The organism is Pseudoalteromonas sp. 1181_04, assembly GCF_052850545.1.
Genome location: NZ_VXCS01000024.1, coordinates 1 through 56,661 on the forward strand (window position 1 = coordinate 1; position 56,661 = coordinate 56,661).

59 protein-coding genes, 3 tRNA genes, 1 pseudogene and 1 riboswitch (1 of these 64 only partly in view) are annotated in these 56,661 nt (G+C 40.9%); of the genes and pseudogenes, 35 read left to right on the plus strand and 28 right to left on the minus strand.

Annotated features, from left to right (window positions below; genetic code table 11):
* Positions 1-281: 281 nt before the first annotated feature.
* Genes FW757_RS18150 through FW757_RS18175 form a run of 6 tightly spaced genes read right to left on the minus strand, consistent with a single transcriptional unit; the run spans position 282 to position 5,203 of the window.
* Positions 282-1,667, minus strand: a complete 1,386-nt coding sequence (locus FW757_RS18150; RefSeq protein ID WP_404688040.1) for a tetratricopeptide repeat protein — start codon at positions 1,665-1,667, stop codon at positions 282-284.
* Positions 1,668-1,694: 27 nt separating this feature from the next.
* The gene (locus FW757_RS18155) at positions 1,695-2,357 is read right to left on the minus strand and encodes a hypothetical protein (RefSeq protein ID WP_182732522.1); all 663 of its coding nucleotides are present in this window, start codon (positions 2,355-2,357) and stop codon (positions 1,695-1,697) included.
* Position 2,358: 1 nt separating this feature from the next.
* A complete protein-coding gene (locus tag FW757_RS18160) occupies positions 2,359-2,763 on the minus strand; it encodes an ExbD/TolR family protein (RefSeq protein ID WP_182718359.1) in 405 nt (134 codons plus the stop codon).
* Between the two features lie 4 nt (positions 2,764-2,767).
* A complete protein-coding gene (locus tag FW757_RS18165; protein ID WP_145234597.1) occupies positions 2,768-3,139 on the minus strand; it encodes a MotA/TolQ/ExbB proton channel family protein in 372 nt (123 codons plus the stop codon).
* Positions 3,132-4,442, minus strand: a complete 1,311-nt coding sequence (locus tag FW757_RS18170; protein ID WP_182762262.1) for a MotA/TolQ/ExbB proton channel family protein — start codon at positions 4,440-4,442, stop codon at positions 3,132-3,134. Before FW757_RS18170 ends, FW757_RS18165 begins: the two co-directional genes overlap by 8 nt.
* Complete coding sequence (locus FW757_RS18175) at positions 4,439-5,203, minus strand: DUF3450 family protein (protein WP_446441543.1); 765 nt, start codon at positions 5,201-5,203, stop codon at positions 4,439-4,441. The genes FW757_RS18170 and FW757_RS18175 overlap by 4 nt, the downstream gene beginning before the upstream one ends.
* A 336-nt stretch (positions 5,204-5,539) precedes the next feature.
* On the opposite strand from FW757_RS18175, the gene FW757_RS18180 reads away from it, so the two are divergent.
* A complete protein-coding gene (locus tag FW757_RS18180) occupies positions 5,540-7,720 on the plus strand; it encodes a TonB-dependent receptor (RefSeq protein ID WP_182718357.1) in 2,181 nt (726 codons plus the stop codon).
* 87 nt (positions 7,721-7,807) lie between these two features.
* Entirely contained in the window at positions 7,808-8,488 is a 681-nt protein-coding gene (locus FW757_RS18185) for a Fe2+-dependent dioxygenase (RefSeq protein ID WP_149983258.1), read from the plus strand.
* A 134-nt stretch (positions 8,489-8,622) separates the two neighbouring features.
* Here FW757_RS18185 and FW757_RS18190 read toward each other — a convergent pair whose 3' ends face one another.
* Together FW757_RS18190 and galE are read right to left on the minus strand one after the other, a co-directional pair.
* On the minus strand, positions 8,623-9,360 hold the full coding sequence (locus tag FW757_RS18190; protein WP_310736249.1) for a DUF417 family protein: 738 nt from the start codon (positions 9,358-9,360) through the stop codon (positions 8,623-8,625).
* Positions 9,361-9,564: 204 nt separating this feature from the next.
* Positions 9,565-10,578, minus strand: coding sequence for a UDP-glucose 4-epimerase GalE (galE, locus tag FW757_RS18195; protein ID WP_149983256.1), 1,014 nt, complete (start codon positions 10,576-10,578; stop codon positions 9,565-9,567).
* A 248-nt stretch (positions 10,579-10,826) separates the two neighbouring features.
* Here galE and FW757_RS18200 point away from each other — a divergent pair, with 248 nt between their 5' ends.
* Positions 10,827-11,324: a DUF3016 domain-containing protein gene (locus FW757_RS18200; protein WP_149983255.1), complete on the plus strand. Its 498-nt coding sequence runs from the start codon at positions 10,827-10,829 to the stop codon at positions 11,322-11,324.
* Positions 11,325-11,369: 45 nt separating this feature from the next.
* Here FW757_RS18200 and FW757_RS18205 read toward each other — a convergent pair whose 3' ends face one another.
* Positions 11,370-11,660 (minus strand): prephenate dehydrogenase, encoded by a 291-nt coding sequence (locus FW757_RS18205; protein WP_182794103.1) that lies wholly within the window; start codon positions 11,658-11,660, stop codon positions 11,370-11,372.
* 71 nt (positions 11,661-11,731) lie between these two features.
* Here FW757_RS18205 and FW757_RS18210 point away from each other — a divergent pair, with 71 nt between their 5' ends.
* Entirely contained in the window at positions 11,732-11,941 is a 210-nt protein-coding gene (locus FW757_RS18210; RefSeq protein ID WP_145234615.1) for a hypothetical protein, read from the plus strand.
* 9 nt (positions 11,942-11,950) lie between these two features.
* On the opposite strand, the gene epmB is transcribed toward FW757_RS18210, so the two are convergent.
* Positions 11,951-12,964 carry an EF-P beta-lysylation protein EpmB gene (epmB, locus tag FW757_RS18215; RefSeq protein ID WP_182768002.1) on the minus strand — a complete coding sequence of 338 codons (1,014 nt, stop codon included), beginning with the start codon at positions 12,962-12,964 and terminating at the stop codon, positions 11,951-11,953.
* A 40-nt stretch (positions 12,965-13,004) separates the two neighbouring features.
* Between epmB and efp the strand changes: the two genes are divergently transcribed.
* Both efp and epmA read left to right on the plus strand, forming a co-directional pair.
* A complete protein-coding gene (efp, locus tag FW757_RS18220) occupies positions 13,005-13,571 on the plus strand; it encodes an elongation factor P (RefSeq protein WP_145234620.1) in 567 nt (188 codons plus the stop codon).
* 55 nt (positions 13,572-13,626) lie between these two features.
* Entirely contained in the window at positions 13,627-14,601 is a 975-nt protein-coding gene (epmA, locus tag FW757_RS18225) for an elongation factor P--(R)-beta-lysine ligase (protein ID WP_182768001.1), read from the plus strand.
* A gap of 78 nt (positions 14,602-14,679) precedes the next feature.
* On the opposite strand, the gene FW757_RS18230 is transcribed toward epmA, so the two are convergent.
* The gene (locus FW757_RS18230) at positions 14,680-16,788 is read right to left on the minus strand and encodes a TonB-dependent receptor (protein ID WP_446441561.1); all 2,109 of its coding nucleotides are present in this window, start codon (positions 16,786-16,788) and stop codon (positions 14,680-14,682) included.
* Positions 16,789-16,908: 120 nt separating this feature from the next.
* Here FW757_RS18230 and FW757_RS18235 point away from each other — a divergent pair, with 120 nt between their 5' ends.
* From FW757_RS18235 to FW757_RS18270, 8 genes are all read left to right on the plus strand, one after another.
* The gene (locus tag FW757_RS18235; RefSeq protein ID WP_182740643.1) at positions 16,909-17,304 is read left to right on the plus strand and encodes an acyl-CoA thioesterase; all 396 of its coding nucleotides are present in this window, start codon (positions 16,909-16,911) and stop codon (positions 17,302-17,304) included.
* 124 nt (positions 17,305-17,428) lie between these two features.
* Positions 17,429-17,830, plus strand: a complete 402-nt coding sequence (locus FW757_RS18240; protein WP_281290953.1) for an META domain-containing protein — start codon at positions 17,429-17,431, stop codon at positions 17,828-17,830.
* A 55-nt stretch (positions 17,831-17,885) separates the two neighbouring features.
* A riboswitch (TPP riboswitch) is annotated at positions 17,886-17,997 on the plus strand.
* Between the two features lie 168 nt (positions 17,998-18,165).
* Complete coding sequence (gene thiC / locus FW757_RS18245; protein WP_220493106.1) at positions 18,166-20,118, plus strand: phosphomethylpyrimidine synthase ThiC; 1,953 nt, start codon at positions 18,166-18,168, stop codon at positions 20,116-20,118.
* 85 nt (positions 20,119-20,203) lie between these two features.
* Entirely contained in the window at positions 20,204-21,205 is a 1,002-nt protein-coding gene (locus tag FW757_RS18250; protein WP_446441544.1) for an FAD-dependent oxidoreductase, read from the plus strand.
* A 20-nt stretch (positions 21,206-21,225) separates the two neighbouring features.
* Positions 21,226-21,423, plus strand: coding sequence for a sulfur carrier protein ThiS (gene thiS / locus FW757_RS18255; protein ID WP_145234634.1), 198 nt, complete (start codon positions 21,226-21,228; stop codon positions 21,421-21,423).
* 1 nt (position 21,424) lies between these two features.
* Complete coding sequence (locus tag FW757_RS18260) at positions 21,425-22,222, plus strand: thiazole synthase (RefSeq protein ID WP_145234637.1); 798 nt, start codon at positions 21,425-21,427, stop codon at positions 22,220-22,222.
* A 33-nt stretch (positions 22,223-22,255) separates the two neighbouring features.
* Complete coding sequence (thiE, locus tag FW757_RS18265) at positions 22,256-23,791, plus strand: thiamine phosphate synthase (RefSeq protein ID WP_446441545.1); 1,536 nt, start codon at positions 22,256-22,258, stop codon at positions 23,789-23,791.
* On the plus strand, positions 23,784-24,557 hold the full coding sequence (locus FW757_RS18270; RefSeq protein ID WP_182732512.1) for a HesA/MoeB/ThiF family protein: 774 nt from the start codon (positions 23,784-23,786) through the stop codon (positions 24,555-24,557). Before thiE ends, FW757_RS18270 begins: the two co-directional genes overlap by 8 nt.
* A gap of 86 nt (positions 24,558-24,643) precedes the next feature.
* Here the strand turns inward: FW757_RS18270 and asd are convergent, their stop codons facing one another.
* Both asd and rsgA read right to left on the minus strand, forming a co-directional pair.
* Entirely contained in the window at positions 24,644-25,510 is an 867-nt protein-coding gene (asd, locus tag FW757_RS18275) for an archaetidylserine decarboxylase (RefSeq protein WP_182718350.1), read from the minus strand.
* An 18-nt stretch (positions 25,511-25,528) separates the two neighbouring features.
* The gene (gene rsgA / locus FW757_RS18280) at positions 25,529-26,587 is read right to left on the minus strand and encodes a small ribosomal subunit biogenesis GTPase RsgA (RefSeq protein ID WP_145234644.1); all 1,059 of its coding nucleotides are present in this window, start codon (positions 26,585-26,587) and stop codon (positions 25,529-25,531) included.
* 121 nt (positions 26,588-26,708) lie between these two features.
* Between rsgA and orn the strand changes: the two genes are divergently transcribed.
* From orn to FW757_RS18300, 4 genes are all read left to right on the plus strand, one after another.
* Entirely contained in the window at positions 26,709-27,254 is a 546-nt protein-coding gene (gene orn, locus FW757_RS18285) for an oligoribonuclease (protein WP_145234646.1), read from the plus strand.
* A gap of 248 nt (positions 27,255-27,502) precedes the next feature.
* Positions 27,503-27,578: transfer RNA gene (locus tag FW757_RS18290), tRNA-Gly, on the plus strand.
* 160 nt (positions 27,579-27,738) lie between these two features.
* Positions 27,739-27,814: transfer RNA gene (locus FW757_RS18295), tRNA-Gly, on the plus strand.
* Between the two features lie 47 nt (positions 27,815-27,861).
* A tRNA-Gly gene (locus tag FW757_RS18300) sits at positions 27,862-27,937 on the plus strand.
* A 184-nt stretch (positions 27,938-28,121) separates the two neighbouring features.
* On the opposite strand, the gene FW757_RS18305 is transcribed toward FW757_RS18300, so the two are convergent.
* The 3 genes from FW757_RS18305 to FW757_RS18315 all read right to left on the minus strand — a co-directional run bounded on the left by FW757_RS18305 (position 28,122) and on the right by FW757_RS18315 (position 29,526).
* Positions 28,122-28,547, minus strand: coding sequence for a secondary thiamine-phosphate synthase enzyme YjbQ (locus tag FW757_RS18305; RefSeq protein WP_182798203.1), 426 nt, complete (start codon positions 28,545-28,547; stop codon positions 28,122-28,124).
* On the minus strand, positions 28,544-29,011 hold the full coding sequence (locus FW757_RS18310) for a chemotaxis protein CheX (protein WP_145234652.1): 468 nt from the start codon (positions 29,009-29,011) through the stop codon (positions 28,544-28,546). Before FW757_RS18310 ends, FW757_RS18305 begins: the two co-directional genes overlap by 4 nt.
* A gap of 80 nt (positions 29,012-29,091) precedes the next feature.
* Positions 29,092-29,526, minus strand: coding sequence for a transcriptional repressor (locus tag FW757_RS18315; protein WP_145234655.1), 435 nt, complete (start codon positions 29,524-29,526; stop codon positions 29,092-29,094).
* 93 nt (positions 29,527-29,619) lie between these two features.
* On the opposite strand from FW757_RS18315, the gene FW757_RS18320 reads away from it, so the two are divergent.
* The 9 genes from FW757_RS18320 to FW757_RS18360 all read left to right on the plus strand — a co-directional run bounded on the left by FW757_RS18320 (position 29,620) and on the right by FW757_RS18360 (position 35,788).
* The gene (locus FW757_RS18320; protein WP_149983245.1) at positions 29,620-30,240 is read left to right on the plus strand and encodes a MarC family protein; all 621 of its coding nucleotides are present in this window, start codon (positions 29,620-29,622) and stop codon (positions 30,238-30,240) included.
* Positions 30,241-30,344: 104 nt separating this feature from the next.
* Positions 30,345-30,815 carry an outer membrane lipoprotein-sorting protein gene (locus tag FW757_RS18325; protein ID WP_149983244.1) on the plus strand — a complete coding sequence of 157 codons (471 nt, stop codon included), beginning with the start codon at positions 30,345-30,347 and terminating at the stop codon, positions 30,813-30,815.
* Positions 30,816-30,990: 175 nt separating this feature from the next.
* Positions 30,991-31,950, plus strand: coding sequence for a tRNA dihydrouridine(20/20a) synthase DusA (gene dusA, locus FW757_RS18330; protein ID WP_220491376.1), 960 nt, complete (start codon positions 30,991-30,993; stop codon positions 31,948-31,950).
* Positions 31,951-32,185: 235 nt separating this feature from the next.
* Positions 32,186-32,857, plus strand: a complete 672-nt coding sequence (locus FW757_RS18335) for a PspA/IM30 family protein (protein ID WP_182718349.1) — start codon at positions 32,186-32,188, stop codon at positions 32,855-32,857.
* 11 nt (positions 32,858-32,868) lie between these two features.
* Entirely contained in the window at positions 32,869-33,075 is a 207-nt protein-coding gene (locus tag FW757_RS18340; RefSeq protein ID WP_149983241.1) for a PspC domain-containing protein, read from the plus strand.
* Between the two features lie 9 nt (positions 33,076-33,084).
* On the plus strand, positions 33,085-33,408 hold the full coding sequence (locus FW757_RS18345) for a hypothetical protein (RefSeq protein WP_145234667.1): 324 nt from the start codon (positions 33,085-33,087) through the stop codon (positions 33,406-33,408).
* Between the two features lie 101 nt (positions 33,409-33,509).
* Positions 33,510-34,028, plus strand: coding sequence for a copper chaperone PCu(A)C (locus tag FW757_RS18350; RefSeq protein ID WP_446441546.1), 519 nt, complete (start codon positions 33,510-33,512; stop codon positions 34,026-34,028).
* An 8-nt stretch (positions 34,029-34,036) separates the two neighbouring features.
* Entirely contained in the window at positions 34,037-35,023 is a 987-nt protein-coding gene (locus tag FW757_RS18355; RefSeq protein WP_145234671.1) for a DUF2333 family protein, read from the plus strand.
* 3 nt (positions 35,024-35,026) lie between these two features.
* Entirely contained in the window at positions 35,027-35,788 is a 762-nt protein-coding gene (locus tag FW757_RS18360; protein WP_149983237.1) for a TIGR04219 family outer membrane beta-barrel protein, read from the plus strand.
* Positions 35,789-35,812: 24 nt separating this feature from the next.
* Here FW757_RS18360 and FW757_RS18365 read toward each other — a convergent pair whose 3' ends face one another.
* Positions 35,813-36,700: a TIGR03899 family protein gene (locus FW757_RS18365; protein ID WP_182718347.1), complete on the minus strand. Its 888-nt coding sequence runs from the start codon at positions 36,698-36,700 to the stop codon at positions 35,813-35,815.
* A complete protein-coding gene (locus FW757_RS18370) occupies positions 36,669-37,172 on the minus strand; it encodes an SRPBCC family protein (RefSeq protein WP_246175639.1) in 504 nt (167 codons plus the stop codon). Before FW757_RS18370 ends, FW757_RS18365 begins: the two co-directional genes overlap by 32 nt.
* Before the next feature lie 268 nt (positions 37,173-37,440).
* Between FW757_RS18370 and FW757_RS18375 the strand changes: the two genes are divergently transcribed.
* Positions 37,441-39,636: a bifunctional diguanylate cyclase/phosphodiesterase gene (locus tag FW757_RS18375; protein WP_182740731.1), complete on the plus strand. Its 2,196-nt coding sequence runs from the start codon at positions 37,441-37,443 to the stop codon at positions 39,634-39,636.
* 94 nt (positions 39,637-39,730) lie between these two features.
* Positions 39,731-41,905: a YgiQ family radical SAM protein gene (locus FW757_RS18380; RefSeq protein WP_145234682.1), complete on the plus strand. Its 2,175-nt coding sequence runs from the start codon at positions 39,731-39,733 to the stop codon at positions 41,903-41,905.
* Positions 41,906-41,972: 67 nt separating this feature from the next.
* Here FW757_RS18380 and FW757_RS18385 read toward each other — a convergent pair whose 3' ends face one another.
* From FW757_RS18385 to coaBC, 3 genes are all read right to left on the minus strand, one after another.
* Positions 41,973-44,747: a prolyl oligopeptidase family serine peptidase gene (locus FW757_RS18385; RefSeq protein ID WP_446441547.1), complete on the minus strand. Its 2,775-nt coding sequence runs from the start codon at positions 44,745-44,747 to the stop codon at positions 41,973-41,975.
* Positions 44,748-44,904: 157 nt separating this feature from the next.
* Complete coding sequence (gene slmA / locus FW757_RS18390) at positions 44,905-45,492, minus strand: nucleoid occlusion factor SlmA (RefSeq protein WP_182718344.1); 588 nt, start codon at positions 45,490-45,492, stop codon at positions 44,905-44,907.
* A 115-nt stretch (positions 45,493-45,607) separates the two neighbouring features.
* Positions 45,608-46,825, minus strand: coding sequence for a bifunctional phosphopantothenoylcysteine decarboxylase/phosphopantothenate--cysteine ligase CoaBC (gene coaBC / locus FW757_RS18395; protein WP_179959239.1), 1,218 nt, complete (start codon positions 46,823-46,825; stop codon positions 45,608-45,610).
* 153 nt (positions 46,826-46,978) lie between these two features.
* Here coaBC and radC point away from each other — a divergent pair, with 153 nt between their 5' ends.
* The 3 genes from radC (at position 46,979) to rpmG (ending at position 48,334) form a co-directional block, all read left to right on the plus strand.
* The gene (radC, locus tag FW757_RS18400) at positions 46,979-47,653 is read left to right on the plus strand and encodes a RadC family protein (protein WP_169020545.1); all 675 of its coding nucleotides are present in this window, start codon (positions 46,979-46,981) and stop codon (positions 47,651-47,653) included.
* Positions 47,654-47,930: 277 nt separating this feature from the next.
* The gene (rpmB, locus tag FW757_RS18405) at positions 47,931-48,167 is read left to right on the plus strand and encodes a 50S ribosomal protein L28 (protein WP_004335549.1); all 237 of its coding nucleotides are present in this window, start codon (positions 47,931-47,933) and stop codon (positions 48,165-48,167) included.
* Positions 48,168-48,178: 11 nt separating this feature from the next.
* Positions 48,179-48,334 carry a 50S ribosomal protein L33 gene (rpmG, locus tag FW757_RS18410; protein WP_004335545.1) on the plus strand — a complete coding sequence of 52 codons (156 nt, stop codon included), beginning with the start codon at positions 48,179-48,181 and terminating at the stop codon, positions 48,332-48,334.
* Positions 48,335-48,585: 251 nt separating this feature from the next.
* Here rpmG and FW757_RS18415 read toward each other — a convergent pair.
* From FW757_RS18415 to FW757_RS18425, 3 genes and pseudogenes are all read right to left on the minus strand, one after another.
* A pseudogene (locus FW757_RS18415) lies at positions 48,586-49,113 on the minus strand (GGDEF domain-containing protein).
* Between the two features lie 124 nt (positions 49,114-49,237).
* A complete protein-coding gene (locus FW757_RS18420; RefSeq protein WP_446441548.1) occupies positions 49,238-49,711 on the minus strand; it encodes a hypothetical protein in 474 nt (157 codons plus the stop codon).
* Between the two features lie 209 nt (positions 49,712-49,920).
* Positions 49,921-50,847, minus strand: coding sequence for a manganese-dependent inorganic pyrophosphatase (locus tag FW757_RS18425; RefSeq protein ID WP_446441549.1), 927 nt, complete (start codon positions 50,845-50,847; stop codon positions 49,921-49,923).
* A 172-nt stretch (positions 50,848-51,019) separates the two neighbouring features.
* Between FW757_RS18425 and FW757_RS18430 the strand changes: the two genes are divergently transcribed.
* Both FW757_RS18430 and mutM read left to right on the plus strand, forming a co-directional pair.
* Positions 51,020-51,538 (plus strand): hypothetical protein, encoded by a 519-nt coding sequence (locus tag FW757_RS18430; RefSeq protein WP_145234706.1) that lies wholly within the window; start codon positions 51,020-51,022, stop codon positions 51,536-51,538.
* A gap of 1 nt (position 51,539) precedes the next feature.
* Positions 51,540-52,349, plus strand: a complete 810-nt coding sequence (gene mutM, locus FW757_RS18435; protein ID WP_145234708.1) for a bifunctional DNA-formamidopyrimidine glycosylase/DNA-(apurinic or apyrimidinic site) lyase — start codon at positions 51,540-51,542, stop codon at positions 52,347-52,349.
* A 72-nt stretch (positions 52,350-52,421) separates the two neighbouring features.
* Here mutM and FW757_RS18440 read toward each other — a convergent pair whose 3' ends face one another.
* The 4 genes from FW757_RS18440 to FW757_RS18455 are packed head-to-tail and all read right to left on the minus strand — an operon-like array spanning position 52,422 to position 55,956.
* A complete protein-coding gene (locus tag FW757_RS18440; RefSeq protein WP_182731300.1) occupies positions 52,422-52,922 on the minus strand; it encodes a DUF3299 domain-containing protein in 501 nt (166 codons plus the stop codon).
* Positions 52,923-52,932: 10 nt separating this feature from the next.
* Positions 52,933-54,183 (minus strand): ABC transporter permease, encoded by a 1,251-nt coding sequence (locus tag FW757_RS18445; protein WP_446441550.1) that lies wholly within the window; start codon positions 54,181-54,183, stop codon positions 52,933-52,935.
* Positions 54,180-54,869 (minus strand): ABC transporter ATP-binding protein, encoded by a 690-nt coding sequence (locus FW757_RS18450; protein ID WP_446441551.1) that lies wholly within the window; start codon positions 54,867-54,869, stop codon positions 54,180-54,182. Before FW757_RS18450 ends, FW757_RS18445 begins: the two co-directional genes overlap by 4 nt.
* A 13-nt stretch (positions 54,870-54,882) precedes the next feature.
* Positions 54,883-55,956 carry a CDP-glycerol glycerophosphotransferase family protein gene (locus FW757_RS18455; protein WP_446441552.1) on the minus strand — a complete coding sequence of 358 codons (1,074 nt, stop codon included), beginning with the start codon at positions 55,954-55,956 and terminating at the stop codon, positions 54,883-54,885.
* A 214-nt stretch (positions 55,957-56,170) separates the two neighbouring features.
* Between FW757_RS18455 and FW757_RS18460 the strand changes: the two genes are divergently transcribed.
* On the plus strand, positions 56,171-56,661 hold the 5' portion of the coding sequence (locus FW757_RS18460) for a phosphoribosylaminoimidazolesuccinocarboxamide synthase (RefSeq protein ID WP_446441553.1). Its footprint extends 616 nt past the window's final position; 491 of the gene's 1,107 nt are visible here — the first part of the coding sequence; it begins with the start codon at positions 56,171-56,173; its stop codon lies off the right edge, out of view.

A 56,661-nucleotide genomic window follows, 5' to 3' on the forward strand; every position in this document is an offset into this window, starting at 1 on the left:
CAGACAAACCCGCACTCTCTATAAAATCACCCAACTCGCTAACGACATAAGAAGAAACTATAAACTAGACAATAAAAAGCCCAACGTTGTGCTGGGCTTGGTGTAATACCAATCGACTTAAATATTTAACCATTCTAGCGAGCTAAATAAAGTGCTAACTGCGTTATAATTTATTCAAGTATAACAACTACATGTCGAAACTTACGCCTTGTTATCACTGTATTTATCTGTCGCTATAAATGGTCAGTAACTTAACACGATTGGTATAAATCTATTAACTATTAACCTTCTCGTTGGATCAGTCCTTCAAGAGCGCGAATGTTGGTGAGTAAGTCTTGCCTTTGTGGGTTGGCGTTAAGTGCTTTTTTAAGCTGGCTTAATGCTTCTTTGTAGTTTTTATTTTCAATTTCAATTTGCGCGAGGCCTAACCATGCAGAGAGTTGGTACTCAGGTAAAGCTTGTGCTCGTACATACATTAACCTTGCTTGTGTCAGTTGGTTTTGTTGCTGATAGATATTTGCCAGGCTTAACAGTGCATCGCCAAGATTTGGGTCGATTGTTAATGCTTTATGTAAACTCTTTTGAGCTTGTTTAAAGTTACCTTGCTCAATTGCTAGCTGAGCGGTATAAACTGAAAACTCTGCGCGGGATTGTTTTGATAACTTATTTATAAAAGGGTTTAGTTGCGAAACGAGCTGCTTGGCTAGCTGCCATTTTTTTTGTGCGATAAGCCAATTTAGGGTTTGCATACTAATCTCGCTAGCTTCTGCTATTTGAGGTGGCTGAGTGCTTGCTAATGCATTACTTAACAATTCAACAGAGCGTGAGTAGCTACCTTGTGTAAGATGAAGTTGTGCTGCAAGTAATTGATTACTTGCATTGCTAGGTGCCAGCTTTAAAGCTACTTCAATACTTGCCAAAGCTTGTTTATTGTTGTCTTGTTGTAAGGCAATTTGTGCACGTTGTAGCCAAAGCTCTGGATTGTTAGGGGATGCATTTAATAGCTCTTTTAGCAGAGCTTGGGCTTGACCTAGATCGCCGGCAGCAATTAGTGAAAATAGTAACCCTTGTTGATATTGTGCTTGCTGTGGCTCAAGCATTAATGCCTGACGATAAGCTGCAATTGCGCTCCAAGGTTGCTCAGCTTGTACATGAATATAGGCAAGTTGCGCATAGACTTGCGCATCAGCTTGGCCAAGTTCAATACAGCGGGTTAGATGTGGCTGTGCTTGTTGATAATTACCTTGCTGCATATAGAGCAGACTTAAACCTTGATGAGCTTTAACTAAATCTGGCATGCTTGATAAACTTGCCTTTAACGCCTGCTCAGCTCCTGCAAACTGTTTTAAGGTTAACAAAACTTGGCCACGTAAAAGTTGTAACGCAGGGCTATCGTTACCTAATTCACGTTGTGTAAATAGATCAGCAACAGCTTGGTAGTTACCTTGTTGTAATAGTGGTTTTAGTTGCTGGGCGAAGCTGCGTTCATTAGCTTCGATTTTTATATCTGTTGGGCTCAGTAAATTATTATTGATCAGCAACTGCCAGTGTGGATCGCTTGGTTGTAGCTTTACCTGCAATGAGGTTGCTTGGCTGGCAGCCATATAAAAGGTTAATGGCACGATAGCTAAAGACGTTAACCATTTTTTTGTTGTTAATCTTTTCATTGTATTTTCACTTAAATACTGGCTTTACTAAGGTTTAAATTCAATGGGCCAAATAAATCTGGCTCTCACTATTTCACCGTCTTTTTTTGGTGAACTAAACCGACTTTGCTTAATGATCTTGTCTATTTCAGGCTTTAGCTCAGGGTACGGGTTTTGTATAACATCAATTAAGCTTAATCGGCCATTTTCATCGATAAAAACATCGAGCTTCACGATGAAGGTACTCACACCTTGGCGAGTTAACTTTTTAGGTAATACTGCTTTTACGGGAGTGAGTAGCGTGGGTAAACCATCTAGTTGATTTAAGCTAAAGGCATCCCAATTAACTTCGATAGATTGAAATTCAGGAGTCGCAATTGGCATATTTGCAAGGGTTGGTTTGCTAAGCGAAATTTTACTTTCAATTTTTATATTAATAGCTTGAATAGTTGCCCCCGCACCTTCGACAACGAGGCTTTGCATCGGCTCTGTCACAGCTGATTGCGTCACGGTTGGTGGCGGAGGTGGAGGCAGTGGCACTAAAGCAACTTCCCGAACGATAACTTTGTCGTTGATAGCGTGCTCAGCAATTTGCCCAAGCCAAAGTAAAACTAACGCGCATGCAAGTACCGTTAGGCTCAACATAAAAGCAAAAAACGGATGACGTTTATTAGCTATTGCAGGTTGTGATGCGAGTATATTATTTTGCATATTATTGCTGGGTCGCTAAGTTAACGGTTGCTGCACCAGCAAGTTTTGCTTCGTCTATTACCTTTACTAATAGCTCGGTTGGTACGGTTTTATCAGCTTGGATCACTACCGGTCTTTGCTGTTGTTTTAGCATTTGCTCTACGCTGCTGCGCACACCGGCCACGCCAATTTGGCTACCGTCAAAGTAAACCTGCTGGCTATCAGTTATGGCAAGAAAAATAACTTGTTGCTTTAATCTGCTTGCTGAGACGGCTTGCGGTTTATCAACCTCGACCCCACTTTCGCGAACGAAAACGGTGGTTACAATAAAGAAAATCAATAGTATAAATACCACATCTAATAGTGGTGACATATCAATATGATGCGCAGACTGTTGTTCTAGGCGTTGTTTTAAACGTGCTTGCATTGGCTTAGCTCGCTTGCTGTTGGATAGCACTGTTACGTGTTACGTACAGCAAGTAAGCTTGCATCAGCCATGCAGGAATTGCGCAGACTAACCCCAGTTGTGTAGTGAGTAGAGCATTACTTATCGCTTCGCTCATTAATTCGTTTTCGCCTTGCGACATCACTTTAAATGTATCGAGTAAACCAATAATGGTGCCTAATAAACCAAGTAATGGCAGCGCAGCGGTCAAAATAGAGCTGACATCGTGCCAGTAACCTTGGCGTTGCAGTTTATATTGTTTTAAATGCAGGATATCGTGCCAAATGAGCTGATAAACAAATAGCGCTAATAGGATGATAAGCCAGCAGATAAAATTATCGAACAGTTGCTCAAACATTTTTCACCTCAAGTTGACTAAGTTGCAGTGCGAACGCTTCAAGTTGGGTGTAATAGGCTTTAGCTTTACGCGATAGTAGCGCATTGAGTACTAATGCTGGTATGGCAACAACGAGGCCAAGCTCGGTAGTGATCAAAGCTTGGGCAATACCACCAGATACCACTTCTGGATCGCCTGAGCCAAATAACGTCATCATTTTGAATGTTTCAATCATGCCACTGACTGTGCCCAATAAGCCCAGTAGCGGTGCTACCGATGCTGTGATCGCGATTGCGCCAATGTAGTTATCAAGCTTGTGTTTATTATGCATCAGCTGATTAAATAACTGGTCATCTCTTATTTGTCCTATGTTGCTATCAACAGAGAGTTGAAACAGCGTTGCTTGCATTCCGCTGAAGCTGTGTTGCTCAGGTTGATCAAACGCAGTTTGTAAAGTCAGCGTCGAGACAGCTTTGATCTTACTAAGGCTAAATAATTGATATGCCTTGAATAGCGCAATTAATAATGCAAAACATGCAAATAAAATAATAGGGATTGCCCATAAGCCACCTTTTTCAAGATGTTCAACTGCACCTTCTTGTTGCGCTTGACTGGCAACTAAGCGGGTTAAACTTGGATCAAATGTTAAAGAAGCTGCGATCTTAGCTGAGTTTGTATTTACTTGTGAGTAAGCGATATCAAATGGGTTATTCTCATCACGTGATTGAACTATAGCTACTTTTGGTACTGCAGCGTTAGCTGCTGATGAAAGCAGGCCGGTTAGTTTTGGCTGTGCAACACTAAACCAAGCCACGGGACCTACTTGTAATGTTGTAGCTGCGGTGAGCTCGCCATTTTTCAATACTATATTTTGTTTTTTAAACTCTGGATATAATGCCGCGGTTTGCTGCTCTATCACCGCGACTACATCATTCAAAAGTGCTTGTTGATCGTTTTTACTTTGCGCTTGCTGAGCGTATTGACGAGTAAATCGGTTGAGTAAATTTAGCCGATATTGCTGTTGTTGTTGCCAGCTATCTAAGCGTGTTTGTAGCTGGGTTAAACTCAATGTGTCTTCATCAGCTAAACGGCGATTGAGTGTCGCTTGCTCACGCTCTTTTTTAAGTGCTTGCTGTTTTTCAAATATCTGTTGTGCCATAGTGGTTTGCTGTTTGGCAATCCGCTGTTGTGCTTTATTTAAAACGCTCTGCGCCGTTTTAATATCCGTTAGCAATTGTTGTTTGGCAGCATCCGCAGTCGCGGCTGTTACTACTTGGCTAAAACTCAGTAGTGTAACAAACCAAAAAGTACAGAATCGTTTCATGGCGTCAGCTCCTTAGCTGCATAGCTAAATACAGGCAAGGTAAGCCAGTGAGCTGCTTGTTTTTTTTCTTGTACAGCGATACCGTGGGCAATTTGCTCGCGATCAATCTCAGTATCAAATTGCCATTGCCAACCTAACTCAGAAGGGAAGCCAATGCCCGCATAACTTAAATCATTACTAACAAACCATGCTTGTGCGGCACCCAAATAAAGCTGTTTTACCCATATTTCTTTACCTTCACTATTACTGATTGCCATTTCATGAATTGAAATTCGGTTTTGAAAATCAGCCAATTGGCCAAGCATTTTTAAAGCAATTTGTAGCTTTTCATTCGCATCTAGGCTTTCGTTATCTAGATCGCCAATACTTTGCCAGCTCGCCAGTAATGGGGGAGGTAATTGTACTTGCAGTGAGCGCAATTGCTGGCTGAGCTGGATTAATTGACTATTGAGCGCGTTTTCATCGGTCTCAAGCTGGCTTTGTTGTTGAATTAGCGCAGTGCGCTTTTCTGCCAGCTCAGAGGTGTTCTTTTGACGATTTTGGTTTAGCTGTTTGAGTTGTGCTTGCTCTGCATCAAGTAAGATTAATGTTTGTTGCATCGAGGTTTTTTTTTCTAGCCAATGTGTTTCTAACTCACTAGTTTGTTGTTCTATTTGTAACCACTGATTAACGAGGTTTTCAAGTTCGCTAACCGGATCAGCTAAGCTTGAGAATGAGCTTAGTAAAATAACTGCCCCAACAGATTTTATAAAACGTTGCATATGCTAAGTAATGCCCTAAAAGTAATAACCATTTACAGTACAAAGCCAAGCTCTGGCTTTAACTTTATAAAATTAAAAAACCTTGATTTTTAAGCGCTTAAACTTAATTTTTTACGCCACTCATGCCCCCAAGTTTACTGTGCATTTACAGTCGCGTTACGTAAGTTTAAAAGTGTGAAAAATAGTACAATGATTGATAAAATAATACAAGTGATAACATTTCGCATTTACATTAATATTACTCAGTGCTAGGATTCCGCCGAACTTAAATCAACGTGCTTAAATGACTTGCTACAAAAACAACGTGTTAGCAAGTTCCCTGCTAATGGAGCTAAAATGGGTAAAATGACTAATAAACGCCGAACTTATATAAAACCGCTGGCTGCTTTTGTTACCGCAACTTTATCAACTTGGGCGTCTGCTCAAGGAGCTGAAAATATACAAGAGCTATCAGTAACCAAAGCAAAAACGCAATCGGAACAAAGCTATAAAGTTGAAAAATCATCATCAATAAAGAACACCCAGCCGTTGGTTGATACTGCAAAATCAATAACGGTTATTAACAAAGCTGTGATGAAAGATAGAAATGTAGATAGTTTGCAAGATGCGTTACGTAATGTTTCGGGTATTTCATTGGCGGCGGGTGAAGGCGGTGCGCCAGCTGGTGACAGTTTATCTATTCGTGGTTTTAGTGCTGCCAATGATATTTTTATCGATGGTATTCGTGATATTGCCGGGTACGACCGTGATACTTATAACGTTGAGCAAATCGAAGTTGCAAAAGGCCCAAGTTCAGCAACAACAGGTCGAGGTTCAACGGGTGGTAGTATTAACTTAACTACAAAAACGGCGACGTTGGATGAATTTAATGATGCTTCGCTGCGTTTAGGCACAGAGAGTGATTACCGCGCGCAAATAGATAGTAACTTTAAAGTGGCTGAAACATCAGCGTTACGTGTCAATTTACTGGTTGATAAAGGGGATGTTGCTGGGCGTGATCATGTTGAAAAAGAAAAACAAGCAGTCGCGGTTTCGTTTGCGACTGGTTTAGGAACCAATAGCCGTTTTAATCTTAATGCTGATTATCAGAATCAAGATAATATGTCTGATTACGGTATTCCGTGGGTTGGTTCTAGCCCTGTTGCTGAACTTGCTGGTAGCGAAAATGCAGCGCCACCGGTGAATTTCACTAATTTTTACGGTAACGTATATCGTGATTTTGAAGATATCGAAGCGTATTCAACAACTGCAAAGTACGAGTATGACTTGTCGCAAACAACCACGCTACGTGCCCAAGGTCGCATTGGTCGTGTAGAGCGAAAAGATACAGTGACAGCGCCGCGTTTTATTGATGTAAAAACAACAACTGATATCAGAATGAGCGACGTTAAAAATCGCGATACGCGCAATGAATTGGCTACACTGCAACTTGATTTAGTTGGTGAGTACTATTTTGCTGGTGTAAAACATAATGTGGTTACTGGTGTTGAATTAACTAACGAGACATTTAGCCGTTGGAATGTGACTGCATTGGTAGCTGATAATTTAAAGAACGAACCAGCGCTGAATGACTTATACAACCCAGATGCTTATTTACCTTACACTGGTCAGTATGGTCGTGATGGCACTAGTACTGAAGCGGTTGCTAAAACCCGTGCAATTTATGCATTTGATACAATTACATTTAATGAATATTGGCAATTAACTGCGGGTTTACGTTCAGAGCAGTACGATAGCGATTATCAGTATGATTACAAGGATCCAGCATTAACGATCTCAACTAGCGATACCATGACTAGTTGGAACGCATCTGCTGTATATAAGCCAAGTCAAAATAGCAGCATTTACTTTGGTGCAGGTAACTCGTATAACCCATCGGCTGAAGGCATTGCAGTATCTACTCGTGGTAATTCAAGTGAGTTAGATCCGGAGAAGAGCCAAAGCTATGAGTTAGGCACTAAATGGAATTTACTTGATGATAAGTTGATGACCAGTGCCGCTATTTTTAGAACGGTTAAAACTAATGCGCGCGTGGATGATCCTAATAGTGATCAGCGTGGTGTTGAAGTGCTTGATGGTGAGCAACGAGTGCAAGGTTTAGAGTTGTCTGCAACAGGTATTATCACCGATGAATTAAGTATCATCGGTTCTTATAGCTATCAAGATAGCGAAGTTACTGAATCTACGGTTGATGGTGATGTTGGGCATAACTTGGCTCGAGCACCTAAAAATAGCTACAGTGTTTGGGCTCGATATGACTTTAGCGACGCGATAGCTGCAGGTTTTGGCGCACAATATATTGGTGAGCGTTATAATGGTAATTCAGCGACCAGTCGTAAAGCCGACAGTTATGTTTTGTTCGATATGATGCTTTCTTATCAAGCAACTGAGCAGTTAAGCATTCAGTTTAATGGTGAGAATTTAACGGATGAAGATTATGAAGATAAACTAGGTGGCGGACACTTTATTCCTGGTCAAGGTCGTTATTTTACACTAACGGCTAGTTATTCTTTCTAATTACAAATTAATGTTTGTTGAATAGGTTAAAGCTTATTAAACAGGTTAATGCTTATTAGCCTGTTTTTTTAAGATTTGGGAACTTCCATGCTATTAAAAATACCAGACTTGCTTAGTGCTGATGAAGTCGCTTATTGCCGTAATGTTTTATTGGCCGCGCAATGGACTGATGGCAGTGTTACCGCAGGTTATCAATCAACGAAGACCAAAAATAACTTACAATTACCTGAGCAAAGCGCTGCAGCCAAAGAGCTCGGTGATATAGTTATGGGGGCTCTGGCTCGCAGTGATCTATTTATGTCAGGGGCGTTGCCTGCAAAAATTTTTCCACCTTTATTTAACTGTTACCAAGGTGGCCAATCGTTTGGTATTCATGTTGATAATGCGATTCGACAAGTACCTGGCACACCAGTGAAAATTCGTACGGATTTATCAATGACGTTATTTTTGAGCGAACCAGAAGACTATGATGGTGGCGAACTCGTTATTGAAGATACTTATGGCTCTCACACAGTAAAACTCCCTGCAGGTAGCATGGTGTTGTATCCATCAACCAGTTTACATAAAGTCACTCCCGTAACTCGGGGGCGACGTTTAGCTTCATTTTTTTGGTTGCAGAGCATGGTTAATAGCGATGAAAAGCGTGGTTTGCTATTTGAGTTGGATATGTCGATTCAAAGCTTGCGCGAAAAAGTCAGCGATAGTCCTGAGATTGTTAGGTTAACTGGCGTGTATCATAATTTATTAAGGCAATGGGCACAGACGTAAAAAGGTTGTAGTGATGTGTATTTAAACTCAAAATATAAAAGTATATATTTATAAGGCGCTACCACGATTGGTTAAGTGATAGCGCTTTTTAGATCTTACAATGCACATTATTAAATATGTTATTGAAATAGTAGTTAATTAAGACTCTTTTTTGCAAAGCTAACAATTACCAGTAAATTTGCGATAAACCATAAGTCTTTAATAACAAAAAGGCCTAATCTTGCAAGTAGTGTTGAGCTGTCAAAAGCTCCTTCAGCTGAGAATAAAAATGTCTGCGTCATTAAAAATACGGCACTGCAGCCAAGAGCCGCAACATAAATGGCTAATGGATGCTTTTTAATGATAGCCAGAGCGAGTGCTAAAGCAAAAAAGATGTCGTACGCACCAATTAGATTAGACGCTGTTTGCACTGAAAATAAGGTATATAACCAAGACATAAAAATAGAGGTTGATACCAGTGATATAATTCCATTTGCTTCAAACTCGTAAAATTTCATACCACCAATCCAAATAAGCACTAATGCAACAGGAAAGAAGTTCAAAATTGCCATGCCTTGAGCTGACAAGCGCTGCGGTTTATAAAGGTAAATAGCGAGAGAAACAAGTGCGGTGTACTTAATTATACCTTGCCCAGAGCCTATAATTGGGAAGCCACCTAAGTCAGTCATCCAGCGGCTTTCACTTAATAAGGTAACAAGCGGTATAACGGCAACAGTGATCAGGCTAACAAAAGCAGGGGTCTGAAAACGTGATTGTTTTAAACTTAAAATAATAAATAAAGCGGTTACTAAAAAAGCCACTCCTGCGAGTATTGATTGCCCAGTTTTAGGGATTACATTGGCTAATTGATAAAAATTGAAAATAGCATGCACATTATTTACCCCTGCTCCTAATAAGAGACTAAGACCCAATAGCGATAAGCTAATAATTAGCAGTGAATGAATACTGAAACGAGTATAGGTTGGTTGCATTTTTTATAGGTGATTAAATATAGATACTGTAAAAGAGTGGTAAACGAGACTTTTTATTTCAAAAAATATAAAAAAACCAGCTTATTGAAGCTGGTTTAAGTTTAGCTATTTATACCCATTTGGGTTATTACTTTGCCAACGCCACGTATCTTGCATCATCACATCGATACCACGCTCTGCTTGCCAATCAAGTTCACTAAGGGCTTTTTCAGGCGCAGCATAACAAGCTGCAATATCACCTGGGCGACGAGGTGATACCTGATACGGAATATCTTTACCACAGGCTTTGCTAAATGCGTTGAGCATTTGTAGCACCGAATAACCATTACCGGTGCCAAGATTGTAAACATGGGCACCGGTATCTTGGTTTATTTTATTAAGTGCCTTTAAATGACCAAGCGCTAAGTCAACAACATGGATGTAATCACGCACACCAGTACCATCAACCGTATCATAGTCATCGCCGAAGATACCCAGCTGCTTTAATTTACCCACTGCCACTTGCGCGATGTAAGGTAATAAGTTGTTTGGAATACCATTGGGATCTTCACCAATTAGGCCTGACTCGTGCGCACCTACGGGATTAAAGTAACGCAAAATTGCAAATGCAAAGCGCTCATCTGATTTAGCGATGTCTTGTAACATCATTTCAACCATCAGTTTTGATGTGCCGTACGGATTAGTAGTGCCACCTACCGGGAAATCTTCTTGAATTGGCAGGCTTGCTGGATCACCATATACTGTTGCCGATGAGCTAAATACGAGTTTAAACACACCTGCATCGCGCATAGCATCAACGAGAGTCAGCGTACCTTGCACGTTATTTTGGTAATACTCAATGGGTTTCACCATTGATTCACCGACAGCCTTTAAACCGGCAAAATGAATAACACTCTCAATTGTATGTTTTGCAAACACGCTGGCCAAAAATGTTTTATCAAGGATGTCACCTTGATAAAAGTGCACAGTTTTACCAGTGATTTTTTTTACACGCTCAAGTGATTCCACACTCGAGTTGCTTAAATTATCAATGATAACAACATCATTATCTTGTTGTAATAATTCAACAACAGTGTGTGAGCCTATGTATCCCGCGCCACCTGTTACTAAAATTGTCATGAAATCTCCATATATAAGGTGAAGGTGTATAGTTGTAATTTCATCATAAATAGCACTTCAATACATGCTTTATCTGATCTTTTTGTTGCTCCATGATGTTACGGTATCAATTAATCATAGTTAACTGGTGTCTGGTTACATGTTTTACGTAAATGATAACAATGATGGTGAATAGTATTAAGCTATAGTTAAGTTGTTAATGCTATTATTTCAACTACATTAGCCCACGGGCATTTTGGAGATAGACAATGAATACATTTAAAAAAGTAGCGATGGCTATGTTAGTTATGCTGCCGGTATTTGCTCAAGCAGGAGAAGCTGTCGTTAAATGGCAAGACTTCAATGACTACCGTGATGTACGTCCTTCAAATGAACCTAAAGGCTCATACCATAAACATGTAGCGAGCAGTTTCGAAAAGCACTTTAATAAACTGGCAGAAAAGTTGCCCGAAGGATATAAGTTTAATGTTGAAGTGACTGAGCTGGATTTAGCCGGTGATGTACGCTTTGGCGGTATGAATGATTTACGTATTGTAAAACCAATTTATTTTCCACGCATTGAGTTTCAATATTCGGTTACTGATAAAGACGGTAACGTGATTAGTCAAAGCGATAAAGTCGAATTAAAAGATATGGGCTTTATGGATAAAATTAAAATGGGCCGTGATGAACAGTTTTACTATGAAAAACGTTTGATCACTGATTGGTTTGATAAAGAATTACTGCCAGTTGTCACCCCAAGCTAAATTAACAGTAAAAAGCGCTAAAGTTTAATGTTAGCGCTTTTTTAGTTACTTGAACGTTGCGAGTAATTGCAGTAACTGTTGTAATTTAATAACAGTGGTTTTTAGCTTTTCTTCACTCAAACCTTCTGAACTTAAGCTTTCTACATCTGCAGCTACATCTAACACATAAGGTTTGAAGCGTTTTGCTTCAAAGGTAAAACCAGCATCGGCAGGAAATAACGCTGTAAATTTACCTAAGCCTTGTTGTTGCAACTCATCTAATTTTTTATCTGCGTCAAGTGACTGACGATAAACAATTTTTAAGTTGGCATTGAGTTGTTCAATAATTGAATCCATTTTTTTCCTAAAGCTTTAGACCGCAATGCCGATATAATACGGGTAATAAACTAAAAAGTCAGGTATGAGCTATGAATATATCAGGTGGAAATCTACCGGCCATGAGTGGCGCGGGTCAAAGTGGCGAAGTATACAGCGCAGCATTGGCAAAAAAACAGCAAAAAGCGGATGGTGCAGCAGCACTGGCACTCATTGAAGGTGCCGCTAGTTCGAGCGCTGCACAAACGCCAGCAAAATCAGTTACAGCTTCGCTTGGCAATAACGTTAACGTATACGTTTAAGCCTTGTATTTATAAAAGCTTGAGGTCAATCGGCGTTTTACTTTTTTGACCGCCGATTTCGCGCATCAGCTTTGGTACTAAAAATCCTGGCAATGCGATAAGCATTTCGGCCATGATTTTGCGTGCCTGTGATTCGTTGATATCAAAATGACTCGCTCCTTCAACTTTATCAAGTAAATATAAATAATAAGGCAGTACGTCGGCATCAAATAACGCTTCGCTTAATGCGACTTGCGCTTCGCTGGTATCATTTACATCTTTTAATAGCACCGCTTGATTGAGCAATGTGACACCTACCTTTTTGAGTTTTTGCATTGCCACTTTAAAATCATCATCAATCTCGTTGCCATGGTTAATGTGATTAATAAACACAATTTTAAGTGGAGACTTTGCAAAACGTTCGCACAATTGGTCAGTAATGCGAGATGGGATCACCACCGGTAGGCGGCTATGAATTCGCATTCGTTTAATTTGTGGTAATTGTTCAAGCTCATCCATAAACCAACTAATTGCGTCGTCTTTGGCCATTAACGGATCACCACCACTTAAAATCACCTCGTTAATATTAGCATCCGATTTTATGTAATCGAGCGCTGCAATTAAGCTGCGTTTATTTAGCTGATTTTCTTGGTATGGAAAATGGCGACGAAAGCAATAACGGCAATTAACGGCGCAACCAGTTTTAAACATCACTAAAACTCGGGATTTATATTTATGTAATAATCCTGGTTGAGCGTTGTTTTGCTCTTTTAATGGATCTTTATCAAAACCTGTTTTAGCGATAAACTCTTGGTGGCGCGGCATGACTTGCAGCAGTAATGGGTCATTTATATCGCCATAACGCATTTTTTTGATAAAAGGCACAGGCACACGTACCGGGAAAAGAGCTCGTGCTTTGAGGTCTTTTTCGTCGGCCATGCTTGATAAACCTAGCATTTCTAGCAAGGTGCTTGGGCAAGTAACAACATTAGCTAATTCTTTTTGCCAGTTTATATGCAAATTTGCTTCATTTCTTTGTATCATTGGTAGGTAGATTACTCGAAATTATTAGATAGAGGAAACGATGGCGAATTATAGCACCAACGAGTTCAAGGGCGGCCTAAAAATTATGATGGACGGCGAGCCTTGCAGTATTTTAGAAAATGAAATGGTAAAACCTGGTAAAGGCCAAGCGTTTAACCGTGTTCGTATTCGTAAACTTATCTCTGGCAAAGTACTTGAAAAAACTTTTAAATCAGGTGAGTCAGTAGAGGGTGCTGATGTAATGGATACCGATCTTGCGTATCTTTACACTGATGGTGAGTTTTGGCATTTCATGAATAACGAAACATTTGAACAAATCGCAGCTGATGAAAAAGCGCTTGGCGATGCTGGTAAATGGTTAGTTGAAAATGATGTATGTACTATTACTTTGTGGAACGGCAATCCAATAGCTGTTGCACCACCTAACTTTGTAGAGCTTGAGATCACTGAAACAGATCCTGGTCTTAAAGGCGACACAGCAGGTACTGGTGGTAAGCCAGCAACGCTAAGTACTGGTGCTGTTGTGCGTGTACCATTATTCGTACAAATCGGTGAAGTAATTAAAGTCGACACCCGTAACGGCGAATATGTAAGCCGTGTTAAGTAACTTTAATATAGCTTAATAAATCCCAGCTTAAGCTGGGATTTTTTTTGGAGAAAATATGTCAGCAGATCTTTGGCAACCAAGCGCACAAGTAAATACTTTGGCACAACGAGCCGCAATTTTACGCACTATTCGGGAATTCTTTTACCAACGCCACGTTATGGAAGTTGATACGCCTAGTTTAAGTGCAGCGAGTGTTACTGATGTTCATTTAGCGAGTTTTAAAACGCAGTTTATTGGGCCCGGTTTCGCTAAAGGCTTACCGCTTTACTTACAAACATCACCAGAATTTGCCATGAAGCGATTATTGGCAGCCGGCAGTGGTGCTATTTACCAAATTTGTAAGGCATTTCGTAACGAAGAGGCGGGCAGCCATCATAATCCTGAGTTTACTCTGTTGGAATGGTATCGCCCTGGGTTTGATGAGTTTGCGCTGATGGATGAAATTGATGAATTAATGCAGCTTATCTTAAATGTTCCACCTGCAGAGCGTTTAACCTATCAAGATGCTTTTACCAAAGCATTAGGACTTGATCCGCTCAGTGCCACTATTGAACAGTTACAAACACTTGCCTGTGAACAGGGTTTTACTGATATCGCTAAGCATGAAACTCACCGTGATACGTTACTACAATTATTATTTTGTATGAAAGTTGAGCCAACAATTGGCCAACAAAAACCTTGTTTTATTTATCATTTTCCTGCATCGCAAGCCGCACTGGCGAGTATTTGTGAGCATGATATTAGAGTCGCTGGGCGGTTTGAGCTTTATTATCAGAATATGGAGCTGGCGAATGGTTTTAATGAGCTCACCAATGCACAGGAGCAAGCTAAACGTTTTACTGAAGATAACGCATACCGCAAAGCGAATAACTTAACACAAGTGCCTATGGACACCCGTTTAATTGCCGCTCTTGAGCATGGTTTACCACAATGCGCAGGAGTAGCATTAGGGGTTGATAGGTTAGTGATGTTAGCAACGCAAAAAAACACGATAAAAGAAGTCATCGCGTTTGATGTAGGCAGGGCTTAAAAGGCTCAAGATTCAAGGTTAAGAAAAGGTAAAAGTAATCTAGCTTTTACCTTTTAACTTATCCCTTGAAACTCGTTTTTATAACTCGTAGATAAATGTGACGCCGGCAACCATTGGTTCGCCAAGCTGAGTGTATGTATGAGTTGCATACCCTTCGCGTGGGTCGTTACCAAATTCAAAACCACGTGTAGGTACTTCTTCATCAAACACGTTACGTGCCCAAGCGCGAATTGACCATTGCTCAGCCTCGTAACCAGCAGTTAAATTAACTAAATTAACGTTCGGTGCCTGCGAGTTGTGGCTATCTGAGAAGTAATAATTATCTTTACCTTCAATGCCGATTGTAGCAAATAACTCATCAGTAAAGTTATAGCGAGCCGTGAATGCATACTGGTATTTAGGCGCTTGTGATTGCTCGCGACCATCTTGATCTAATGGGGGGGAGTAGAGGCTTGTTCTGGCAACATAATCGTTTATCTTAGTATCTAAGTAACCAACACTACCGGTGAAAAACAAGTTATCAGTTAACTGATAACTGCCTTCAATTTCAAGGCCGTAGTTTTCACCTGAGCCAGCATTATCAAAGTAACTAGTGAAGTTTTGATCCTCTACTAACCATGACTTTAATTGCATATCTTCACGGTACATATAAAAAGCTGCTAAGCGTAGGATGAATTTTTCATCTAACGAGCTACCTTTAACGCCAAATTCACCATTCCATAAATACTCAGGTTCAAAGGTTGTGTGTTGTTTAAAAAAGTCGGCGCCAAGCTCGAATTCTTTTGCTTTTGCGAGCGCTTCTGAGTTAATTCCACCGGCTTTGTAACCACGAGTCAGGCTGGTATAAATCATGGTACGGTCAATCACTTGATACTCTAGTGCAAGTTTACCACCGACCATCACATCATCAGTGTCAACAATAAATCCGTTACTATCAGTATAATCCCCTTGGTATTGCTCAACACGCAAACCGGTAATTAATGTTGTTTTTGGATTGATGACTGTAGCTAATTGACCATATACCGCTACATTGCTCACTTCATAAGTTGAGTTAAAAGCTTCATGGTCAGAAAACTTTCGACGCTGGCGGTCAAGATCTACGTCTTTTCCTTGGTAATAAATTCCAGCCACCCAATCGCGAGACTTGCCATTGAATTGTAATTCAGCGGTTTTATCTTTGCGATCACGATAATAAGCGTCTTCGTAGCTATAACCATCGGGGTGCAGTCCTGCACCGCATAACTGCGGCTTATTAATATCGTTACATACCCAGTCTTCATCAAAGCTATAAACTAAATCACTATCAATACCTGATAAGTTTAAACTGACATCAAACCAATCAAAGCCAGTGTAGATGTTGGCAAGACCTATCGCGATACTTTCTTGGTTATCTTGGCCTGGGTTATCGGCTACACTATTACGGCTATTATCAAGCGTAAATGCATCATAGCCGTTATTGATATCAATATAATGAACGCTTAATTCTGTGCGAAGGTGATCTGTAAGTTGGCTGTGTAGTTTAAAACGACTAACCAGTTCATCTTGCTGTTGTGTTGACTCGTTTAAATATAGGTTATCAACATAACCATCAGACTCACGTTGATAAATACTAGCGCGCACTGCGGTGCTGTCTGTAATACCAATACCTGCGGCAACACCGGCTTCATAACTGTTGTAGTTACCTGCGCCTAGCTGCACTTTGACGCTTGGATCAAAAGTTGGATCGGCTGATTCCATTTGGATCATACCAGCCATACCATCAGCACCAAAGCGAGTACCTTGCGGACCGCGATAAATCTCAACTTGGTTAACATCAAACAGTAATGAACTACCACCTAACCCTGAATAATTAATGCCATCAATCACTAAGCCAACAGAAGGGTTAATAGGGTCAACAAATTGTGAGCGTAAACCAACCCCACGAATTTGGATGTAACGGCCACGAGAAGCACCAGCGGTAAAATTTACGTTGGCAGCACTGGCAAGCATTTCGTCTAGAAAACTAGCGCCTCGGTCATTAATTTCGCGTTCGCTAAATAAACTGGCACTGGCACTAAGGGTTTGAATGCTTTCTTTTTGAAAGTCTCCGGTGACGAGTATTTTTTCAAGATCAGTATCTTCAGCAAAAGCTGGGGCGCTTATCAAAGGTAAAAGCGCGGCAGTAATTAAAGACAGGCGTAGTTTCATTCTATTACTTAACTCCATTTTAAGGACTTGCATGATAGCAACTATTCTCATTAAAGTCGTGATACCAGTTATATTTATGTGCTATAAACGCGCACAGTATACATAATAAGGAATACAAATATGACCTTTAAAGTTGACTTTAAAGTACGCGACTACGAATGCGATTTACAAGGCATTGTAAATAATAGTGTGTATTTTAATTACCTAGAGCATGCGCGCCATGAGTTTTTGCATGCGAATGGGGTTGATTTTGCTCAGCTTACTCGCGATAAAATTAATTTAGTCGTAATGCGTAGCGAGATGGATTACAAGCAATCACTAATGCCCGGCGATGAGTTTTATGTTGCTGTAGAGCCTGAGCGTATTAGTCGCTTAAAGTTTGGCTTTCGACAAACCGTGGTACGAAAGCATGATGAAAAAGTGATGTTAAAGGCACTGGTGATTGGCACCGCGGTGAATGAGCGAGGTCGGCCATTTTTGCCCGAGCAAGTTGATCTACTATTTAAGTCTGAGTAATTTTCCGGTGCCACCTTTTTTACTATCTTAGAACATTTTTTTACATTAAAAACATGCATTATTAACGGTATAAACTGTTATTTATTGTTATCATGTTGCAATTGAGTTTTAGGTTAGTAATTACATGAAATTAGCAGCAATCCCGATGCTTATAATCGGTTTATGTATTGGCTGCTCATCGACAGGGACAGTCACCAGTGAGCAATTAAAATACACTAAGTGGCAACTATCACGGGTTGATGGTTTAGCGATCCCTGCATCATATTCAGCATCATTAAGTTTTATTGAAGCTCTGCAAGTCAATGGTTTTGCTGGTTGTAATAAATTTTTTGGTGAAGGTCAACTTGATGATAATCATTTAACGGTGAATAAATTAGGTATGACCCGTAAATCATGCGGAGATAAATTGGACGAGTTTGAACAGCAGTTTTTAAATGCGTTAAAGCAAGGTGTGCCACTGCAAATTCAAGATCAACAATTGGTTTTAAATGGCGAGCAAACATTTGCGTTTATTCCCGCAAGTTGATCTCTTGCAGGCTCGCAATATCTAACGTACACTCGTTAGCGAACAATATATAGAATTTTACTTGTCGGAGTGCCTTGAGTTTTTAACTTAAAGGCTGAGATCGCGAAAGCGGGATCCGTGAACCTGATCAGGCTAACACCTGCGTAGGGAACAAGCTGCCTAAAACGGGTGCTTGTGCGCCAGTTTTGGGCATAAGCACTGTGGCTGCCAAGGTTGGTAATGCTTTTTTGTAACACCAATCTACGATCCATGTAGCATTTGCTACTCTCTATTGCGTTGCTTTTTATCGCACAGCAGTATCTGACAAGACAACCCTTTTAGCAATGAGGTAAGTCATGTCAAACACATCAAATAAACCGTCTCGCCGCGAAACTCGTGCGGCTGCATCAGATTATATTTATAACCTTACTGGGCAACCATTTCCAAGCTCACACAAAGTTTATGTACAAGGTACGCAAGATAATGTGCGTGTTGGTATGCGTGAAATTACTTTGAGTGATACCTTTATCGGTGGCACCGATGAAAACCCAGTGTACGAATCAAATGCACCACTGCGTGTTTATGATACGTCAGGCCCATACACAGATCCTGATTTTACTCTAGATGTTCGTAAAGGGCTGGATAAGTACCGCGAACAGTGGATTGAAAGCCGTGGCGATACTGAAATTTTAGGCTCAGTCAGCTCGCAGTTTTCTCAGCAACGCATGGCCGATGAAGGCCTTGATCATATTCGCTTTGAGCATCTCCCAAAAATTCGCCGCGCTAAAGCCGGTAAAAATGTCACGCAAATGCATTATGCTCGCCAAGGTATTATCACACCGGAAATGGAATATGTCGCAATTCGTGAAAACATGGGCCGTGCGCAACTTCAAAAAGAGTTATTAGCACAGCAGCACCAAGGCGAGTCGTTTGGTGCGAGTATCCCTGAGTTTATTACTCCTGAATTTGTGCGTGATGAAATTGCCCGTGGTCGTGCGATTTTACCTAACAACATTAATCACCCAGAAACCGAGCCGATGATTGTAGGGCGCAATTTTTTAGTGAAAGTGAACGCTAATATTGGCAACTCATCAGTTAGCTCATCTATTGAAGAAGAAGTTGAAAAAATGGTCTGGTCAACCCGCTGGGGCGCTGACACAGTTATGGATTTATCAACGGGTCGTTATATTCATGAAACTCGTGAATGGGTAGTACGTAACTCACCAGTGCCAATTGGTACAGTGCCTATTTATCAAGCGCTTGAAAAAGTAAATGGGGTTGCCGAAGATCTAACGTGGGAAATTTTCCGCGATACTCTAATTGAACAAGCCGAGCAGGGGGTGGATTACTTTACTATTCACGCTGGGGTGTTATTACGCTACGTTCCAATGACGGCAAAACGTGTCACTGGGATTGTGTCGCGCGGCGGTTCAATTATGGCGAAATGGTGTTTAGCGCATCATAAAGAAAACTTCCTTTATACTCATTTTGAAGATATTTGTGAGATTTTGAAACAGTACGATGTATGTTTCTCATTAGGAGATGGCCTGCGTCCTGGTTCAATTGCAGATGCCAACGATGACGCGCAATTTAGTGAACTGCGTACGTTAGGTGAGCTGACCAAAATCGCGTGGAAACACGATGTACAAGTGTTTATTGAAGGCCCAGGGCATGTGCCAATGCATATGATCAAAGCCAATATGGAAGAGCAGCTTAAGCATTGCGACGAAGCACCTTTTTACACCCTTGGCCCGCTGACAACTGACATCGCCCCAGGCTATGACCATATCACCTCTGGTATTGGGGCTGCGCAAATTGCATGGTATGGCTGTGCAATGCTGTGTTATGTCACACCAAAAGAGCATTTAGGCTTACCAAATAAAGAAGACGTAAAAGAAGGGCTGATCACCTATAAAATTGCCGCTCATGCCGCCGATTTAGCCAAAGGTCATCCCGGAGCGCAAGAGCGTGATAATGCGTTATCAAAAGCGCGTTTTGAGTTCCGCTGGCATGACCAATTTAATATTGGTTTAGACCCTGTTCGTGCTCGTGAATACCATGACGAAACACTGCCACAAGAATCTGGCAAAGTAGCACATTTTTGCTCTATGTGTGGGCCAAAATTCTGCTCAATGAAAATCACCCAAGAAGTACGAGAATACGCTAAAGATCTAGAAGCCAGAGGCATAGATCCTAACAACGTAGGTGATGCTATTGAGATCAAAATGGTCGATGTTGAAGCCGAGATGCAAGCTAAATCAGCCGAATTTAAACAAAGCGGCTCAGAGATTTATCATAAAGCGGTTTAAAAACTAGTTAGCGAGTTAGAGAGTTGGCGAGTGAAAAGCTCGCTAACTTTACTCTTGTAGCTAGAAAACTGAATTAAGGATTCTCATGTCTTACAATATTGCGGTGGTGGGGTTTGGTTTAACGGGCCGTTTAACGGCGCTTGAGTTGAGTTTACAGCATCGGGTAACTGTTTATGAAGCGGGTGACGAACAAGCGCTTGATAGTGCAGGAAGAGTGGCAGCGGCGATGCTTGCACCACTGGCTGAATCTGTATTCTGCGAGCAAGACTTGGCCTTGATGGGGCTGGATTCAATAAAGCGTTGGCCGAGAATTTTAGCGCAACTTGATGAAGCGGTGTTTTTCCAACAGCAAGGCACACTTGTGGTTGCACACCAGCAAGATAAAGGTGACTTACAAAGTTTTATACTGCGTTTAAAGCCTTTAGCTGAACATCAAGGACATCAGTTAACAGGGGCACATATTGCTGAATTAGAGCCAGAGCTTACAGGGCGTTTTAACCAAGGTGTGTATTTACCTTGCGAAGGGCAAATTGATAATCAGGCTTTTTATCAAGCCAGTTTTAACACTCTAAAGCAGCGTAATGTGAGCTTTAAGTTTGCACAACAGGTTGATGTAACATCGCTAAATCTACAGCAATCGTTTGATTATATTATTGATTGCCGTGGCCTTGGCGCTAAAAGCGCAGCGTGTAAGCTACGCGGAGTGCGTGGTGAAGTAGTGCGTTTGTACGCCCCTGAGGTTAATTTAACGCGGCCAGTGCGGTTAATGCACCCGCGTTATCCTATTTATATTGCTCCGAAGCCAAATCATCAATACGTAATTGGCGCGACAGAAATTGAATCACAAGATAAGGGGGCTGCCACTGTGCGTTCGACTCTTGAGTTGTTGTCAGCAGCGTACACAGTACACAGTGGTTTTGCTGAGGCGCGAGTGTTGAATATTCAAACCGGCCTGCGTCCTGCATTTAGTGATAATCGCCCGCAGGTTTCCCAGCAGCAAAATGTGATCAGCATTAATGGCTTATATCGTCATGGTTATTTACTCGCACCGAGTTTAGTGGCCGATGCCATTGCACGGATAAAATAAGGCTTATTATGAAAGTAAGTATGAAAATAACAATTAATGGTCAACATTTTGAGTTAGCAGATAACGCCAATATAGCCCAAGGTTTGACGCAGTTTGCAGCAAAAGAGCCTTTTGCAGTGGCGCTTAATGGTCAATTTATACCGCGTAGTCAATGTGATACTACCTTACTTAACGAAGGCGATAGCATTGAATTACTGTCACCGATCCAAGGTGGCTAATATGAGTAGCGTAATATCAGATAGTTTCAGTATTTATGGTGAGCAGATCACTAGTCGGTTATTAATTGGCTCAGCACTTTATCCATCACCTGCGGTTATGGCCGATTCGATTGTTGCCTCTGGCGCGCAGATTGTTACTGTGTCATTACGACGTCAACAAAGTGCCGCCGCAGGAGATGACTTTTGGCAATTGATCAAAGATACGGGCTTAAAAATTCTACCCAATACAGCAGGCTGTCACAGTGTCAATGAAGCAATTACACTGGCACAAATGTGCCGCGAAGTGTTTGCTACCGATTGGATAAAACTTGAGTTGATTGGTGATGACTATAACCTGCAACCAGATCCATTTGCATTACTGGAAGCGACACAGATTTTATTAGCCGAAGGCTTTAAAGTATTACCTTATTGTACTGACGACTTAGTGTTATGTCAGCGTTTAGTTGATGCAGGGTGTGAAGTGCTGATGCCGTGGGGAGCGCCTATTGGCACAGGTAAGGGCTTGTTAAATAAATATAACTTAAAAACTATTCGGGAGCGCTTACCCGATACCACATTGATTGTTGATGCTGGCCTTGGCTTACCATCACACGCCTGCCAAGCGCTTGAATTAGGTTATGATGCGGTGTTATTGAATTCGGCTATTGCAGGGGCGGGCTGCCCTGTTACCATGAGTCATGCATTTAAAGCAGCCGTTGATGCGGGTCGTTTTGCTTACCGAGCGAAGGCGATGCCAGAAAAAGACGTCGCTGCGCCATCTACGCCCACTATGGGTATGCCATTTTGGCATCAACAGTAATAAATGAAGTAAAAAATTAGGAAATACGTAACTATGAATCATGTTGTTTGGACAATTGCTGGCTCTGACTCTGGCGGTGGTGCAGGTATTCAGGCGGATATTAAAGCGATGCAAAGTTTTGGCGTCCATGGTTGTACAGCGATCACCGCATTGACTGCGCAAAACAGCCTAGGCGTTGAAGCACTTAACCCGATTTCAACCGATGTTATTGAGTCGCAATTACTCGCCCTTGAAAGCGACATGAAAGCCCGTGTTATTAAAATTGGTATGCTTGCCAATGTGCAGCAAATTCAATTGATCAGTGAGCATCTAAAACATTATAAAGCCACTTGGCCGGTTGCGCCTTTGGTTGTATATGATCCGGTGGCCATTGCTAGCAGTGGTGACTTACTGACAGAAGAAGATACCGTTAGCGCAATTAAAGAATGCTTATTGCCGCTGGTGGATGTGATCACTCCGAATACCCATGAAACGCAGTTGCTCACTGGGATATATTTAATTGGTCCCAGTGCTGTAAAAGAAGCGGCGGCTAAGCTGCAAAGCTGGGGCGCAACAGCGGTGCTGATCAAAGGTGGCCATTGGGATTATCCAAGCGGATATTGCATTGATTACTGCAGTGATGCCAGCTCTTATGGCAGTAATGAATATTGGCTTGGTAACGAAAAAATTCAAACGCCGCACAGCCATGGTACCGGTTGTAGTATGGCGTCAGTGATTGCAGCGTGTTTAGCGAAAGGTTACCCGCTTAAAGATGCCTTTATTTTAGCCAAAGCCTATATAAATCAAGGCTTAAAAGCTGCGGTTCGTTATGGTGAAGGAATTGGCCCTGTGGCACAAACGAGCTTTCCCGATAATCTTGATGATTACCCACAAGTCATTGAAGCGGGTAGTTGGCTGGGTGATGAGCTGGATTTTGAACAACCAAACGAATTTACTATGGCGGCAGGTTTTACTGAGTGTGAAAACAAACAGCTTGGTTTATATGCAGTGGTTGATAGTCTCGATTGGTTAGAAAAGTGTTTAGCGCAAGGCGTTAAAACTGTACAACTTAGAATGAAAAACGCCAGCGAAGAAGAGCTTGAACACGCTATTGCTGCGGCGGTCACACTTGGTAAAAAGTACGATGGCAATGTGTATATCAACGATCATTGGCAGCTGGCAATCAAACATGGCGCTTATGGTGTGCATTTAGGTCAAGAAGATTTACTTGAGGCTAATCTGGTGGCCATTAAAGAGTCGGGCATGCGTTTGGGGATTTCGACCCATGGTTTTTATGAAATGCTGCGCGCTCATAATTACCGCCCGAGTTATATGGCGTTTGGCGCTATTTACCCAACCACGACCAAAGATATGACAGGGCAAATTCAAGGGCTTGAAAAGTTAAAGCATTTTGTGCCGTTAATGAGTGATTACCCAACGGTAGCTATTGGTGGCATTGATTTAGCACGAGCGGGCGAGGTTGCTGCAACCGGTGTTGGCAGTGTAGCTGTTGTTAGGGCTATTAGTGAGGCCAGTGACTATCAACAGGCGATTGCCGATTTACAAATGGTTATTAATAGCAATGAGTGAGGCAATAAAAGGATCTTTATCTGACAAAGAGCAGTTACGTTACAGTCGTCATTTAATGCTTAAAGAAGTCGGCTTTGAAGGGCAATTAAAGCTCAAAGCCGCTCACGTTGTGGTAATTGGAGCGGGGGGGTTAGGCAGCCCCGCATTACTGTATTTAGCTGCGGCTGGCATTGGCGAATTAAGCTTGCTAGATGATGATAAGGTTGAGCTTTCAAATTTACAGCGCCAAGTGCTCTATAAAGTAAATCATTTAGGGCAAGATAAGGTCAGCGCTGCGGGCAAAGTATTAAGCAGCTTAAATAATCAAATCAAGATCAACACAGTAAGTGCAAAACTAACCACTGAAAATGCTGAACAAGTTTTTACTGGCGCAACCTTAGTACTTGATTGCAGCGATAACTTCAGCACTCGCTATGTAGTAAACCAGCAATGCTTGGCACTGGGTATTCCACTGGTGTCGGGGGCGGCAATAGCGAGTGAAGGGCAGTTGATGTGTTTCGATTTTCGCCAGCCACAGAGCCCTTGTTACGGGTGTATATTTGGAGCACAACCGCAACAGCAAGCGCTTAATTGCAGTAACGCGGGCGTGCTTAGTCCGTTGTTAGGTGTTATTGGCTCGATGCAAGCACTGTTGGCAGTTAATATCTTGCTGGGCCATCATCAAGGCAGTCAGTTTATTCGTTTTGATGGGCTAAGTTTAGCGCAGCAGCAGTTTAAATTAACTAAAGCGCCCGAATGTACTGAGTGTGCTGGGGAAAGAGCTTAAATAAAAAACGCGGCATGACTGCATTAGTCAGTCCGCGTTTTTAATTAAAATGAGTTATAACTTAATTATTAATTAGGTATTAATCATCAATCATCAATTTTAGCAAACGGTGTGCCCATGCGAGTCACTGTGCCTGGTTTTTGATCATCAAAGATATCTGCTTTATTAGCACCCCAGGCTAAAATAACCGTGGAGCCTAATTTAAAGCGACCCATCTCTTCACCCTTTTTCAAGGTAATTGCATTTTCACCTGAGGTTTTGTAGTTCCAGCTAAATACATCTTTACCTGCTGGTGGTGTAACTGTACCTGCCCAAATAGTTTCGATACTGGCAACAATTGTTGCACCCACTAATACCATGGCAAGCGGGCCAATTTCAGTCTCAAAAATGGCTACTACGCGTTCGTTACGAGCGAATAGGTTAGGTACATTTTGCGCGGTAAGTGGGTTTACTGAAAATAAATCACCGGGGACGTAAATCATTTTACTCAAGGTGCCATCAATCGGCATATGAATACGATGATAATCTTTTGGCGCTAAGTAAATCGTTGCAAAGTCGCCGCCTAAAAAAGGCGCTGTATCTTGCTCTGAGCCGCCAAGTAAAGCTTGTAAGCTATAGCCATGTCCTTTGGCTTGAATAAGCTGGCCTTCAACAATTGGGCCTAGTTGACTGATGGCACCATCTACAGGATGAGTAATGATGTCATCTTCAGTGGTTAATGGCCGAACGCCTTCTTTTAAAGGACGAGTAAAAAACTCATTAAACGTTTTATAGTGAGCTGGGTCGCTATATTGCGCTTCATTCATATCAATTTTATATTGTTTAATAAACAATTTAATTAAAGTAGTTGTTAGTGCGCCTGCTTTAGCTGCAGCTAACTTGCCTACCATACGGGATACAAAATGTTTTGGCATTGCGTACTGCATTGCGATTTTGAATTTGTCTAAACTCACAAGTTTTTTCCTAAAAAATTATACGCGTGGAGCACGAGCACCCGCTCGGCCATCGGCCATTGTTTCTAAAATTCTATGGTAGCTATCAAAACGTAGCTGTGAAATATCACCATCATCGATTGCTTGGCGAATTATACAGCCCGGATCATTTAAATGCTTACAGTCTCTAAAGCGGCAACCGCCAATAAACTTGCGAAACTCTTTAAAGCACCAAGTAACGCGCTCTACATCTAAATGCCACAAGCCAAATTCACGAATACCAGGGGAATCAATTAAGTTACCGCCTGAAGGTAAGTGATGAAGTCGTGACACGGTTGTTGTGTGTTGGCCAAGGCCACTATTTTCAGAGACCTCTTTGGTCAGTATTTCAGCATCAGGTAAAACAGTGTTAACTAAAGTTGATTTACCCACACCACTTTGACCAACAAAAATACTATTTTTATCAATTAAGGTTTCTTTGAGTGCATCAATACCGTAACCGGTTTTATTACTGACTAGTAATACTTGATAATCAAGTGACCTATAAATATCCAGAATTTTATTGATGTTAGCAAGCCCAGGCTCATCAATTAAATCTATTTTATTGAGCACTAAAATAGGCTCAATGCCCATATCTTCGCAAGCAATTAAATAGCGGTCGATAATACTGGGGGTAAACTCTGGTAGTACCGCAGAGACCATCAAAATCTGGTCAATGTTGGCGGCTATGACTTTTACACCGTCGTAAAAATCAGGGCGAGTAAGTTGCGAGCGCCGTTCATGCATCGCTTCTATAACGCCAGCTAAATCACCTTCGCTGACTTTTGCGCGGCGAAATTGCACTTCGTCTCCGCAAACAATACCTTTAACGGTACGGCGAATATTGCAGCGCAAAACATCTCCGTTATCAGTTTCAATATCGGCATGTTGACCAAACCGACTGATCACCACGGCATTTTCAGGCGCACCTAAATTGTCAGTTTGCCATTGCTCAACCTTGTTAGTGGTTGGCGCAGAATCTGCATTAGACAAGCGTTTTTGGTGATTGGCCTTAATCCTACGGGATTGACCTTTACTTAATTTCTTCTGTTTTGCCACTTTTGGCCCATAACTTAGTTAAATGTCGTGCTTTTTGAAAAAAAAGCTTTAGGTCGACTGATGATACTAATATGATATATCTAAATGCGTTAGATCTAAAGGAAAGCACCGCAAGGTAATTATGTCTTTTCATAAATCAAATCTGATTTGGCTCGACCTCGAAATGACAGGTCTTGAACCAAGTACAGACAAAATACTCGAAATCGCCACGGTTGTCACCGACAGTGCGTTAAACATCTTGGCTGAAGGGCCAACTATTGCTATTCATCAAAGTGATGAATTGCTTGATGGTATGGATGAATGGTGTACTAAGCAACATGGTCAGTCAGGGTTAACTGCACGCTGTAAAGCGAGCACATTCACAGAGCAAGATGCTGTTGAACAAACTTTGGCATTTTTAAAGCAGTGGGTTCCTGCAGGCGCTTCGCCTATGTGTGGTAATTCAATAGGCCAAGATAGACGCTTTATGAATAAATATATGCGTGAACTGGAAGATTACTTCCACTATCGTAATTTAGACGTAAGCACTATCAAAGAACTAGCACGACGCTGGAAACCAGAAGTTTTAGCACAAGTGCACAAAAAAGGTTCACACCTTGCTCTTGATGATATCAAAGATTCCATCATGGAATTAAAAGTCTACCAAGAAAAATTCTTTAATTTGTAAAAAACACTTGCAAACACATCGGATTATTGTAGAATCCTGCCCCGCTTAAGACGATAACCCCCGCGGGGTTAGTGTGCTTGAGCAATTTGAATGCGGCACTAGCTCAGTTGCCAGAACGTTTACCGCGACTTGTCGCGGACCAACGGACAAATTACTGACAATTTTGAAATGCGGCACTAGCTCAGTTGCCAGAACGTTTACCGCGACTTGTCGCGCACCAACGGACAAATTACTGACAATTTTGAAATGCGGCACTAGCTCAGTTGGTAGAGCGCGACCTTGCCAAGGTCGAGGTCACGAGTTCGAGCCTCGTGTGCCGCTCCAATTTCTCACCAAAGAAATTGCAGCAAGTTTCAAATTAAAAGCTATAAACTTTTTTAGAACCTAGAAGCTAAAAATTATAATGCGGCACTAGCTCAGTTGCCAGAACGTTTTACCGCGACTTGTCGCGCACCAACGGACAAATTACTGACTATTTTGAAATGCGGCACTAGCTCAGTTGGTAGAGCGCGACCTTGCCAAGGTCGAGGTCACGAGTTCGAGCCTCGTGTGCCGCTCCAATTTCTAACCAAAGAAATTGGAGTAATTTTAAAGTGAAAAATATTATGCGGTACTAGCTCAGTTGGTAGAGCGCGACCTTGCCAAGGTCGAGGTCACGAGTTCGAGCCTCGTGTACCGCTCCAATCTCTTTAAGCAATCTAAAATAAAATATGCCAAGGTCGCACTAAATCATAAGCAGTTCGAGCCTCGTGTACCGCTCCAATCTCTTAAAAATGAATACCCACCCAAATTTGATTGACAAGCAGTTATTGCTTAAAGCACATATCCAATTTATTTGGTACTTCAATTTAAATTAAATAGTTTTATTTAAACTTGCCCTTGCAGCGTTGCAATAATACGTCTTGCGCCGCCATGATCACGATGTTCGCCTAAGTAGATCCCTTGCCATGTACCAAGCTGTAAACGTCCTTGGCTAATTGGAATCGTTAGTTCGCAGCCTAAGGTACTCGTTTTTATATGCGCAGGCATATCATCATCACCTTCGTAATCATGACGATAATAAGGTTGGCGCTCGGGAACAAATTTATTGAAGTGACTTTCCATATCCATACGTACTGTCGGATCGGCACTTTCATTAATCGTTAAGCTGGCTGAAGTATGCTGTATGAAAAGGTGTAATAAGCCAATTTGGTAATCGGAAATCTCAGGGAGTTGGCTGAGTATTTCGCTATCAATAATATGAAAGCCTCGAGAGCGAGGCTTTAAAAGTAGTTGTTTTTGCAACCAGCTCATATTTTATCGAAACTAACTTCAATATTGGCATTACCGGCATCAGAGGTAAATGGGATTAATATTTTTGCCCCTTCACTTTTATGAGTTATGGTATGGCCTTTACCAGACACAACGATTGGTGTAGCCATATTAAAGTCATAGCCTTTTTCACCAAGTAGATTTTTTGCCCCACCAGTGACCATATTGGTAATTTCACCAACCATATCGGTTACTTCTTCATTGATCGAATCAGGGCGTTCACCTAGCATTCTTTCCATAATAGTCAAGGCAAGGCTCTCATCAAAAGTGATCGAAAATGAACCTTTAGTTTGCGGTCCTACCATGCCAATTAATCCCGAAACGTCGCCACAGGCAACTTCATCTTTTTTTATTTTCGGCTTACCCGGTTTTAGTTCGGTTTGCGCCATTGTGCTGAGCACATTTAATAAAGATGATAAAAAAGGATTGATGAACTCTACATTCATTATTGTTTATCCCTCGAATTTAGCAGTTTAACTGCGGTTATACGTTAAAGTGTAGTGAGTTATTTTAGCTCTGCACTTAATTATTCTTTACAATTTCCACATCTACCATGGGCTTCAATAGTTTGCCCCGATACGACGAAACCACTCTCAGCAGCAAGACTATTAAGTTCATGCGAAATCACGCTAGAGTGCAGCTCTTTGACAAAACCACAACTGTCGCATATCAACAGTTGTACAGGGTGGATATGATCAAAATGATGACACAACATAAATGCGTTAGTACTTTCAATTTTGTGAATAAAACCTAATTCAGCTAAAAAGTCTAAGGCACGGTAAATTGTGGCTGGTTTTGCTCCTGATTCAGTGAGTTTTAGTTGCTCTAATAAATCATAAGCGCCCACTCCGCCTTGCGCACTTGCTAATAGGCGAAATACTTTTTCACGAATTGGAGTGAATCGCGCACCGCGATTGTCACACACTTGTTTGGCTTTACTAACGAGTGATTCTATTTTCATCTTCTCTTATCCTTACGCTACCGTGCTATACTAACATACTGTATTGTAGTTGCAGCGTTTTTATTAGACAGTTTTATTCTAGGAAGGCTAACAATGAATGAATTATTAGCGGTATTTATTTTCTTTTTTGCGGTTATCGATCCAATCGGTACTGTGCCTGTTTTTATAGCCTTAACACGCGGAGATAGTGACAAATTCAAACGTAAAGTCGCGTTGAAAGCTGTTCTGGTGTCTGCTGGGGTATTATTGTTTTTTGTTGTCGCTGGGGAGCTGCTTTTAAATGCTATTAATATCCCCTTGTCAGCGTTTCAAATCGCAGGTGGTATCGTGTTATTGCTGTTCGCTTTGTCGATGATTTTTGGTGAAAGTAAACCAGAAATGGAAATTAAAAGTGTACGTGATAGCACTGAAACGGCCATTTTCCCTTTAGCTATCCCATCAATCGCCAGTCCAGGCGCGATGCTTGGCGCTGTTTTGATGACTCGTAATACTGAATACACGTGGGTTGAGCAGTTAATTACTTCATCAATGATGTTAGCTGTTCTTACTGTGGTACTTGTGCTTTTACTGTTGGCAACCCATGTTCACAAATTAATTGGTGATAGCGGTGCGAGTATCGTTAGCCGGATCATGGGTTTGATCCTTTCATCAGTTGCCGTGACAAATATACTCGACGGGATAGCCCATTATTTTGGCTTACAAGTATTCATATAAAGGCTGTGTAGCGCTGTTAAAAAACTATTGTCATATAAAATTTTGAATTATTGCTTAGAATTATCTAGATTAAATATAACGTAATAAAATTTAAGGAATGAAAAATGTTATTAAAAAAGATTATTTTATGCGGTTTTCTCGCTTTAGGATTAACGGCTTGCGTTGAACCGCCTCCAAGCGAAATGAAGGTTATTCAAGTTACTGACTATGATTTTAGTCATAATGACAATCATGCCGTTACCGTATATTTCGGTCATACGGGAGGAGATCATTACACCGTTACTTTATTACGAGACGAAATTAAAGAGGGAGTGTTTATTGAATCTTCCGCTAAAAATGCGCCTAATTTAGTGTTTGATGCCAGTTGGGCTGGTGAATATTATGTGCAGTCAGCTAAGCATGATACTCATTCATCTTTAAAAATACTTGAGCTAAATAGCGAAGCTAAAGTTGCTAAATTTGAAGTCGCAGCACGTTTGGTTAACCCCAAGCAAAAAAATGATTATATAAGCTTAGAAAAAACCACTATTACAGTGCAAGGCCAGCAATTTGATAATCTAACAAAATCGTTTTAAGTATATTATCTAAAGCGCAGCATACATTTTTGTTGCTGCGTTAAACAACTCAATCTCTGCTACCGACAAACAACAACTTGCTTACGATTGAAGCTCGGCTTTGATTTGTGTAAAATATAGCGCCTTCCAATGAGGGAATAACCCTTATACTTATATATCATCTGAGGATTTTACTTTGAATAGACGTTTTTCTGTGGCACCCATGCTCGATTGGACAGACCGCCATTGCCGTACTTTTCATCGTAAAATGACCAAGCATGCGGTGCTTTACACCGAAATGGTAACAACCGGTGCAATTTTATTTGGGCGTGGTGATTATCTACACTTTAATACACATGAAAACCCCGTTGCTTTGCAATTAGGTGGCTCTGATCCTGAAGCTTTGGCAAAGTGTGCAAAACTGGCTGCTGAACGTGGTTATGATGAAGTAAACCTAAATGTTGGTTGCCCTTCGGATCGAGTGCAAAATGGCCGCTTTGGTGCGTGTTTAATGGGCGAGCCGCAGCTTGTTGCTGATTGTATTGCAGCAATGAAGGCGGAGGTTACTATTCCTGTTACGGTGAAAACACGCATTGGTATTGATGAGCAGGATTCATATGAGTTTTTATGTGCGCTGATCGAAGCGAGTCATAAGGTTGGCTGTGATGACTTTATTATTCACGCCCGTAAAGCATGGCTAAAGGGATTAAGTCCGAAAGAAAACCGTGAAGTTCCACCACTTGATTATCCGCGTGTTTATCAACTGAAAAAAGATTACCCACAGCTTGATTTAAGCTTAAATGGTGGGGTTAATACCATCGCTGATAGTGTTGCTCATTTAGCGCATCTTGATGGCGTTATGATCGGTCGTGAAGCGTATAGTAATCCATTTATATTAAGTGAAGTGGACGAGAAAATTTACGGTGATACTGCGTGTACATTATCGCGTCATGACGTGGTGCGTTCAATGTATGGTTATATTGAAGATGAAATGCGCCAAGGCGCTAACTTTTGGCATATAGCTCGCCATATGTTGGGTATTTTCCAAGGCCAACCAGGGGCGCGAGGATTTAGACGTCATTTATCTGAAAACGGCCATGGTAAGCAAGCAGATTTATCAGTGATGGATAAAGCATTAAGTTTTGTGCCTGAATAGCTGAAATTTTAATCTTGGAAGCCACTTTTTAGTGGCTTTTTTTGATCCTAAAATTTAGTCAAAATATCACTTTTTTAGTTAATTTAACGTATTTTAATTCAGCTAAACGTCACTTTTAAATTGATGTTATCTTTCTATCCTATTGTTATTTATTGTTTTAGTTGTTTTTCTAACGACATGGCATAAGTCTTGGAATCTCCTTGGTGTAATCACCCATAATCAACAGGAGAAAATCATGGGCCTAATGAATCGTGTTAATGATCTAATTCAATCAAACTTGGTCGCTGTGCTTGATAAGGCAGAGGATCCAGCAAAACTACTTAATTTACTTATTATCGAGATGCAACAAGCTCTGAATGAGTGTCGTACTACTACTGCAGCGATTTTGTGTGAAGAAAAAGCATTGAAACGCCAGCAAAGTGATAAGTTAACATCCATAGCACAATGGCAAGAAAAAGCCGAAATAGCCGTTAGTAAAGGCCGAGATGATTTAGCCACAGCCGCATTAAAAGAAAAGCAGCGTGTAGTCGCTGATATGGCAGCTGTTGAACCTGAGCTCGTTAAATTAACCGATTCATTGGCCAAGTTAGCTGACGATGCACAGCGTTTACAAGACAAACTTAGTGCTGCCAAAGCAAAGCGGCAGAGCTTAACTCAGGTGCATAGTGTTTTAAATGCACGAGTACGAGTTAATCAGCAGTTACATAGCGATAAAGTGGCACATGCACTGTCGCGTTTTGATGTGATTGAGCGCCGAGTTGAGTCAATTGAATCACAAGTGGAAGCATACGAAATGGCTGCAGCTAATCAATCAGACACGGCAACGCAAATTGATGCGCTTGTAAAAGACGAAGCCTTGGATAAAGAGCTTGCAGCACTTAAAGCTAAAGTAAAACAGTCGGCTTAGGAGTTATAAAAATGAATACATTTAATAACAATACTCAATGGTGTAAAGATCCATTAAATAAAAAAATATCGGGAGTATGTAGTGGCTTAGCGCGTCGGTTTGACTTTCCGATTTGGGCAACTCGATTAGCAACTATTGTACTGTTTATTCAGTTCCCACTGTTTATTGGTGCGGGTTATTTAATTGCACATTGTTGTTTAGACAACAAGGTTTATTAGGAGAGCGCCATGAAAATTATTGCACTGTGTCTACTAGCAGCATTGTTTATCGCTTCTAGTCCATTTGAGATAATGCAGTTTGACTCATGGCAGCTCCCTTTGTGGATTGCTGACTTGAGTTGGGTTGGCATTGAACTATTTGGTGCATTAGTCGCTGTGGTGGTCGTTATTGCCATTATTGCGCTGGTTAGTGTTGGTTTGATTGGCGCAGGTCTAATAATAGGAGTCGGCGTGATGCTGGCTTTGTTGTTTGGTTCTGTGATGATCGCATGGCCGCTACTGCTGATTGTTTTTCTGTGTTGGTTAGTCGCGGATAATAAAAAGGTGGCATAGCTTGCCACACAGAGGTTACCTTAAATGCTAATTTAGCTGACTATTTTTTCGCAAATATGCTAAATTTAGCACTTAAAGTGATTATTATAACAAGGATCGAAATGACTCTTAAGCCATTACTAACTATCTTCACAGCGGCTTTTTTAGCTGTAAGCCTATACTCTCCAGTGATATTTGCCCATGCAGAGCATCAACATGATACAGCAAGTAATATTGTAGTTAGCAATGCCCAAGTAAGGATTTTTTTACCTGGCAGTCAATCCAGTGTTGGTTATTTAACGCTTGTTAATCATGGTGATGCAGCAGTGACATTAACTAAGGCTAGCCTTGAGAGCCTAGGACGAGTTGAAGTACATGAACATCAGCATGTTAATGGTATGATGAAAATGCAAAAAGTAGATGGGTTAGAGATCAAAGCACATCAACAGCTAGATTTTAAGCCAGGTAGTTATCATTTAATGGTTTTTGAACCAAAAGAGCCGTTAAAAATAGGGCAAGAACTCAAACTCACGCTATATTTTAGCAATGGAGATCGTGTATTTACTCAAGCTACCGTGGTTTCATTAGAAAGCCAAGTTGAGCAAGTATCACTATCTGAACAGCACCATACACATCACTAGGAGATTAAATGTCACAACATAAAGGGAAAATTATAGCAGGGCTAATATTAGTTTTTATTTTATTTTATGCCGTATCTGTGTATTGGAGTGTTGAGCCAAGCCGCGTAAATGTGATCACGCAAGCTAAACAGGATGCGCAGCAGCGTGGCGAAAAACTAGTAACAGGTTACACAACAACTACGGCTTTGATTAATGTTGCCAGCACATTATTGAATAAACCTGGTGGCTATTTATCAAATGATGTAATACCTCCGAGTATTCTTATGGATAATATGCCTGCTTGGGAATATGGCGCATTAGAAATGACGCGCGATTTGGCGCTATCAATGCGTAAAGACTTTAGCCGTTCTCAGTCGCAATCGACCGAACATGAAGCTCTAAAAAAAGCCCAGCCCCAATTTAATATTAGTTCAGAAGCATGGGCGTGGCCAAGTGCCGAGAGTGAATACCAAAAAGGCATTGATTTATTAATCGTGTATCGTACTCAAATAGCTGACCAAAACAGTCGTGACAGTCAGTTTTACGCGCGGGCAGACAACCTACGAGGCTGGTTAAAAGAAGCCGAAAAACGCCTTGGTAGTTTAAGTCAGCGGTTAAGTGCCAGCGTTGGTCAAGATCGGTTAAATACTGATTTAGCTGGTGACAAAGAAGCACACCAAGCGACTTATGCACCATTACAAAATCAGATAAAAACCTCTTGGTGGGAAATTGATGATGTGTTTTATGAATCACGCGGTGCAACTTGGGCTTTATTACATTTTTTGCAAGCGGTAGAATATGACTTTGCTGATGTATTAGAGAAAAAGAATGCACGTGTGAGCTTACAACAAATTATACGTGAGCTTGAAGCAACCCAAGAGACTGTTTGGAGTCCGGTGATTTTAAATGGTAATGGTTTTGGTTTTGTTGCTAATCACTCATTAGTAATGGCAAATTATATTTCACGAGCCAATGCGGCTCTTATTGAACTTAGCGAACTTTTAGCGCAAGGATAACACATGAAAAAGTACTGTTTAGCCGCTGCCCTTTCGATGGCATTTTTGGCTCCAGCGGCTCACGCTGACACTCTATTAGGTTTATATGTTGGTGTTGATGGCTGGCAATCTGATAATTCAGGTAGCTTTTCTGATAGCGGTAATATGCAAGACTTTAATTTTGAAGATGAAACCTTCATTAGCTACTACGCAGCGCTTGAGCATCCAATTCCATTAGTGCCAAATATTAAGTTAAAGTATACCGAGCTTGAGTTAAATGGCTCAACCTTGCTTAATGAGACGTTTGAGTTTGGTGGCACTTCATTTACAACCAATACCACTGCAACTACGGTCAGCGACTTATCACACATTGATTATATTTTATATTATGAGATATTTGATAATGACTTGTTGTCTATCGACTTAGGTGTAAATGCTAAGCAGTTTGATGGCGATATTGTTGTTACCGGTACTGCCAATGGCACAACAACAACAGAAACTGTGGATTTTTCTGGTTTTGTACCATTAGTGTATGGTCGTGCTGAAGTAGGCTTACCGTTAACGGGTTTAAGCGTCTTCTTTGAAGGCAGCTTACTTGCTATCGATGATAGCAAAGTACAAGACTACCAAGCGGGTATTGCATGGGCTTTGCTTGATAACTTAGCGGTAGATTTAGATATCAAAGCGGGTTACCGTAAAATGACGCTAGAGCTTGATGATATTGATAATCTATATACTAATATTGATGCATCAGGTCCATTTGCCGGCATACAAATTCACTTCTAATTTGTGTGCTTTGGCGTGGTACCGTTATTTAATTGCGTGCCACGCTACTTCAAACTCTTCTTCAAGTGCACTGTTTAACAAGTGCTTATAGGCCTTATTAACTGGCGTGTTAATCAATTTTCTAAGTTCATCACCCGTTTGCGTAAATTTATAGTAACTGAGCACTAAATCGTTATTTTTTGGTTTGAGTGCAATCCGTTGGGTTAAAAATGTCAGATTCATTTCTTGGCCCGCCTTAAGTGCTGCGGATTCAATTTCTTTACGGTAGATTAGGCCGATATCCATCAAAGTTAATACATCAGGAAAGCTGATCCCAGCTTTACCTAAGTTAAACGACACTTTATTGCCTTTGCGTAGCAAATCAAATAGCGAAGGTTTTTTATAAAAGCCTAATAAAATTAAATGGCTATTATCTTTTTCATTATAGCCACAAATCGCGGTACATTTTTGTAATGCATCCGCTTCGCGCTGGGTCATTTGCTTAAGTGTTTGTAAGCTTTTAATTGAAAATGTTCCCGGTGATACCGTTTCTCCCGCTAAAATTTTTGCCCACAGCTTTTGCATTGATTCGTTTGAAGTATCTTCACATAGTGCAATAAAGCGTTCGACCCAATCACTGTCAGGTTGCCCTTTACTAGTTACGTCAGGGCAAAAATCCATTGCCATGGCCATAATCGCTTCAATATTGTGTTGTTGTTTGATAAGGAGCAATTGTTGGCGATGTTGGGCTCTATTGAGTGTTGAGTTATCACTATTGACTTGATAGGGCAGTTTACTTTGCCCTTGTGGGCCATAACTATCATCACTGGTACTGGTAAGGCGAGTCGAACTGGTTTTACTCATCGAGTAACCTAGCTTAGTTTCAATTATATGAGCAAGGTTAATTTTTGCTTGGGCTGTTTGAATCGTCATCGATCTTCTCGCTGTGTGGGGCTATTTGCAGCTGTGCAGTAGTTTTTAAATTATTAAGTCCAAGTTTCACCGTATTTGCCAAAATATATTGGCTAAATAGCGCCAAGTAACCACCTAAAATTGAAGTAGTAACTTCGCCATCTAGTGAGCATGTCACTTGATTACCATTAGCTAGTGGTGAAAAAGAGACCACACCTGTAACAATATGCTCTTCATTAAAGAGAATATTAAAATTGATTTTAGTGCTGCTTATATTGGTAATCGTCATTTCACCAAATCCCCAGCTACTTTGCCAAAATTGATGAGCACCAACGCCAGAGCTCGGCTCTCCAAGCGTGAAAACAATACTCGGATCTACTTTTTGCCAAGGTGACCAGCTAGACCACTTGGTAAAATCACTAAGTAACGGGGTGATATCTGTTTGCGGAGCATGAATTTCAATGCTCTTTTGTACTTGGTATTGCTGTGGCAATAGCAGCCCAATTACCAAAAGAATTAAAGTAATCAGAAAAATAAATTTAGTAATTCTGGGTAAAATATTAATGGCTGTTCCTTAAATTATAAATTCCACTGTCGCACAGCAAGCTGCTGAATATCGACTATAATCTGTAAATCAATATTCATTAATCATCGACATTAATACTGTATCATAAGTTAAATAGTGATAACTTATTAGTCAATAACTGAATTGTCTCAATATTAAATGATGGCGCGTAATATTTGAATTTAAAGGATTTGGAATGACGTCAGAACACAATGATTTTTTGTTTTTTAACCATGAAGATGAGCCTCATGAAGAGGTTGTGCCCAAAGATTACTGGGATGTTCTGATTGTTGATGACGATCCTGAAATTCACACTGTAACAGAACTAGCACTCTCAGGCGTCGAGTTTTGGGGAAGAACACTGCGTTTTCATCATGCTTATTCTGGCGCTGAAGCAGTTGAAGTGTTAGCTAATACTAATAATGTGTCGGTATTACTGTTAGATGTAGTCATGGAATCCGATGATGCGGGTTTAAAAGTAGTTAAAGAGGTACGTGATACGCTGAAAAATCATAACGTACGAATTATCTTACGAACGGGTCAGCCTGGATATGCGCCTGAAGAACAGGTGATCCGAGAATATGATATCAATGATTATAAAACTAAAACCGAACTTACCCGCAGTAAGCTAGTTACCTCGTTAGTTACAGCTATTCGCTCATACGAACAAGTTTGCCAACTTGAATATCAAAGCAAAGCGTTAAATAATATTCTGTTAGCCTCAAAGGCAATTTTAGGTTTTACCGACATTAAAGCATTTACTATGGCGGTGATTAAGCAGCTCTCGGTAATTTTAGATTGTGCGCCAAGGGGGGTTGTGTGTGGCAGTCTGGATGATAGTTATCAAGTTCAAGTGTTGGGTGGTTGCGCTGAGTTTAGTGCTTTTATTGGCCAAGGTGTAGAACAACTTGATGATGGGCGGATTATTTTGCAAGTGCAAAATTGTTTTGAGTTTGGCGAACATCAGCACACTGAGCACGACACTACGTTTTTATTGAAAAGTAAAAATCGTCAGGCTGCTATTTACTTAGAGTACGTTAGCCAACCAAGCTTAACACAATTGCAATTTGCTGAAATTTTCTTAACAAACGTCAGTGTAGGCTTAGATAACGTCAGACTTTTTAATAAACTCAGAGATGCAGCCTACAAAGATGTGTTAACAGGTCTTGCCAATAGAACTGATTTTATTGAACAAATTGAAAAGTATCATCGATTAAATAGTAACGAGTATCTATTTATTCTAATTGATGTCGCTCATTTTTCAGACATCAACAATGGTCTGGGTCAAGAAGTGGGTAATCACTTACTTACATCAATCGTTGAGCGACTCAAACAAGAATACCCAAACGCTAAATTACTGTCACGGATTGGTGCAGATGTATTTGGTTTTTTAATTGAGCGCGATGGATTTGATCTAAACGAATTAAGTGAAAATTTAAGCTTACCGTTTGCAGCAGCAGAGCATCTGTTACCGGTTAATTTTAAAATTGGTTTGTGCGAGCAACTGGACTTTCAAACCACCGGTATTGAAACACTTAAGCTTGCGTATATTGCACTCAATCACGCTAAAAAAGGTAATCAGGGGAATGCTGTTTGTTATACACCCGATATGGAAGAGCAAATGGCTTGGCGATTAGGGATTATTCGCCAGCTTCGCCAAGACTTTGAAAATAATAAATTGGAAGTATGGTATCAACCGCAATTGGCGTTTAGTGATTTGTCATTAAAAGGCTGTGAAGCATTACTACGTTGGCCATCGGGACAAGGTAACTATATTTCTCCTGCGATTTTTGTACCACTTGCTGAAGATGCCGGGCTAATTGTTGAGATTGGTCAATGGGTATTGGAGCAGGCTTGTCAGCAGCAAAAACGTCTTGAGGTTCAAGGTGTTGAAATTTGTATTGCGGTCAATGTGTCGGTACCGCAATTTAAGGTGAAAGGCTACGCACAACAAGTCAAAGATACTTTGCGAAAATATCAGGTAAACCCAAAAAATATTGAATTAGAAGTTACCGAAAGTGTGGTGATGGATGATCTCTCGATGGTGATTGAAACACTGCAAGATCTAAAAGAGTTTGGTATTGAAGTGGCGATAGATGATTTTGGTACTGGTTTTTCATCACTGAGTTATTTGCAAAAGTTACCGTTGGATAGGTTGAAAATAGATCGTGCATTTGTCAAAGACTTACCCGAAAAAGACAGCGGCGCAATTGCCAAGCTGGTTATAGCTCTTGGCGCGCAGCTCGGATTAAAAACGATTGCAGAAGGTGTTGAAACACAAGCACAAGCTGATTTTCTTAAGCAATTGGGTTGTGATGAAGTGCAAGGTTTTATGTACGCTAAACCGATGCCTGAAGTTGAGCTTATTCAATATATTGAAAGTAAAAAATAATATTATGTTTGATGCCAGTGTAAATAGCTAATATCGCTTGGTGATTAATTCGGGTATACTCTGCGACCTTTTTTAAAGCAATTGGTTACTTTATATGAGCGCACTTAAAGCCAAGCGAGCGTTATTCTCATACCCTAAATATTGGGCTGAGTGTTACGGCACAGCACCATTTTTACCAACTACACGCGAAGAGATGGATGCCCTTGGCTGGGATAGCTGCGATATCATCATTATCAGTGGTGATGCTTATGTAGATCACCCCAGCTTTGGTATGGCGGTAATTGGTCGTGTACTTGAAGCACAAGGTTTTAGGGTCGGTATTATCGCTCAGCCAGAATGGGATTCGAAAGATGCCTTTATGGCTCTTGGTAAGCCTAACTTATTTTTTGGTGTGACTGCCGGTAACATGGACTCGATGATCAACCGCTATACGGCTGAAAAGCGTATGCGCCATGATGATGCCTACACGCCCGGTAATGTGGGTGGCAAGCGTCCTGATCGTGCGGTGATGATTTACTCACAACGATGCCGCGAAGCCTACAAAGGTGTGCCAATTGTAATAGGTGGTATCGAAGCCAGCTTACGTCGAATTGCCCATTATGATTACTGGCAAGAAAAAGTTCGCCGTAGTATTTTATTTGATGCCAAAGCCGATATTCTTATTTACGGTAATGCTGAGCGACCATTAATAGAAGTTGCTCATCGTATTGCCGCCGGCGAAACGATGGATACCATTCAAGATATCCGTGGTACGGCGGTTATTCGTAAAGAGCCATTACCGGGCTGGCGTGGTAGTGATTCCACCGCGATTGATAAAATTGGTAAAATTGACCCAATTCCAAACCCATATGGTGCGGATGATGTGGGTTGTAGCAAAAGCGAATTTAAAAAAGCGGGTATTGATTTACAAGCTGAAGCGGCAAAACCAATTACCATTCAGCCAGCGCGTCCTAAACCTTGGGAAAAAACCTACGTTAAGCTACCTGCGTTTGAGCAAGTGAGTGTTAATAAACCACTGTACGCTCATGCATCACGTATTTTACATCAAGAAACGAACCCAGGTTGTGCTCGAGCGTTATTCCAACGCCATGGCGATCGCTCTATTTGGGTTAACCCACCTGCGTATCCGCTTGAAACACATGAAATGGATGCGGTGTTTGGATTGCCTTATCAGCGAGTTCCGCATCCAAGTTATGGTACTGCAAAAATCCCCGCTTACGACATGATCAAAACCTCAGTTAATATTATGCGAGGTTGTTTTGGTGGCTGTAGTTTCTGTTCAATTACTGAGCATGAAGGACGGATAATTCAAAGTCGTTCACAAGAATCGATTATTGAAGAAATCGAACAAATTCGTGACAAAGTACCAGGGTTTACTGGGGTTATTTCGGACCTTGGTGGGCCAACTGCAAACATGTATAAACTGCGTTGTAAGAGCAAAAAAGCTGAGAGTACCTGCCGACGTTTATCGTGTGTATATCCTGATATTTGTAAGCATATGGATACCGACCATACACCGACTATCGAGTTGTATAAAAAGGCTCGTGAAGTTAAGGGTATTAAAAAAATCCTAATAGCCTCTGGTGTTCGCTACGATTTAGCTGTGCAAGACCCTCGTTACGTCAAAGAACTCGTAACCCATCATGTTGGTGGTTATTTAAAAATTGCGCCTGAGCATACCGAAGACGGGCCATTATCTAAGATGATGAAACCAGGCATGGGCGCATATGATCAGTTTAAAGAGCTTTTTGATAAATATTCAAAAGAAGCAGGGAAAAAGCAGTACCTGATCCCTTATTTTATTTCTGCGCATCCTGGCACTAAAGACGAAGACATGGTGAACATGGCGTTGTGGTTAAAGTCGAATGATTTTAAACTAGATCAAGTGCAAAATTTTTATCCGTCACCAATGGCTAATGCCACCACTATTTATCACACTGGGATGAACTCGCTGCGTAATATTAAAAATAATACTGAGCAAGTACCGGTACCAAAAGGCGCGCGTCAACGTCGTTTACATAAAGCGATATTGCGTTATCACGATCCAGCAGGTTGGCCGATGATCCGTGAAGCACTGCGTAGTATGGGCAAAGCTAAGTTGATTGGTAAAGGTCCAAACTGCTTAGTGCCAGAAGAAACCCGTGACGAAAAATCGCTTAAAGCAGGTAAAGGCGGGCGTCCAGCGCTTAGTCGTCACACCGGATTTAGCCAGTTTAAAAAAGCCAATACCAAACCTAAGGTTGGCGGTAATCGTCAGCGGGCTAGGTAGTTTTAGGTAAATAAAAAACGCCCAGCATTTGCTGGGCGTTTTAGTTTATGGCTGCTTATTCTTCAGCTTATTCTTCAATGAAAGCTTCGCCTTCGGTCATCCACTTAGCGGCAGGCTTGCCTTTTAAGTAGTGATCAAAGTACTGCATCATCCGAATTGAAAAATCCACTTGGTTAGGGAATTTCTTTAAGTGGTGTGGTTCACCTTCATACTGCAAAAACGTCGCATCTTTGCCTGCACGGCGCAGCGCTAAATAATACTGTACGCCTTCGTGCCATGGTACAGCATCATCTTTATCACCAAACATAATTAAGATTGGTGTATTTACTTTATCAGCGAAGAATACCGGTGAGTTTTCGATGTAAAGCTCTGGCGCTTCAAACAAGGTTTTACCGATACGGCTTTGCCCAGTTTCATATTGGAACTGACGCGCTAATCCAGATTTTAAGCGAATACCGCTGTAAGCGCTGGTCATGTTTGACACGGGCGCACCCGATACTACCGCTTTGAACATATCAGTTTGGGTGATCATAAAGGCACTTTGATAGCCCGCCCATGAATGCCCTTGTAAGCCAATTTTATCAGGGTCAGCGATACCTAAATCAATCAGCTTTTGGGTGGCGTTGATCATGGTTTGCGTTGATGATTTACCTGGGTGACCAATTTCAAAGCGAATATCAGGTAAGAAAATCGCGTAACCGTTCGAAGTAAACATTGGGAAGTTAGGGCGGTGGTTTAATTCCATTTTAGGGAAATCAAACATGCGTTGACTCATATAACGGTAAAAATACACCACCACTGGCACTTTATCGCCCTTTTTATAGCCCGCAGGCTTTATCAATACGCCTTGTAAGTCTTCACCATCGAAGCCTTTATAGCTAATTAGCTCCGGTTTTTGCCCCCACGCAAAGTCGTTAACTTGTGGGTTTAAGTTAGTAACGCGTTGTGGCTTTTTAAAGCTAAAATCAGTTTGATAAAAGTCAGGGAACTGCTGATAAGTTTGCTCAGTGAATAGGTATTTATCGGCATTTTTAGCTTTTTTTACCACGTCAAAACGTTTTTTACCGCTTAATACTTTGCTGATCGAGTTATCAGCAAGATTGAGTTTTGCTATTTCAGTTTGCTTTTGCTGTAAGTTTGTAGCACTTAGCAACAATGTATCGTCTTTTTTAAAGCCTACTTGGTCTTTATCAAGTTTGATGACTCGATATTGCGTGTTGTTTTCTTTGCCTTGTGTAAGGCGTGTGGCTTTGAGAGTTTTAACGTCAAATGCCCAGATATCGTATTTGCTATATACCAGCACTTGGCTGCTATCAGTTAACCAACCGGCAAAACCATAACCCGGTTGAGTTGAAGGGTAATCGTGCTGATCATCAGCGAACGTTGCTTTAATCGCTGTTGTTAAGGTACTGACTTTATTGTTACCTAAGTCTTTGAGTTGCACTTGGCTATTTTCAAAGTAAGCAGCAAATTGTCCACTGGGTGATAGGCTGGGCCTAAACGGGTAATCACTGATAATCGCTTTACGCTCACCATTTTGCACATTGACTGCATAGTAGTCAGCAAAAAAACCGCCATACATAATACGTTTAAGATAAGGTAAATTTGAAGAACCAAGTAACGCAGTGCGATTGTTGGTATTGAGTGCCACATCTGGCATGTCAGTGTTACTTAGTTGCGCAACTTGTTTGCCATTAAGATGGTAAACGGCTTGATAATGACGATTTTTATTGCTCTCGTTCCATTGTTGCTCTTCGCGGGGTTTAATTTCGGCATCGTTGTTATGCCAAACGTGAAGGCCTTTTTGGTCGCGTATCGTATCGTAATCAAATAACGAGGCTTGATCGGTGTATTTCTTTTCTTTAATTTTTTCCGCTAACTTAGGGTGATTTTCAAAGTACAGGCGTTCACCGTCTTCAGACCAGCTCAATTTTGCTGTTTTACCAATAGTCCAATCTTTTTCAGGAGCAGCAATATTTGTAAGCTGTTCGTTTTGCCACAGTTTTAGCTGATGATCGCGACGGCGCATATCGTCATTTACATAATTACCCAGTGTAAATGCGGCAATATTCTTAGTTGGATGCCACACTATTTTGTTTGCAACAACGCCTGGTTCATCAATTAATACACTCGTATCAAATGTTTGGTTTAATGTAATTAATGCTACTTGGTTATCGTTACCGTCAGGATAGCTTTGGCTGACAAGAAGCTCGCTGCCAAATGTATTGATTGCGTAACTAAATACGCTATTTACTGTATGAGTTGTTTTGTCTTTTAAATTTACAACAATGAGCTCAAACGCTTTATCTTTTTTATCAGGTTTGATTTCACTGGTTTTAGCGGTGTTTTTTGTGTCATCAATATCTTTACTATCAGCGTCTTTATCTGCTTTTTCATCAAAGCGATAAGCTAACCAGTTACCATCATCAGAGAGCTGGTAATCTTTTACGTTCTCAAAAACTTGTTGTTCCCCCGTTATTGTATTAACGAGTACTAGATTGTTTTTTAAGGTGTCTTTCTTTTTTGTGGTTTCTTTTTCAAGCAAAGTAGGGACTTGGGTGAATGCTACCCAGTTAGCTGCTTTGTTGATCTGAGGTTTAGTGCCGCGCTCAATTTCTGCAAGTAATTTATTATTGTTTAAGGTATAGACTTGGCCTGTTGCATCGCCACGGTATGGGGTTGCACTAAAGCTCAGTACTTCACCATTTTCAGATAATTGCGTTGTTTTAGCTGCTTTGAAATCGAATACATCTTTAAATTGTAGCGGCTCTTTTGCGGATGCCATGGCACTGCCAAGGCTTGCAACCAGTGCTACGCTGAGTAGGGAAAGTTGTGCTTTCATTGTTACTTCTCGTTTTGTTTCATCTGCATCATCATAACGAGTTTGTTCAACAATTCGAGTAGAAACGATAAGCGGTCGAAAATAAAGGTTGAAAGTAACATTTATAAAAAAACCTTGTAGGAAAACCGACAAGGTTGATAATTTTAGGAGCTAGGAGTTAAAGCCATATTTTTTGTAATTCTAACCACTGTTTTTCAAATTGCGCGCTAGGTTTTGCTTTAAAGTCACTGCGGACAAATTGGTTCATCTTGCCTTCAATGTAGGCAAGTAAAAAGTTGGCAATGGTTAACTCATCACTTTGAAAGGTTTTACCTTCGCGAAGTTTACGCTCGCGTAGTACTTGTTTTAGTTGTGTTTCAAGCTTTTCAAACAAGCTTTGTACACGCTCACGCAAGCGTTCTTGTTCACCTTGCAAGGCGTCGCCGGTCAAAATACGAGTGATCCCCGGATTTTTCTCAGCAAATGCCAGTAGTAGCAATAAAATATTATAGATACGGCTTTGAGTTTCTTTTTCGTTTTCAAGAATGAGATTTATGCGCGACAACAAAGTGTCTTCAATAAACTCTATTAAGCCTTCAAACATCCGTGCTTTACTCGGGAAATGACGATAAAGCGCAGCTTCAGAAACGCCTACCTCAGCAGCTAATTTTGCTGTGGTGATACGTTGACCTAGGCTGGTTTCTAACATTTGTGCGAGTGCTTGTAGTATTTGCTCTTTGCGATTACTTCTTTTTGTCGCAGGCATGAACATTCCTTTCTTTATAATTATTTACTTAGCTTTTGGCGGCTACTTATCACTCACTTTTTGAGCAAGCGATAAGGGCTATGTTAATGTTTTATTCAGTTTCTTTCCAGCCTTTTTACAATCGTTTAGCAAGCTCACTCATTACACTCAGTGCTAATGCGCTTTTGGTATCGACGGGCAGTTCTTTTTGTTCATTATGCCAGAACAGTGTTAAAGCATTATGATCTGAATTAAAACCAAGGCCCGTTTGTGATACATCGTTAGCGCAGATCATATCGAGGTTTTTATTGCTGAGTTTGCCTTTCGCATAGCTTGCGACATCTTGAGTTTCTGCGGCAAAGCCAACTGTATATGGGCGACCCTCTGTAAGGCTAGCAACTGCGGCAATTACATCTGGATTTTTAACTAAAGTGAGAGTCAGTTCATCGCCTTGTTTTTTCATTTTTTGCTCGGCTATCGCTGCGGCGCGATAATCGGCAACCGCGGCGCAACCAATAAAAGCATCCGATTTGGGAGCAAAAATAAGTGATTGTTCAAGTAGTTGCTCAGCGGTCTCAATGTTTATTAGGTTTACACCTGGTGGTGGCGCAATTGTTACCGGACCTGAAATCAGGTTAACCGTTGCACCTAAACTAACTGCCGCATGTGCAAGCCCAAAGCCCATTTTCCCAGAGCTGTGATTTGATATAAAACGCACCGGATCAAGTGGCTCACGAGTTGGCCCTGCGGTGATTGTAATTGTTTTACCAGCTAGTAGTTGCGGTTGCGAAGGTTGCGTGCATAGTGCCACTAACTGATGTGGTTCAAGCATTCGCCCTGCACCTACATCACCACATGCTTGTTCACCCTTACCTGGGCCCCAAATTGCAATGCCACGCTGTTTTAAAGTTGCTAGGTTAGCTTGAGTTGCTGGGTGGGCATACATTTGTTGATTCATTGCAGGCGCCACTGCTACTTTTGCGGGGGTTGCCAGCAATAGAGTGGTGAGTAAATCATCTGCAATGCCGACTGCCATTTTTGCGATGATATTAGATGTGGCAGGAGCGACTAATATTAAATCAGCCCATTTAGCAAATTCAATATGGCCCATAGCGGCTTCAGCAGATGGATCGAGCAAAGAGTCTGAGACCATTTCACCACTTACGGCCTGCATGGTAAGCGGAGTAATAAAGTGCTTAGCTGACTCAGTCATCACCACTTTGACATCACAACCATGATCTTTTAAACGTCTAACAAGTTCGGCGCATTTGTAGGCGGCAATACCACCGCTGATACCAAGTACAATTTTTTTATTTACTAATTCTGTCGCTAAATTGGTCATTAACTTTGTCATACTCTGATAAAACTGTTTGTCGATATGCGCTAACGATAGCAAATCTTTGCCTTGGGGACGAAGTTTTAATATGGAATTTATTCGCAGTTTTACAGGCGAAATTTTATTTTTGCATTACAGTTAAATTATAAATCATTTTTCAGGGACGAAATAATGCAGCTCACCTCTTTACCAAGTAGCCAGCGACCACGCGAAAAGTTATTGGCGAAAGGGGCTAAGTCGTTAAGCGATGCCGAGTTATTAGCGATATTTTTGCGAACGGGTTTGCCGGGCATGAATGTAGTTGAGTTAGCACAACATTTAATGACACAAAATCAAACACTGCATAACTTATTTAATGCATCAATCGATGATTTTTGTGCACAAAAAGGACTGGGCACAGCAAAATTTGTGCAACTTCAAGCAGTACTGGAGTTGAGTCGTCGTTATATGATGGAGCAATGCCAGCGCGAAGCAGTATTTAATTCACCGCAATCAGTATATGACTATTTAACGATTGAGCTGCGAGGCTTGCAGCAAGAAGTGTTTATGGTGTTGTATTTAGATAGTCAGAATCGCTTAATTAAAGAAGAAACACTTTTTTATGGCACTATTAATGCGGCATCTGTTTACCCAAGAGAAGTCGTCAAAGCGGCTTTAAAAAATAACGCTGCGGCACTTATTCTGGCTCATAATCATCCATCAGGTATTGCTGAACCAAGCCAAGCTGATAAATTAATTACCACTAAATTGCAGCAAGCTTTGCAATTAGTCGATATAAATATTTTAGATCACATCGTTGTTGGGGGAGATAATTGTGTTTCGTTTGCAGAACGAGGCTTGATTTAAGCGTATTCAAATCACTAAGCGTGTTAAAAATGAGCGGTTTAGTGCTTATTTGCAAATTAGTTTAATTTAAATGCAGTTTTTACTTTCCCTAAGGGCATTCGATCTTTATAATTAGCCGCTATCAAATTTACACATGAGCTGGTTGGATTAGATCAATCACTTGATCTTTGCCTGTATAAGCTGTATAAAGAGCGCCCTTCGATTTATCCCTGGGGCACAAAATACATAGCCTAGGGGACAAATTAAGCTCGAGCGAAGTTATTGGAGATATATAGACATGTCTAAAGTATGTCAAGTTACAGGTAAGCGTCCTGCGGTTGGTAATCACCGTTCACACGCGAGAAACGCGACTAGACGTCGTTTCCTACCTAACCTACAAACACACCGTTTTTGGGTTGAAAGTGAAAAACGTTTTGTAACATTACGCACTACTACTAAAGGTATGCGTATTATCGATAAAAAAGGCATCGACACGGTTCTTACTGAAATCCGTGCTCGCGGCGTAAAAGTTTAAGGACCTGAGTCATGCGTGATAAGATCCGTTTAGTTTCTACAGCTGGTACTGGTTTTTTCTACACTACCGACAAGAACAAGCGTAACATGCCGGAAAAAATGGAAATCAAAAAGTTTGATCCAAAAATCCGTAAACATGTTCTTTTCAAAGAAGCTAAAATCAAGTAATTTTAGTTTTCTATGAATATCAAAAACCCAGCTTAGGCTGGGTTTTTTGTTTTTCAAATGCGTAGTTTTTCCGTTCTCGAATCACAGATTATACCAATCGTTTTAAGTTACTGACCATTTATAGCGACAGAAAAATACAGTGATAACAAGGCAGAAATTTTGACATGTAGTTGTTCTACATGAAAAATTACTAACGCAGTTAGCGCTTTATTTAGCGCGCTAGAATAGTTAAATATTTAAGTCGATTGGTATTATTCGTTTATATCATCGTCGACTAATTTTAAAAATGTGTCATAACAGGTAACATGTGCGTTGTTATCGTTGATGCAAACTAAATTTCGGCCGTGATGTTTAGCAAAGTAGAGTGCCTTATCAGCTCGCTCTAATACTTTTAAAACGCTATCATTACTCTTTTGTATAGCGGTTACCCCAAGGCTGATAGTGATAGGCATATTGGCAACTGTATTTGAGCTAATTAAACTCCTTAATTCATTCGCTTGCTTTGCTGCATCCAACAAAGCAGTGTTGAGTAATATTATTACAAACTCTTCACCACCCCAACGAGCGATTAACGCTTACTCACCTATTTTTTGCTGCAACAGATGGGCAAACTCTTTTAGTACTTTATCGCCAACTAAATGCCCGTGGGTATCATTAATTTTTTTGAAATAGTCTATATCACACATAAGTAAACAATGAGATGTTTGAGAGTGCTCGCTTTTAGTTATTAATGCCGATAACTCTGCATCAAATTTTTGTCTGTTATATAACTCAGTCAACTTGTCTGTTTCTGCTAACTTTTTAATTTCGTCATTAAGGTTAGATAAGTTTTGATACGCTAACGAACGTGTTTTTTCGTAAAATCTAAAAATTAGAATATGAGCGATACTGACTTCGATAGTGTTAAATAATGATCCTAACCCTATGGTTATTGTTTATTGTTTGTTGTTGCTGTGTATAAATTAAGTATGCACAAATAGAGAATGCAATTGCGCTGATGATGCTTCCCCGTTTTCTGCCTATTAAAAAAAATGCAATAGGGGGGATAAGCGTAGCCCATAATATTGAGAATGGATTTCCGCCTACCGAAATTATAAATAATATAGCTAAGCTGCTAGCCATTAATGTAACAGCCCATGCGGTTACATTAACGTTGCCAGATTTGTAAAACCAGAAATAAATAGTTAATGAGATAACAAGTCCTAAACAGTCAATTAAGGCAAGGTCTAATTGCTCGAAATAGAAAACATTGAGTACTGTTAAAATGAAAAAGTAAGCTGTTGAAAATAATAAAAAATGGGCGATTAAACGTGCTCGCCAAAAATCTTTGTGATCCTTTGCAAATTGCGGAGACTTACTGTACCAAAACCCTAACATAAATGAATATTACCTAATTATTTATGATGTTAAGTATTACTTATTTGCAGAGTCCTGTGTAGCACAAATATTAACTGATAAGTTTTAGGTATAAAAAAACCTTGCAGGAAAAACCCACAAGGTTAATATTTTTAGCACCTAGCACCTAGCACCTAGCACCTAGCACCTAGCACCTAGCACCTAGCACCTAGCACCTAGCACCTAGCACGTTAAAGCTTTGCAAATGCATCTTGCAGTGGTGGTACTACTTGCTTTTTACGGCTCAGTACGCCGTCTAGCCATGCTTTTCCGTCTTTGGGCGTTACACCATAAGCAGTTTCAACTAGTGTTGCATCGTCAGATACGATCAGCATTTGTGAGCCTTCTTTCATGATGTCGGTAAGTAATAAGAATACCGAGTGGCGTCCACCTTCTTCTTTAAGCTTAGCAATATCAGCTTCAAGGTCTGCTTTAATATCATCAAATACCGCTAGATCGATAACTTCTAATTGACCAATACCAACTAGTTTACCGTTCATGTTGAAGTCTTTAAAATCACGCATTACTAAATCACGCGCTGGAGTATTCTCAACCGCTGACTTAACACGGAACATATCCATGCCTAATTCTTTAAAGTCTTCGATGCCGGCAATTTCAGCAAGCGCTTCAACACATTTAATATCAGCTGTGGTGCAGGTTGGTGATTTGAAAATAACCGTATCACTTAAAATTGCACACATCATGATGCCTGCAATGTCTTTTGGAATTTCAACATTGTAGAAGTCATACATCATTTTAATGATAGTGTTTGAGCAGCCAACAGGGCGGATCCAGCATTCAAGAGGTGTAGAGCTGGTTAAATCGCCTAGTTTATGGTGATCAACAACGCCAACAACGCGAGCTTGATCGATATCATCAGGTGCTTGCGTTTTTTCGGTATGGTCAACGATGTAAACATCGTCACCGGCATAACTTAATTTTAGCTCTGGTGCTTCAAAGCCGAATTTATCAAGAATAAACTGCGTTTCAGGTGATATTTCACCAAGACGAGTTGGAATTGCTGGTTCTTCGATTTGGTTTTTCAAATATGCGAGTGCGATTGCACCACAAATAGAATCTGAATCTGGGATTTTATGACCCACTACATACATTGACATGACGGAACTCCTTAAATTTTGCCGTATTTTAGCAAAGTAATTTAACTTTGACACATTCGCGTTGGTGATTTTTTGTAATATTCAGTCTTAACAGTAGTTAAAAAATTCAACTGCCATTTTTATATGTTTTTGGTTACACTTTAACTAATTGAATCTTTTAGGAAGAACTCAAATGCAGTTAGGTCGCAGGGGCTGGAATAATGTGGTTATTTTTTCCATGCTGTTGATGATTTTCTTTTTTAATGGATTACATACAAAACTCAACAGTGGTTCAGAACAATCTAGTGTGCAAAGTGTATTGCCAGCGCAAAACTTTATTTTAGCTCTAGAGTTTCCCGATCAAAAAATAGAGCGCATAGGCACTTCTTGGCGCGCCACTGCATTAATCAATAATGCACCTGCTAGTTTTTGGCAAGCAACAACAGCAAACCTTGTGGCATTAGTAAATGAATGGCAGAGCATGCAATTGTCGGTCGCTGATAATCAGCAAGCATTCCATAATACCTCAGCTTTGACTGTAGCAACCGTATGGTTGGCAGGCGAGCAACTTCCTTGGTTGTATCAATTATATAGCGCACCACAAGGCTATTATTTATTAGATAAAAGCAACCAGCGCGTGTTATCACTTGATAAAGCAACTGCGCAGCGTTTATTCCCTAGTTTTAATTTTTCACAAAGTGAGCCTAAATAGTATGCCTGAATTACCAGAGGTTGAAGTTAGCCGAATGGGGATCACCCCACATATTTTGCAGCAAACAGTTACAAAGGTGAATATTCATAATCCGAATATGCGTTGGCCTGTGCCTGATGATGTGTACAAAATAGCTAACTTAGCTGTTTTAGCTGTTGAGCGTAGGGCAAAGTATTTGCTACTTGAGTGTGAACTGGGCAGCATTATTTTGCATTTAGGTATGTCGGGTAATTTACGAGTTGTTGAACAAAATGAGCCATTAAAAAAGCATGATCATATCGAGTTTATATTTGCCAACGGTAAAGCTCTTAGACTAAATGACCCACGCCGATTTGGTTGTTGTTTATGGCAAGCGCCCGGCGAATGCCATAGCTTACTGAGCAAACTGGGCCCTGAGCCACTCACTGATGAATTTACTGCTAAGCGCGTATATGAGCAGTCACGAAATAAGAAAGTGCCAATCAAACAATTTATTATGGATAACGCTGTGGTGGTTGGTGTGGGTAATATTTACGCTAACGAGTCTCTTTTTAAGGCCGGTATTCATCCAAAACGTGAAGCAGGAAAAGTATCACAAGCGCGCTATCAGCAATTAATCCCTATTATTAAAGATACTTTGGCTGCGGCTATCACCCAAGGTGGCACGACATTAAAAGACTTTGCCCAAAGTGATGGTAAACCAGGTTACTTTGCACAACAGTTATTAGTTTATGGCCGCAAAGGTGAGCCATGTATGGTATGTAAGAAAGCATTAACAGAAATTCGTTTAGGGCAACGTAGTACAGTGTACTGTAGTCAATGCCAAAAATAAGTTAAGGCATGTTGCACTTGAGAGCTGCTATTTGCAGCACTGGGAACAACACGCCTGAGGTATGTATCTGAGTTACAGCTCAAACGGTGCAACGCCGACGGCTGTCATTTTATAGCCCACTTGTGCAATGTCGCCACTCCAGGTTTCAGTGCTGATGACGCCGGTAACTACTATGGCATCGTACAAACTTTCAATTGGCACGCCGCCTTTAATTGTCACATGAACAATTTGATTCGGTGGTGGTGGTGGCACGTGGATGCAAGCACCAAAGTAAGGCACTAATAAAAACTCAGTAATCATTTCGCTGTCACCTTCAAGAGGTACTACAAACCCAGGTAAGCTGACTGATTGGCCATTGAGTTCCTTAACAATTGGTGCATCTAGATCAGGTTGCACCCAATTTTGCTCTGTACCTTCATGGCTAGCTTGATCTTGAGTATCTATTTGTACATGTCCCTTAGGAATTAAATCTTCCCAAAAAATTTCTTTTGGTTCATTGGCATAACTACTAAAATTATAACCAAAGCTAAAAATAACTAAGCAAAGCAAACTGAGCTTTTGAAAGTACTGCATGATATTCCTCTTAAATTTTAATGCTCATGCCATCAGACAATGAGTAAAAATAGGCGCGGGTGGCTGGTATCAAACCAACGATAAAGCCGGCCGCCATAATAGCGCCGATCAATACCAGTTCATAGCTCGATAGCATCGCAATGGTGATTGTGATGCCGGCATTACTTTGCAAGTAACCTGTGGCAAGAGACATTAATAAATAAAATAACCCACAACCTACTAGGCAACCTAAAAAGGTTATCAGTAGTGATTCTATGCTGATCAATGTGAATAAATGCCAAGGACGCGCACCGACAGAGCGTAAAATGGCCAATTCGCGGCGGCGTTGGTTAAGGCTGGCCAATAGGGTCGTTAGCATGCCTAGCAGACTCACGAGTACCACTACGATAGAAAACAGCAACAAGATTTTTTCAACAATTGTGAGCATTTCCCATAGCTCACGCAAAGTTACACCAGGCATGATGGCAAGCAACGCTTCAGGTTTGTACTGATTAATATTACGCCTTACTTGTAACGTATAAAGCGGAGAATCAAAACCAATTAAAAATGCAGTGATCTGCTTGGGTTCACCGATTAGATCATCATGCTGTTCATGTTCATGTTCATGTTCATGGCTGGTATGGTTACCGCTGTGGATCAGTTCAATAGCCGCTAATGGAATATGTAGGGTTTTATCAACTGGCGTGCCTGTCGCATCTAAAATGCCCACCACAGTGAAGGGATTATCATCATGATGATGAAAGCTGGTATTACCCATACCGTGTGAAATAACGATACTATCGCCCAGCGAATAGCCTAGCTTGGCTGCTACCTGCGCGCCCAGTACGACTTCATTTAAATGGGCGAAGGCGCGGCCTTGGCTAAACCTAAGCTGCTGCTTTTTAGCAAATTTATAATGTTGAAAATAATCAGCAGAAGTGCCCAGTACCGCTTGGCCTTTATGGCTGTCCCCTAGTGATAGCGGAATGGTCCAGTTGACGCCGCGTTGCTGTTTTATATATTGGTAGCTTTGCCAGCTAACGCCATTGTTAGCATGACCAATGCGAAAAACCGAAGACAATAACAGCTGTATATCTCCGGTACGAGCGCCAACAATTAGATCAGTACCAGAAATGGTATTACTAAAACTACTTTTGGCATCAACCCGCACACGCTCAATACTTAATAGCAGCATGACACTGATAGCAATAGTGAATAGGGTTAAGAATGCACTGGCGCGGCGGTTATATAGGCTGCTTATAGCAAGTTTTATTAGGATCATGAAACTTGCTCCTGTAACGCGATTAAATCAATGTTACGGTTAAACAAGGGTTGTAAGCTTTCATCGTGACTTACAAAGACGAGGGTGCTGTTAGCGGCTTGAGCTTGCTCGAACAGTAGCGTAATAAATGCTTGGCGGTTACGTGTATCAAGGGCTGAGGTTGGTTCATCGGCGATGATAAGCTCAGGGCTGCCAATAAAAGCCCGTGCCGCTGCAACCCGTTGTTGTTGGCCTATGCTTAAGCTAGCCACATTTTGCTGGTGTAATTGCTCGTCTAAGCCAAGTGCATTTAATAGCCGTGCCGCTTCTTTGTTGAGAGTAATGCTATTTACGAGTGCTTTTTTTTGCCGCTGTTTTGAAAATTGGCAACCTAATGTCACGTTTTCAATCGGCGATAAATAGGGCAATAAATTAAAGTTTTGAAAAATATAGCCAATATGATCAGCACGAAAAGCATCACGCTTACTGTTAGTTAGCTTGCTTAGTTCACAGCCAAAAATATTTAAGCTACCCGATGTTGGCCGATTTATCCCCGCAAGCAATGATAAGAACGTGGACTTACCGCAGCCGCTGGGGCCATGTAAAAATACATGTTCACCCTTAGCAATCCCAAGGGTTGCAATTGCTAAAGTGGGGTTGGCTTGTTGTTTTTGCCATTTAAAGACCAGATCAGTGAGGGTAATCATTGCGACCTATTTTCTACCAACGCCAATAGTTTAACTTTTTACGCATTTTAAAATTGCGAATTAAATTCAGCGGCTTGGCTTTAAGTTTTGGATTGGTCAATAATAATTCATTGGCTGCTGCAAGTACACGTTGACTCGATAAGCCGTCGTGGTAGGGATGAAGTTGTTGACAAAATTCATCGATGTCGCTCATTAATTGTGCTGGATATGTCAGCGCGTAATCAATAGCTGCTTCGACTTTATCCGGATCGGTGATATCAATTAAGTGCCTGCCAGGGTTCTGATTGCAAAAAGTCACCACAGGTTTTCGCTGTAAAATAAACATCAGTAGAATTGAGGACGTATCGCAGAGCATAATATCTGCCGCTTGCAGCAGTGGTAATACATTATCGGTTTCAATAAAGGTCAGGTTATTATTTTCAAGTGCTTGGTATTTAGCGACTAATTCGCTAGGCATTTTTGGATGAAACTGCATTAAAATACGCCACTTACCTTGCTCGCTAAAAGATTTAATTTGTTCATAAAGTTTTGGTGCAAGTGATAGTTTTCTTGAGAATGTTGAACAGATCAAGAGTGTTTTACGAGGATCATTGGTGTTTATATATTGGTTTTTAGTATTGCTATTAAAAAAAGGATCAAGTGTTGGCCAGCCGGTCTCTACCACTTTGAAAAAGTCATGCTTTTTCTCTAATTGCTGAAATGGATGTGTAGTATTTGGTCCCTGAGTACAGTAAAGATCAAAACAACCGCGTATCTTGAAGTGATCATTCTGGCCTTTACTGTTTAACTTGCCAGCATCAAAACCATGAAATATAGCGACTTTTAAGCCCGGAATAAATGTTGGAATAATATTCGCGGGTGCAAAAACAACGTCAGGACACCATTTTTTTATTTGCTCGATAGAGGTGAGGCTTAACTCATCGGAGGCTAAAAAATCAGGAGTTACATTATCGCCTTCTAAAAACCAACGTACTTGGCCACCATGAGCTAGAATCTCACTTTGTAATGGCCGTAAAATCGCATAAGAATAGTTTTGCGAAATATACATTAAGTATTTTTTTTGTTTTGTCGCTGCTAAATAATCCAAGTTCACCTCCTAGAATGAAATGGATTAGTATAGCGTTTTATTCCTTGTTACAGCAAAGTTGCAGTTTATTTATTTAAGTTACCCGTTTTAAGAACATGACGTTTGCTGTGGTGCTTTAATTGTGATTTCCCCCAGTCTCGATTATCATTAGCGGCTTATAACCCCATACCCATACGATCGCCCTTACAGGGCGTGCCATATACTCGGAGATAGCATGACTAGCTATAAAGTTTTAGACGTAAACGATGACTTACCAATACGCACAAAGGGCCCAGTTCACAGTGGTAAAGTTCGTTCAGTTTATTGGTTAACAGACGAAGACAGTACACGTTTGATCAGCGAAAAAGGCTATCAAGTACCTAAAGGTACTGAGCTGGCTATTATGGTAATTTCCGATCGTATCTCTGCCTTTGATTGTATTTGGCAAGGTGAAAATGGCCTAAATGGTGTACCAGGCAAAGGTATTGCGTTAAATACTGTTGCATCGCATTGGTTTAAGCTATTTGATCAAGCAGGTCTGGCGGGCAATCATATTGTTGATATTCCACATCCGTATGTATGGATTGTTCGTAAAGCCAGTACCGTAAAAGTAGAAGCAATTGCTCGTCAGTATATAACTGGCAGCATGTGGCGTGATTACAGCAAAGGTGTTCGTAATTTTTGTGGTTTAGAATTACCTGAAGGCTTAACCGCTAATCAGCAGTT

What these genes read in the sequence shown, in the direction of transcription:
- coaBC (WP_179959239.1), bottom strand. Translation starts at nt 46,825, where the DNA reads ATGACAAAGTTAATGACCAATTTAGCGACAGAATTAGTAAATAAAAAA.
- FW757_RS18155 (WP_182732522.1), bottom strand. Translation starts at nt 2,357, where the DNA reads ATGCAAAATAATATACTCGCATCACAACCTGCAATAGCTAATAAACGT.
- FW757_RS18325 (WP_149983244.1), top strand. Translation starts at nt 30,345, where the DNA reads ATGTTATTAAAAAAGATTATTTTATGCGGTTTTCTCGCTTTAGGATTA.
- FW757_RS18165 (WP_145234597.1), bottom strand. Translation starts at nt 3,139, where the DNA reads ATGTTTGAGCAACTGTTCGATAATTTTATCTGCTGGCTTATCATCCTA.
- FW757_RS18240 (WP_281290953.1), top strand. Translation starts at nt 17,429, where the DNA reads ATGAAATTAGCAGCAATCCCGATGCTTATAATCGGTTTATGTATTGGC.
- FW757_RS18175 (WP_446441543.1), bottom strand. Translation starts at nt 5,203, where the DNA reads ATGCAACGTTTTATAAAATCTGTTGGGGCAGTTATTTTACTAAGCTCA.
- FW757_RS18235 (WP_182740643.1), top strand. Translation starts at nt 16,909, where the DNA reads ATGACCTTTAAAGTTGACTTTAAAGTACGCGACTACGAATGCGATTTA.
- FW757_RS18180 (WP_182718357.1), top strand. Translation starts at nt 5,540, where the DNA reads ATGGGTAAAATGACTAATAAACGCCGAACTTATATAAAACCGCTGGCT.
- rpmG (WP_004335545.1), top strand. Translation starts at nt 48,179, where the DNA reads ATGCGTGATAAGATCCGTTTAGTTTCTACAGCTGGTACTGGTTTTTTC.
- FW757_RS18440 (WP_182731300.1), bottom strand. Translation starts at nt 52,922, where the DNA reads ATGCAGTACTTTCAAAAGCTCAGTTTGCTTTGCTTAGTTATTTTTAGC.
- FW757_RS18210 (WP_145234615.1), top strand. Translation starts at nt 11,732, where the DNA reads ATGAATATATCAGGTGGAAATCTACCGGCCATGAGTGGCGCGGGTCAA.
- efp (WP_145234620.1), top strand. Translation starts at nt 13,005, where the DNA reads ATGGCGAATTATAGCACCAACGAGTTCAAGGGCGGCCTAAAAATTATG.
- FW757_RS18350 (WP_446441546.1), top strand. Translation starts at nt 33,510, where the DNA reads ATGACTCTTAAGCCATTACTAACTATCTTCACAGCGGCTTTTTTAGCT.
- FW757_RS18380 (WP_145234682.1), top strand. Translation starts at nt 39,731, where the DNA reads ATGAGCGCACTTAAAGCCAAGCGAGCGTTATTCTCATACCCTAAATAT.
- FW757_RS18205 (WP_182794103.1), bottom strand. Translation starts at nt 11,660, where the DNA reads ATGGATTCAATTATTGAACAACTCAATGCCAACTTAAAAATTGTTTAT.
- epmA (WP_182768001.1), top strand. Translation starts at nt 13,627, where the DNA reads ATGTCAGCAGATCTTTGGCAACCAAGCGCACAAGTAAATACTTTGGCA.
- FW757_RS18385 (WP_446441547.1), bottom strand. Translation starts at nt 44,747, where the DNA reads ATGAAAGCACAACTTTCCCTACTCAGCGTAGCACTGGTTGCAAGCCTT.
- FW757_RS18305 (WP_182798203.1), bottom strand. Translation starts at nt 28,547, where the DNA reads ATGAGCTGGTTGCAAAAACAACTACTTTTAAAGCCTCGCTCTCGAGGC.
- FW757_RS18355 (WP_145234671.1), top strand. Translation starts at nt 34,037, where the DNA reads ATGTCACAACATAAAGGGAAAATTATAGCAGGGCTAATATTAGTTTTT.
- FW757_RS18340 (WP_149983241.1), top strand. Translation starts at nt 32,869, where the DNA reads ATGAATACATTTAATAACAATACTCAATGGTGTAAAGATCCATTAAAT.
- FW757_RS18250 (WP_446441544.1), top strand. Translation starts at nt 20,204, where the DNA reads ATGTCTTACAATATTGCGGTGGTGGGGTTTGGTTTAACGGGCCGTTTA.
- FW757_RS18170 (WP_182762262.1), bottom strand. Translation starts at nt 4,442, where the DNA reads ATGAAACGATTCTGTACTTTTTGGTTTGTTACACTACTGAGTTTTAGC.
- radC (WP_169020545.1), top strand. Translation starts at nt 46,979, where the DNA reads ATGCAGCTCACCTCTTTACCAAGTAGCCAGCGACCACGCGAAAAGTTA.
- FW757_RS18160 (WP_182718359.1), bottom strand. Translation starts at nt 2,763, where the DNA reads ATGCAAGCACGTTTAAAACAACGCCTAGAACAACAGTCTGCGCATCAT.
- rpmB (WP_004335549.1), top strand. Translation starts at nt 47,931, where the DNA reads ATGTCTAAAGTATGTCAAGTTACAGGTAAGCGTCCTGCGGTTGGTAAT.
- FW757_RS18360 (WP_149983237.1), top strand. Translation starts at nt 35,027, where the DNA reads ATGAAAAAGTACTGTTTAGCCGCTGCCCTTTCGATGGCATTTTTGGCT.
- FW757_RS18345 (WP_145234667.1), top strand. Translation starts at nt 33,085, where the DNA reads ATGAAAATTATTGCACTGTGTCTACTAGCAGCATTGTTTATCGCTTCT.
- FW757_RS18270 (WP_182732512.1), top strand. Translation starts at nt 23,784, where the DNA reads ATGAGTGAGGCAATAAAAGGATCTTTATCTGACAAAGAGCAGTTACGT.
- thiS (WP_145234634.1), top strand. Translation starts at nt 21,226, where the DNA reads ATGAAAATAACAATTAATGGTCAACATTTTGAGTTAGCAGATAACGCC.
- FW757_RS18230 (WP_446441561.1), bottom strand. Translation starts at nt 16,788, where the DNA reads ATGAAACTACGCCTGTCTTTAATTACTGCCGCGCTTTTACCTTTGATA.
- FW757_RS18365 (WP_182718347.1), bottom strand. Translation starts at nt 36,700, where the DNA reads ATGACGATTCAAACAGCCCAAGCAAAAATTAACCTTGCTCATATAATT.
- FW757_RS18260 (WP_145234637.1), top strand. Translation starts at nt 21,425, where the DNA reads ATGAGTAGCGTAATATCAGATAGTTTCAGTATTTATGGTGAGCAGATC.
- FW757_RS18310 (WP_145234652.1), bottom strand. Translation starts at nt 29,011, where the DNA reads ATGAATGTAGAGTTCATCAATCCTTTTTTATCATCTTTATTAAATGTG.
- slmA (WP_182718344.1), bottom strand. Translation starts at nt 45,492, where the DNA reads ATGCCTGCGACAAAAAGAAGTAATCGCAAAGAGCAAATACTACAAGCA.
- FW757_RS18445 (WP_446441550.1), bottom strand. Translation starts at nt 54,183, where the DNA reads ATGATCCTAATAAAACTTGCTATAAGCAGCCTATATAACCGCCGCGCC.
- FW757_RS18150 (WP_404688040.1), bottom strand. Translation starts at nt 1,667, where the DNA reads ATGAAAAGATTAACAACAAAAAAATGGTTAACGTCTTTAGCTATCGTG.
- thiC (WP_220493106.1), top strand. Translation starts at nt 18,166, where the DNA reads ATGTCAAACACATCAAATAAACCGTCTCGCCGCGAAACTCGTGCGGCT.
- thiE (WP_446441545.1), top strand. Translation starts at nt 22,256, where the DNA reads ATGAATCATGTTGTTTGGACAATTGCTGGCTCTGACTCTGGCGGTGGT.
- FW757_RS18185 (WP_149983258.1), top strand. Translation starts at nt 7,808, where the DNA reads ATGCTATTAAAAATACCAGACTTGCTTAGTGCTGATGAAGTCGCTTAT.
- galE (WP_149983256.1), bottom strand. Translation starts at nt 10,578, where the DNA reads ATGACAATTTTAGTAACAGGTGGCGCGGGATACATAGGCTCACACACT.
- orn (WP_145234646.1), top strand. Translation starts at nt 26,709, where the DNA reads ATGTCTTTTCATAAATCAAATCTGATTTGGCTCGACCTCGAAATGACA.
- FW757_RS18320 (WP_149983245.1), top strand. Translation starts at nt 29,620, where the DNA reads ATGAATGAATTATTAGCGGTATTTATTTTCTTTTTTGCGGTTATCGAT.
- FW757_RS18315 (WP_145234655.1), bottom strand. Translation starts at nt 29,526, where the DNA reads ATGAAAATAGAATCACTCGTTAGTAAAGCCAAACAAGTGTGTGACAAT.
- FW757_RS18375 (WP_182740731.1), top strand. Translation starts at nt 37,441, where the DNA reads ATGACGTCAGAACACAATGATTTTTTGTTTTTTAACCATGAAGATGAG.
- FW757_RS18200 (WP_149983255.1), top strand. Translation starts at nt 10,827, where the DNA reads ATGAATACATTTAAAAAAGTAGCGATGGCTATGTTAGTTATGCTGCCG.
- FW757_RS18450 (WP_446441551.1), bottom strand. Translation starts at nt 54,869, where the DNA reads ATGATTACCCTCACTGATCTGGTCTTTAAATGGCAAAAACAACAAGCC.
- mutM (WP_145234708.1), top strand. Translation starts at nt 51,540, where the DNA reads ATGCCTGAATTACCAGAGGTTGAAGTTAGCCGAATGGGGATCACCCCA.
- epmB (WP_182768002.1), bottom strand. Translation starts at nt 12,964, where the DNA reads ATGATACAAAGAAATGAAGCAAATTTGCATATAAACTGGCAAAAAGAA.
- FW757_RS18430 (WP_145234706.1), top strand. Translation starts at nt 51,020, where the DNA reads ATGCAGTTAGGTCGCAGGGGCTGGAATAATGTGGTTATTTTTTCCATG.
- FW757_RS18425 (WP_446441549.1), bottom strand. Translation starts at nt 50,847, where the DNA reads ATGTCAATGTATGTAGTGGGTCATAAAATCCCAGATTCAGATTCTATT.
- FW757_RS18420 (WP_446441548.1), bottom strand. Translation starts at nt 49,711, where the DNA reads ATGTTAGGGTTTTGGTACAGTAAGTCTCCGCAATTTGCAAAGGATCAC.
- FW757_RS18335 (WP_182718349.1), top strand. Translation starts at nt 32,186, where the DNA reads ATGGGCCTAATGAATCGTGTTAATGATCTAATTCAATCAAACTTGGTC.